Here is a 41,834-nt window from a genome sequence, read left to right as displayed (position 1 = left end):
CAGCCACTATTTGATGCTTACACCAACAGCGAAAAGCAGCTGATTCAAGAACTTAATATAGACAGCAATAAGGTATTTAAACACGTTGATATAGAATTTCAGTCACCACGAAGAGGCTATAAAAGTTACCGTGTGCTATTAGAGATTCAAGCTATTCCCTCGCAGCAGCAAGCACATTTAATACTCGATGATATGGCACTAGTACAATGGCATACAGCCTATCAAAAAGAAGCAAAGCCAAGCGATTGCTTGACACCATCAACCCACATAGGCCTAAAGGCTATTCCGCCTAATAATGTAGAAGTATTAAGTTACTAGCTGGTATTAGAATATATACAAAGCGAATACTCTTTGATAGTTCCCTCTTCTAGAAGAAAACATTACCCTCTTCTAGAGCCTTACACAGTAAGGCTTTGAGCGTGACTTGGCTTTTTAAATAAGGCAGAAAAACGTCTGAATTTGGCTATTTTAGACACTTTCACCTGCTTAATTGTGTGAACGATCCATCGCCGCCAATACGTGTCAATTATATGAACATAAAGCCTAGCTTTTTAAGCTAGGCTGCTTTGTTTTATCAGTCCGTACAGCCACTAATATCGCTTTGATAACGATTTCCGCTTAATTATTAGCTGTAACGCCAGCCAATTCTCTTACAAAAGAACACGCCGACAGCCACAGCGAGATACAGCCAACTTTCACAGGGTTTATTGATATACGTGCTGTCAATGAATCACGCATTATCTGATTCAGCCACTCCAAATTATTTCTGTATATACGACGGAGCTCACGATTTAAAGTAACGACGCTTACAGCCTAAATAAGCTTTGCCCTTAGCTTTTAGCTGAATAAGCCTATTCAAATTGAGGCCAATTTTTTTTGCCGATGGTACATATCATTTAAACTCTTGTATTTTATTAATCAACTTATGTCGAATTATGATGTAAAAGTCTACATTTTATGAATCATATCGAGAGGGGTTTTGATTTATAAAGTGAAGATGTATAAATCAAATTAATCCTTTTGGGCAGGGTTAGGTTATTTATTTGTACCAAAACTTTACATCACTGGCGAAGCCAGTTATCAGATAAACCTAAATCCATTCAATCATCCGATGAAAAATTGAATATCACTAAATTAGAGACTGAGTTAAAGCGTGTCACGAAGGAACGGGACCTTTTAAAAAAGCCTTTAAGCGATAGAGCGCTTGAAGATAAACGCTCGGATACCATCAAGTATTAGGTAAAGTAAAATCAGAGGACAATCTACAGTTCAATAATAAACATTACGTGGTCAAACACCCTCACTGATTTTAAAGCTTGGAGATAGCTAATCATCCAAAGCTTCAAGATAGAAGTGGTCAACTTATTCCACCTAGTGTTCTTTAACGGTTTCAACAGCCATCGTTAACTGGTCATCTGAAAAAGATGGTTTAAAACGAAAACCAATTCTGTACAAACAAGTCATTAGCTTATCAATACTGAATTTATCAATTCGGCCATTAACAAGATCGCTTACGCGAGGTTGGGTTAGTCCTAATTGAATCGCTGCATCGGCCTGTGACCAATTCTTCGCATTGATAATGTCACGAACAACAATCATCAGATCTGAGCGCGTCTGAAGTTCAGAGGCTTCGGCTTTATCTTCTGTAATTGCATCAAAGATGTTTGAGTATTCAAGAGTCATCTTAATAACCTCATTGATTAACCTACAAACAACGTATATCAACACTGATATATATATACAAGTGCTGATATATTTATTTTATTTCGTTTTGCATTAGCTTGTACCGCTTATTCGCAGTGTCCATAGCCTGTTTATCAACTCCGTTAGTAGTCTTGGTTAACGAATATAAGATGAACACTGTACCGGCAAACCTTGCAACGTAAATCGTTCGGTATGCTGATCTGCCACTCTCTATCAGCTCAAACACGCCAATACATACACAGGCCAGTTACGTTTTCAGAGAGCCCGATGTACATCCATGCTTTTATGAAGAACTCGAATAATTACAACTTCTTTCTTGCCGAATTCTTTGTAATAGATGACATGACTCCCTTGCGGTCGCTTTCTATAGCCTTCTCTAATGTAATTACAAATATAACCTAGCTCTGGTTCTTCTGCAATTTGATGAAAAACGCTATCAAGTAATTTTAAATAGTCATTTCTCTGCTGCCTGCCCCAGTTAAGTTGCGTGTAACGAGCGATTTTTATTAAATCTGATTTAGCTTTTTTAGATATATGAAATTTCATATCAATGATTTTCTTTATCTAAGTCACTTAATAATGTGTCATATGAATAGTCAGCTATTCCGCTGTTTTCTCCCTCAACCAACATATTCCTTAAATTGTTCATTTTCAATTCTTGATCTTCTAAGGCTCTTAATCCAGCTCTTAGAACTTCACTTGCAGATCCATACCTACCAGTCTCTAATTGCTGACTAATAAATGAGTCAAAATGCTCACCTAATGTAACACTTGTATTTTTCGCCATGCCAACCTCCAATACCAAAATTAAATATATTTTGGTATCAAAAACATATCAAGTCAATTAAGAAAGACAAAAAACACCTCCTAATCCTACGTTGCTAAAGTATAAGCAACTATTTTTTAGCTTCTTATTAAGGCGGTATGGTTGAAATTTAAAACAAATAACCCCTTACTTTGAATAACGAAACTAGGTTCTTTGAGAAGTTCGACTTGCTCTGTAAACATAACCTTACTTCAAATCAAATGACAGTGTTGATTTCTTAAAATGCCGGGTAAGCGGTGATTTCGATTTTAACGCGCTGATCACACAGTTCCCTTCAACACCGTAGAAAAATTATTGGACTCTATTGGGTGAAATATTGATAATTTTTATTAGCTATATAGCTATATAGCTAACATAGGGATTGTATACTAATATATTAGCCATATAGCTAACATTCAATAAGTGAATATATGTCAAGTAGAGCAGATATTGGCAAGCAAATAAGTACTAGCAGGAAAGCTTTAGGCTACACGCAACAAAAGCTATCAGAGATCGCAGGGATTAATAAAACAACGATTTCCGAGATTGAGAACGGTCGCTTTACGGGTTCGTTCGATATATTTGAGCGCCTGCTTGATGCAGTTGACTTACAATTTGAAGTTACCTCAAAACAACACTCTCTACCAGACTGGGATACCATTGAAGATATATTCTCGGAGGATGACTAATGAGTGGCACACCACTGCTTCCAAATAAAATTACAAATATAACAGTATGCACTGACTATGCTGAAGTTGGCGTACTAACACATGGCTCAATAGGTATTCATTTTTGAGACTATCCTGACACAGGGGGGTTATATGCTAAGAAGTAAACACAATTAGCAAATAAAAAGACCAGTACACCGAGAGCCGATCTTTTTTATTATTAATATGAGGGCTGAATAACTGTTATCTGTGCTACGCAAACAGCGTAGTTTAATTAAGAGATTAACTTTTTAAATAGCACACTACATGTAATCAGCTGTTTCATTCTGGTAGCGCAAGGTCGCTCGGTAAAACTTTAATTCAATATGCCATAACTTAATATCTCTAAGTTGATGTACAGCGTGAACAATTAGCCATGGCATCCTCTTCAGTCGCCCCAAAGTTTCTAAATTCACAGCCATGGTAAAGTGTTTTATATGAAAATATTATTGGTCGGCCTATAAATTTAGGATGATTAGCTCTAATTTTGCTTACTGAGATGTCTTGAAAGAGAGATGAATGTCTGGCATCTATAGATACTATTGGCAAATGTACATATACGCCACTGTAATCACGACACATTACAGGTTTGGTAATTTTTTTCCGCCGATATGCCACGGTTTTTCAATAAAACATTGATATGCCTCTAGCTGCCTAAGCAGGGCATCATATTTATCAAACCCCAATGTTAGCGCCAATAGGTAGCCTAATTTTGATAGACTGAAGTTTTGCCCACTTTCAGATAAGTTACTCTGAAATCGTTGTAAAAATTGCGCAGTACGCTGTGGATCGCAGTCAAAACACAGGTAAGGGGCTGAAGGGTCTCTTTCTACTTCATTTAGCGACTTAGCAAATGATAATAAAAATTTCTCATCTTTAATTGTAATGTCTAACCGCTTTATCTGATAATGCATGCTCTTGGCTACATTAATTGCACGGTTTTCTTTAGTATCTAAGGGATAGCGAAGAGTAGGAAAAGGAATTTTTTTTACATTTTTTAAAGTTAGCATATTAAGTACCTTGTAAAAATTTAAGCAACTAGCGAGACTGTTCTGTATCTAACTTAAGCGTTTTACTTAACAAGATCTTAATAACCGAATAATTATGACTTACCATCCCAAAATAAATGGGTCAGAACATAGGCTGTGCACTGCTGTTATTTCAAGACTTAAGCTACACAAGTGTCATTAACTCGAGAAAATTATACTGAATTTTTATTGGTATTTCTACTAGAGAACCTTCTCATAAATTAAAATGGCTTATGGTAAGTTGCTGTTTTTTTTACACTCAATAACGATCTGATAGTCTAAAAAAAGACTAATTATTAATACACGTGTTATAGCCTACTCAGTAAAGCTGGTGCCCACCAAAAATACAAAGAGCTAAAGATTTACTAGCCACACAATGCGATCATCCTGCAGAAAGTTCACCTCTTGTAGGTAAAATAATCCCCCGAATATACTTCGGCCGAGCTACAATAAGGATTATATAATGTGCTTATATAGAGGTTTAAAATGACGTGTAAATATGAAAGATTTTTTATCGACGTCCTAAGTTTAAAAAGTGCAAACGAGGCGCCAACAAAACAGCATGAAATTTATTTTAATGGGATAAATAAATTTACAAAGCACTTATTAATACTTACATCGCAACAAGCTATAGACTACCTATCGCTAGACAAACAATATACCCAGAGTGATCTTGAGCTTATGGAAAAAGAGCAAATCCTTTTTTCCGTCACACAAACAAACGAAAAATCCAACCGTGGCTACCCTGCCTTTCAATTCGATGCTGGTGGTGTAAAACCTGTTATAACGAGCATTTTAAAAATACTCGATGGCGATTATAAAAACTGGGATTTAGCGCTTTGGTTTAACTCTTTCAACTATGATCTAGGTATGAGTCTTATTGACGCTTTAGATACAATGCCTCTTGAGCAAGTATTAAAAGAAGTCGATAAAGAAAATAGCCTGTTTCAGTAAAATAAAAGATTAATACAGGTACGCTTTTTTTACCGTTAAGCCATTTTAGATAAGTACTTCTCTATGCTCGTGTTACCAAATAAGCATCCAAGTCACGTTTTCTTGCAGCCACTACTTAAAACTATAGTTTTTATGACCTTATTCAGATTTACGCCTATTGCTGACGGGTGCGCTCAGTATATTAAAATTTAATTCTTTCCATCGATTTTCTCTTGCATCATTTAAAAGCAATTATCACTTAATATTTAAGCTATTTAAAATAAATGTACCAAAAATAGACAGCGTATAAATCAACAATATAATCAAAAAGTATAGAAAACGTCCTGAAGCTCCATCAAATATGATGAGCTTAAAAAATAGGTGAATACTATGCTATATAAACAGAAATCAATCCCATTATTTAAAGCTAAGTTAAAGGCGCACCCAATACTTAATAAGCTTATAGAAAATGATGTACTAAAATTAAGCCCCTCACTGAGTATTAATAAATTACCAATTCAGGAAATACAAACATTATTAGATTTACATCCACTGCCAGTGACCCAAACTGCTAATGATGATACCTACTTCGCACTCGCCCCCAGTGGAGTGCTTGAACGCTTTAAAGCCCACCCATTACACACTGAGCTTAACTTAAAGTTATTGGTTTATCCAAGTGACGCTGTTGAGCTTGTTTTGAGATCGACCTTACTTTGTGATCCCGCATTTACATATTCTTTAAAAGCAAATTTTAATAAAAATTTACGTAATCGCCTCACATGCTTTGATGAGCAAGGGATCTCGCGCCCTAACAAATCATTATTGGCAAACTTAGCTAATACGTCGTCTTTAACTTTTCGATAGTGCAGGAGTTCCTATGAGTTCATTTGAACATGTGGCAAGAAGCAACCGTTTAAAAAATGCAGGCGGCTGCTATCCAGATGCAGTTAGTCATGCTGTAACAATGGCTATTATGCTAAAAAAACTTGCGAAGGTTGATAAGAAAGAGCGAACGGCAGTCAGCATTGTTGCCCTGTTTATATGGCTAACTCAGGATTGGGGGAGTATGGATGATCCCAGAGATATACCTGACTTTATTAGAATTTCAGGCTCAACACCTTGCCAAGAGCACGCTTTTAGAACTTATTTTGATGGTAAGGAATCGAGGGCTGAGTATGCAAGGCGATGTAAAGACAAAAATAATACAGTGTACTTATGGCAGNCAGCCACTACCGCCTCATCTGAATAGATTTTTTCAACGCTTTATTGCGGCTCAAAGTTACAATATCCCCTTTTTAAAAGAAAAAGAAAAAATAACCTTATTCGAGTTGATACATGCTACATGGAAAACGCCACGGGCTCTAGCCGCAAAATCTCGAGTCAGAAAAAATAGCTTTTTTCGTTACTTTACCCAATGTGTCCAAATAGATAATACACTGGGTGCTATTCCTCGAGTGCAACTTTTTGACGCTCAGCAGGCACACCACAAGAGTGCAATGCACTATCAAACACTGGATAGTGATCGTATTCGTTATAAAATATTTGACGCACACAATCGCTACCTATCTCGCCTTATTGATGCAGCTCGCCAGGCCGGGCTATATAGCTATTATGACCTGTTCCTAAAAGAGCACACTGTAAACCTTATAGAGACCACCACCAAAAAAGCGGAATACTTGTTATCGCAACCTGGCTGTATTAGTCAGTTTCAATTAGATAATACAAAGCACAGTAGCGATAAGATCTGTGTTGAAGCAATTAAATTTGGAAGCAGACGCTCAATAGAAGATAACTACGTTAGTGAGTTTTTTTTAAAGCTAGATAAATTAACTAGACCGCCTAAAACACTGTCCTCGCTAGATAATAGTTCGGATAGGCCTTCTCTAATGTATAGAACTGAGCTATGCGAATACTATAAAAATGCGACTTATCGTATTGCATTTTTATTTATTGTGCTTACAGGCGCCAGACCCACTCATAGTATAAGTATACTATCTGACTATTACTCAGGCGGTGATATTGCTTTTATTAAAGATAAAGGGCGCTATAGGCAACTCATACTTTGCGACTATTTGCAGAATGAGATCGAACAGTATTTAAAATTTCAATCTGCTGTCCGTAAGCAACTTAATTCACACTTCGACATGAATGAATTGTGGTATGAAATTGATATTAATGGCGCTCCAGAAGCCCTAACCAGCCGCAAGCTGCGCTTATTCATGCACCAACTTTGGCCGAATGTGGTGCCGTATCAATTGCGTCACTTTTTTTGCTATTGTGCTAATAGTCATACAGCCTCAGAAAAGTTATTTGATCAAGATATTGATCGCCTCATGGGCCATGAAAAACTTGGCGAGCACCTCGGTAGCGACTTTATCTCTCCTGCTAACTTTAGTGCGTTAAAGGCCTATTTAAACACACTTCCAAAACGCTTAATGTTAAAGGAAATGACTTATGCATGAGCGATTAATACATGATTGTGCTGAGACTATTGACGCTTTTTTAACTCAGTCCTGGCCTTTAAGTACTTCACGAGATGACATCATCTGGGTGTTACAAAATAGCTCATTTATGGAAAAGCAAACGCGTACAATAGAGGCCCAAGATCTTCGACTTATAAAAAAGTTGATCAATACCATACCCACAGGAAAAAAAAGAGCGTATCAACTTGCTCTTGATGGCGTACTCTTTTATTTAGGGAGTGCGTGCCAATGGCAAGTACCCGAGAAAGTTGAATCAGCAATACATGATGCAAATAATAAGTGGTTTGAAGATATCGCAAAAGGCTCAGCACAGGCACAGCGCATTTTCTCCCACTACACAGATGAAAAACAACACTTCATTAAAGCAAGAACACCGTTAATGCCATGTTTTATGGCCTTGGTGTTAGGATACGACGCTGCTCCATTGTCACTCACACATATCACTGCAATTTTGAATAATCCAGATTCGATTACTAATGAATCTCCTTACCCTCGCCTTCGCGTTAACCATATAGCCTCTAGCTCAGATGAACAACGCGTAACACACTACCACTTACCACTCATGACTTATCGCATACTTAAAGATTATTATGCACATTCGCTTGAGCCTATAAGCACTAAAGCACTCTTTACAAGGCTAACTCAATATTTACACACTCATGGCTTACCCAAAACGAATAAATTTTTATGGCCCAAACTGTTTCAAATAAGCTGGTATCTTCGCTTTAAGCTTCCGCCAATTTTTATACGAGATCTGGCGTACCCTGAACGCCATATAAGCTACCCTAAAAATATCATACCACCCACATTAAAAACGGATGTAATTTACGCTATCGATTGGAAGGAAAACTGGTTCGATTCACTATCATTATCGACAGAAAAAATAAACTGGACACACACTAAGTTACTTAAGCATATACAAAATCCAAATATAGTCGCCATACCCGCTTTGGATGCTGCTAACATTTTACCACGCTTACTATTTGATTTTACCAAGGACTATATAATTCATGGTGGCCCGCAAAAATCGACTCTTGCCAAGGGAACGATTAGCACTTACACCGCATTGAAAAAGCTACTTGAGCCCTACCCGCTAAGTTACGCAGATGCGATTAGCGAAAATGCAGTTAATACGTGGGCTAAAACAGTTTATGACTCTATCCATTCTAACAATGTAAAAGCAACCTTTTATCGATTTTTGCGCTTTTTAAGCTACCAAGAACACACTGATACGCTCGATTTATCTAGCTTTAGTTCGCCGCTGGCGCCACCTTCAGTAAGCCCTGCTCGCTTAAATGCTGATGAATGTGATTTGCTAATTAAGTCACTTATAAATAACCAAACAAACCACCCTTTGCGTAGTTTATTTTGTGCGATTGCCGCGCTATTAGGCTTTTACGCTATGCTCCGTCGTGGTGAAGTCCTAAGGTTACGTCGTAAAGATATTCGCTTCAAACCAAAAACTGGCCTTATAACCATTACCGTAACAAATACATCAGAAGGCAATACCAAAAGCAATACTACTCGCAAGGTTTACACTACGCTTCCTAAGCAGTACCGCCAGTTATTTACATTTCTCTTTAAAATAAAAAAGAACATGACTCGCGAGCAGCCCTTGTTGGGATTTGAAGGTGAAAAATATCATTCACGGCAACTCTATTATCTATTACCTGTGTCACGTGCGTTGCGTTTTTTATTTGGTTCACACCTTAATTTTCATCATCTTCGCCACAGTGGCGTGCATATATTTATGCTGCAAACCCTGCATTGTGTGAGCGATACACCTGATGAACAACGTGGAAAAACCCCACTTGCGCGTGAAGTCCTATCAAGTAAATCAGTCGCTAAAAGGTTTAATTATTGGCTTGNAAGCCATATTTTTAGATCAAATGGGTCTACAAATCGGTCACATTCATTATAGCACTACACGTTGGTCGTATTTGCACGATATTGACTGGCTACTTCCTATCGTTAGTCGTGCTCATGCACCTAATATTAGCCATAAATATACGCACAGTGAGCTACGCTATTTACTAGGGCTTAACCCTCAATCTAACGATCTATCTCGAATATTAATTAGGCTAAGCCCTGAGTATGCCAGCCAAACCCTTAAACAAAAACAAAGCCAACACGTACAATTATGCGATGACACCATCAGAAAATTCATATTTGGAAAAAAGAGCGAGACAAAACAGAGCCTGTTCAGCAACGAACACGGTTTAGCATGGAAAGATACACTTTTGGATAGCGATAACACGTTACTGGGCTTTATTTTTAATAATATGATTAAAGATAATGCAATGGCCATAGATGCAGTGAGCTTTATTTGGGATAAAGGCGGTAAACACCATATAAAACCTGTCCATAAAAAACAGCGAACGGCTCTTAACAATTTACCTCCCGTCGTACTTTCTGATGATGGTCAGTCTCTGCAAATCACGCTGGCTTGTAATAAGAAAAACGCTAATGCATTTACCACTGCTTTTAGGCATTCCGATTGGGGCTGGTTAACTAGCAAATTTGTATTATCAGTAAATAGAAAAACGAATAATGAGCAAAAAAAAACGCTGCTTAAAAAGCTATTTACTCAAAAGAACGAAACTATTTCACTTATTAAACACCCTATTGGCAAAACAAGATTAACGATTTTGTTAACCCCTAAAAAACAGCTTCCCCCTTGTGTGCTCGAGTATACATTGTCATTCATACAATCTATTCAATTCCAAAAGGATAAAATATGAAAATTATTATCTCTCATAATAACCATGCTCAACTTAAAGAGCTTGCTAGCAAGATCGATACGCGTATTCCGGAAAATAAGGTCACCGCTATTGTAAGTAAAAAAGAACAAACGATAGTCTTCATTGTAGGTAAAAGGCCCTTATTCAATCTGCACAACTTTAAGCTTAGTGAGCAATCAACAAGCCTGAAGGATAAAAAGTATGCTATTGATGCTAGCTTTATAAAACAACTTCCCGATTATTTTACAAGCAAAGTCGATATAGAATTGAATATTCGCACGGATCCTAAGAAAAACCTTTACATGGAACTACAGCATATAAATACAAAACATAATGCAGTCGCACTACGTCGCTGTACATGTAGTGCTGCAGACCCTGAGCATTTAGAGTATCTTAAAGATAATAAAAAAATGAAGCCTTCAAAAGTGTCCAAAGCACTTATTACCAAAGTAGTTGAAGAGGCAACAAAAAGTCTCCCCTTCGAGCTACTTGAATTTAGAAAAGATTGCATACGTATACAGCGTGATGGTGAAGTAAGGGATAAACCTTTATCCGATGCACTTAAACTTGCTACACCACTTACAATTACAGAAGCAATTACCAAGCAGCTCGCTGATTTGTGTGAGACCACAAACAGCAGTGATATAGAAATAAATCAGGCAGGTGATGTACTTACGTTTAAAACAGAAGAGTGTACGGTCACGCACTCATTAGCTGGTATTGAGGAATTTAGAGTAAAAACACCTACAAAAACGAAAACTCTACTTCAATTTGAATTAGATTTTTATACATTTAAAGAAGAGCTCAGGCATTGCATAAAAGCATATAAAATTATCAAAAAAGAAAACCGTGCATTGCTATACCTCAACAAAGAACAAGCGGCAGTTGCATTTTTTACAGACCCTTATGAGTTTGTTCTCCCAATTGAAGTATCCGAAGTTAACGCAGAAAACACTGAAACAGCTTCGGTGTATCACTTTTCGCCCACAGATTTAATCAACATCAAAATTAAAGATTTAGTCGGCGCGAAAACAGCGCAATTCGATATTTTACAAGAGGCAAGTGGTGAACTTAAACTGGGCGTGTATTACGCAAAAGATGACATACTGCCTTCCCACACTATTCCAATTGAAAGAGATGATAGCCAATATAAAAAAGTAGCATCACTGCTAGCTAGCCTCAATAAAAATGACAAAAATAAAGGAGTGAGTGAGCCAGAAGAACGAATAGAAAAGAATGACTTTTTTAACAGTGACTTTGATGATGAGTATTAAAAACAGAAAACACTGGACAAATAAACAGCAGTCATTATATTTGTTAGTAAGATTAAAAAATGTGGCTTTTTACCATTTATTACACCGTGGTATAAAACACAGCCCATAAGTAAGATAAGCAGTTGGGGTAAAGAGGGTGCAACCTCCCTACCCCGTACCGGCTGCGCGACGTTTAAACCTACCCAGCCGATGGCTTAATTCTAGCGAATTCCATTGGTGAGGGATAGATCTATTTATAGATCCATTAACTAATGGAGGCCATTATGGCTCACATTCGCATTCGTCCTAACGGACGTATTCAATTTGATTTACACCTTTATGGGCAACGCTTTCGTGAAGGCACTAAGCTCATAGCAACGCCGGCTAATTTAAAAAAAGCCAATACCCTACTCAAAAAAATGAACGCAGAAATTGATTTAGAAACGTTTCAATACCGTGATTATTTTCCTGAGAGTAAAAAAGTGGCGAAGTTTGAAGCTCTACAGCGCAGTAAACACCCCGATCGCCTTCACCCATTTTTTAACGACTACGCCAATGAGTGGTTCGATCGTCAAAAAGCCAAATGGAAAAGCAGCTACCAAAGCGTAGTACGCAATACCCTCGATACCTATTTGATCCCTGAATTTGGCAATATACTGGTAAGCGAAATTACATTGGCCAATGTAGATTATTTTCGTGAAAGCTTAACGTTGATAGAAAAAAATGGCCGACGAAAGCTCACCAACAAGCGTATTAATGGCATTTTATGGCCACTTATTGCAATTTTAAGCTTAGCGGCTGAAGAGCATAACTTTCCTTACCCTATGCGCCGATACAAAATACTTAAAGAAGAGCGCGCTGACTCTAACCCATTAACGGCTGATGAGGTTCAACGGTTTTTAGAAGCAGCGCCTACACAGTGGCAGGATTACTTTAAAGTGCGTTTTTGGACAGGTATGCGCAGTTGTGAGGTGCATGGCTTACGTTGGGAAGACATTGATTTTAACCATCGTCTTATTCGTATTCGCCATAATTGGGTTAATGGTGAGTTATGTGATGTGAAAACGCCTAAGTCACGCCGCGAATTAAAAATGTGCGATACGCTCTATACACTATTTAACCGCTTAAAAGAGCAAACAAGTAGTGACTTTGTATTTACTCATAAAGACAACCCGCTCGATAATCACTTTGTGAGTAAACAGCTGTGGTATCCCACATTAAAAAAAGCAGGATTAGCACGTAGGCGCCCTTACGAAACACGCCACACTGCAGCTGTGCTGCATATTGCCGCACACGAAAACCCGTTATATATTTCACATATGTTAGGGCATAGCGATACACGTTTATTATTTGAAGTTTATGCGCCGTACGTAGCTAATGCATCTAGGCAGGATGGGTATGCATTTAATGAAATGATGATTGAGCGTGGGATTGCATAAAGCCTAAATCATTCGCCCCTAACTTCTTTGCACATAAAGCGAATATGAAGTTAAGGGCTATATTTTAAGGCTAAAGCTCCAAGGAAAAAGGTCAAAAAATATTACCAAGACTCAATTGATTTCATTAAGCCAGAAAGCATACACGAAATCTCTTTTGCCTCAGCCAACCATTTATCAGCTTGCTCTGCTTCAATTTCGCCTATTTTTACTGCGATATAGATTTGAGATCTCAGCTCCCCACAACTGCCTTTAGAATATGATAAAAAACGGGCGTAATCTTTTGCCGTTTTTCTTTCAAATCCCTCTGCAATATTTGAAGAAATCGACAATGCTGAACGTGTTATTTGATCTTTTAACCCAAACTCTTTACTTAATTTAAAATGCAGGTAAACCTCACAGGCTAAATCAGCTGAGCGCTGCCATACATCAAGATTTTCAAATTGCATAAAAATCTCTTTTATCTAGCTTTCCATCAATTAACTATAGCTTTCACCTTCAAACTTGTATCTTTAATTTTGGCAACATCTTAACTTAAACAACTCCTATAACCTTTTCCCTTTTCCCTTTAATCTTTAACCTTGGACCTTTAACCTTAAACCAGCGCTTTTATTGCACTTGCAATATGCTCAGCTTGCGCTTGCGAGACCACCGAATCGGTAGACTCAACCATAACGCGGATGAGTGGCTCAGTGCCTGATTTACGCAATAAAACACGCCCAGTGTCCGCCAATATACTTTCGGCATCAAGTACAGCTTGCTTTACTGAGTCAGTATTGAGTATTTCATCGGCATTATTTTGTGTTAAACGCACATTTAAAAGTACTTGCGGTAGTTTTTGCATACCCGCTACGTAGTCTTTTAAGGATTGCTTTTGCTGTATAAGCGCGGTTAGCACTAAAAGTGATGCAACTATACCGTCACCCGTGGTTGCATAGTCTAAGTGTAGAATATGCCCAGAGCCTTCACCGCCTAGTTTCCAACCGGTGTTTTTAAGTTGCTCAACAACATAGCGGTCGCCTACTTTTGCGCGCTTAAATGGAATACCCATGTCTTTAAGCGCAAGCTCTAAGCCCAGGTTGGACATAAGCGTACCTACAACACCGCCGTTCATATTACCTTGTAGCTTCGCCGCTTTTGCCAGAATATATAAAATTTGATCACCATCAACAACGTTGCCCGCATCATCAACAAGCATTAGCCTGTCAGCATCACCATCAAGCGCAATACCTAAGTCTGCATTGTTAGCCACTACGGCAGATTGCAAGCTATCTAAATGGGTAGCGCCGCATTGCTCATTAATATTTAAGCCATCGGGTTTGTCATTAATGCTGATCACCTCAGCACCTAACTCAGAATAAACATTAGGGGCAATGTGATACGCTGCACCATTAGCGCTATCGACAACTATTTTTAAGCCTTCAAGGGTTAAGTCTTTGGCAAATATGCCTTTGCAAAATTCAATGTATCGGCCGGCGGCATCGTTAATACGCCTTGCTTTACCTAAGCGCTCTGAGCTTACACACTGCATTGCATCATTTTTTAATGCTTGTTCAAGCAAGGCTTCAATTTCAAGCTCCTGCTCATCGTTAAGCTTAGTGCCAAAGTTATTAAAAAATTTAATCCCGTTATCGTAGTATGGGTTGTGTGAGGCACTAATTACTACGCCGGCATCGGCTCTAAACGTTGATGCTAAATAGGCAACCGCAGGGGTAGGCATAGGGCCAACAAAGGCAACATTAACACCCGCAGCAGAAAGGCCTGCTTCCATTGCCGACTCAAACATATAACCGCTATTACGTGTATCTTTACCGATTAAAATCTCTTTAGTACCGCTTGAGGCTAAAACCGTACCTGCAGCCCAACCAAGTTTCATTGCAAAATCTGGTGTGATAGGGAACGTGCCTACTTTGCCCCTTACACCATCGGTACCAAAATACTTACGTGACATGATTATTCCTTTATAACTGTTTTGTGCTCAATGGCACATATTAAAAATTTTTAACTGCATTATCTAAAAAATAAAGTAACATCGCAAAAAGTAAAAAGCGTGAGTGTTAACTCACGCTTTTTGTAGCCAAATATTACTTTTAATAAGTTACAGTTTTTGACTACATTAAAATAATATTACTTAATATTTACTACGTTTTGTTGCTCTATGCTCAACGTATCTTTCTTGACATTCCATACTAAATCGCAAATACCATCAGTCGGATTAAATCCTGTGGGAGCTTCTAATAAAAGCTGGCGTATTGTTTCATGATCGAAGTTATGACATGCTACGTCGAGCGCTTCTATAAACTCATTAAACTGTGCAAGTGGTAGCATAACCTCATTCGCGGTCATTATGCGTTCGTGCGATGTCTCGCCCACATTATCGCCTATTAGCAGCTCTTCATACAGCTTTTCCCCCGGGCGTAAGCCTGTACACTTTATTTCGATATCGCCGTGCGGGTTAGTCTCACTTTTTACCTCATAACCAGAAAGGCGAACCATTTTAGTTGCCAAATCTTTTATTTTAACCGGCTCGCCCATATCAAGTACGAATACATCACCGCCCTTGCCCATGGCCCCTGCTTGTATAACTAATTGTGCAGCCTCGGGAATGGTCATAAAAAAGCGTGTTATATCAGGGTGAGTTAGGGTTATTGGCCCGCCCTCTTTTATTTGCCTGCGAAACAGCGGCACTACAGAGCCACTTGAGCCAAGCACATTACCAAAGCGCACCATACAAAAACGGGTGTTATGTTTTACACCTTGCTCTTGCGCTAAACCTTGCAGTGCAAGTTCTGCCATACGCTTGGTGGCGCCCATAACATTTGTTGGGCGTACGGCTTTATCGGTAGAGATAAGAACAAACGTTTCTACTTTTGCGTTTACGGCTGCTTTTGCGGCGTAATAAGTGCCAAACACATTATTACGTACCCCTTCCACTACATTGTGCTCTACCAAAGGAACATGTTTGTACGCTGCTGCGTGATAAACAGTGTGTACACCATACGCTATCATTACCGTTTCAATACGGTTTATACGCTGAACCGATCCCATTATCGGCACAAGCTCAATATTTAAGCTATTAGTCGTAATGTATTCACCAAGCTCTTTTTCTATTGAATACAAACCAAATTCGCTTTGTTCAAATAAAACGAGCTTTGCTGGTTTTTCCTTTACAATTTGCCTACAGAGCTCAGAGCCAATAGAGCCGCCAGCTCCCGTGACCATAACCACTTTTTCTTTAATATTCGCAGACATTAAATCTGCATTCGGCTCAACAGGATCTCGCCCGAGCAAGTCCTCAACGCCAACCTCAGCTATTTCTGCCAGTTTAGCTTTTCCCTCAACGACATCAGCCATACCCGGTATTGAAAGCACGCTAATGGTTAAAGGTTCAAGTTGCGCCAGTATTTCTTTGCGCCTTGCGCGTGATGCACTCGGCAACGCCAGTAACACCTTACTCACTTTGCGCTTATTGATCAGCTCATAAATGTTTTTAAAACTGATAACTGGCACACCTTGTATAATTGAGCCGTGCTTTGTTGCATCGTCGTCAACAAATGCCCTAACAAAGTACTCAGGGCCTGCACCTAGCGCAGTAGCGAGCTGGCGACCAGCAGAGCCCGCACCGTAAATAATCACAGCTTCTTTTTTGCTGGTTGTCATCTTGCCAATCATCGCGCGTACCAATACGCGAGCGCCACCGACAGTTAATAAACACAACCACGCAAATATAAACGGCATTGTGCGCGGTATATCAACTCCGACAAAAAAAGCAATGAGCACTAAGGTAATGGTCGTTATGACAGTCCCAAGTACAATGGCCCAAACTGCTTGCGAGTTCATGTACCTAAGAACTGCACGGTATAACCCTAAGCTTATAAACGTGTATAAGCTCACAGGAATTAACAATGCTAATAAAAGCCAATTATCTAAACGTTGAAGTGGCGCTAAGCTATCTAACCGCACAATAAGTGCAAGCCAAAAAGCCAAGGTTATAAAAAGAGAGTCAATACACAGTGTGATTATCCGCTTTTTCGCACGTGATGCGTTTAATATTGAGCGAATGAGACTATCCATAGCACGTTCCTTTGTGGTGTCAGTACGGGCTAACCCCGTATTGAATTTAAAATTAACAATATAGCAACTATAACAAATAACAGGCTAATGTAATTAGCTTTTAATGAGGTTTATTCAGCCAATATTTTTTACAAAAGCCACTGTCTTTAACAATTAACACTGCCTATTAAGTGACTATTGGTGAAAAATGCGGTGGTAAAACGTGCCTAAGGTATGTCTTAGCCTGAGAGACATTTTTAAATTATGGCTTTTAGATTAACCGGTTAAAAATAATATAATAAAGCCTAATAGGCTATACAACAAAGCGTACACTATTTATAATAGCTCACTAGTTCATCTATAAAAGCTGTTGATTGCATTAGAGGTAATTCGTTCACTCCAGCTGCAGCGGCACGACCACCACCTGTATCAAACTTACTACATACATCAACAGCGCCTTGCTTATTAGTAAGAGGGGCTCTAACGCTCACTAAGTAACTGCCTTTGTTATTAAACGTAAATACTGCATGGGCTTTGTTTGGTGACTGATTAGAAAGGTAATTACTTAAAACACCGCTTACTCGGCGAGCCCAAGCTGCATCCTCTAATAAAATTACTTTAGCTGTATCGCAATCATGAAGTATTTGCGCATTAGCGGCTTTTTCCATATCAGCTTTATAAGCTTGCTCAAGAGTATAATAAACTGAGCTCTTATCGTTTATTGCATCAAAAGGCGAGTTATGCTGCAAAAGCAGCTCGAATAATTCTTCTGGAGCAAAGTGTAAATCAGCCACTTCACTTCCGTAGCCGTTATAATTTATGTAAGTACCAAATGCTTTCAACTGTGACTTTTGAAGTTCGGTTAATCCAAGCTTATCGGCCTCGCTATCAGCCTTAGCAAATAAGTTATCACCATAGGCAGCAGTAATTGCCCATAAATGAAATTGTTTATCTATTAAATCACTGACAATTAAACTGGTACACATATTCGCATCTAAATCGATGTGTGCAAATAAATTAGCATGATTAGGTATATCGCCAGCTTTATGGTGATCTACATACATAACACGCGCCCCCACACACAAAGCATCGTGAAGAGCCGGCATATTTTTTTCCATCGAAATATCCAATACCCTAATACAGTCCCCTTCTTGCGGAGTGATTTTTTGCATTAATTGAATATCGCGTTTAACACCCGTTACCTTTATGGTATCTGTCGGGTTTGCTAATTGCAGCTGTAATAAGGCAATAATGCCGTCGGCATCACCATTAAAAATGTCGTATTTCATAATATTCTCAAATACATAAACAAAAAAAGATGCCAATATAACTAAAGGGCACGTAAAAACCGCAGCTTATTGCCACTAACTCGCTTTCCCAGTTGGTAACTTTTAACTATTAGCATTTACAATCTTGTTATTAATTAAATAATCTACAATTTGATCAGCGCACTGCTCAATGGTTTGCTCGGCCGTTTTAACATGTATATCAGGGTTTTCAGGCACATCAAATGCTGAACTAATCCCTGTAAAGTTTGGTATTTCGCCTGCGCGCGCTTTTTTATATAAGCCCTTTGGATCGCGGCTTTCGCAAACAGCAAGCGGTGTATCTATGAACACTTCTACAAATTCACCTTCATTTACTATACTTCGAGCCTGAGCGCGATCAGCTTTAAATGGCGAAATAAACGCAGTAGATACAATAAGGCCCGCATCAACAAATAGCTTAGCAACTTCACTTATGCGGCGAATATTTTCAATACGGTCTTCGTCACTAAATGTAAGCCCTTTGTTCAAACCCATACGCACGTTATCGCCATCAAGCAAATAAGTATGGCAGCCTAACGAAAATAGCTTTGCTTCAACAGCATTTGCCACTGTAGATTTTCCTGAACCACTTAAGCCAGTATACCAAAGTAATACAGGCTTATGACCTTTGTGTTGCTGCTTTTTATCTCGCGACACGGTTTGTGCGTGCCATACTATGTTTTCATCTTGGCTCATTAAAGCACCTTTATTTTAAATTATTTAAAGCCTGAAACTTATAACGCTCTATATTATATTGTTTAGAGCTTGCTCACGTTAGAAGCGTTGCTTCTCATGGCTTTAAAATGTAATAACCAATGTAAAAGCGCAGCTTTTAAACGCCAGCAAGCTGCGCGTCTACAAGTAAATTTAACCACAACGACAATTTTCGCAGTAGGCGTGACGCTTGCTTACGCAATAAATCGAAACATCTACACTTTTAAACCAACGCGCCAGAAAGCTGCGCGTCTACAAAACCCTAACCTATAACGCAGGCGCTAAGCTCTTAACTCAATGTTTTTCAGCTAGTACTAAACGGAAAAAACACAGGTACAAACACCAATACAACAAGTGCATATACCATACTAATAGGTAAGCCTATCTTCACAAAATCGTTTAACCTGTAATTACCAGCATTAAATACCATCAAGTTAGTTTGATACCCATAAGGGCTAATAAAGCTTCCGCTTGCCGCAAAGGCTACCGCCATTACAAAAGGCAATACATCTACACCAAACCCTAAAGCCACGGTATAGCCTATAGGAAACATCAACGCCGCAGCAGCGTTATTCGTTACAAACTCGGTCATTAACCAAGTTACTACATAAACTAATACAAATGCAGTGTACACATACCTAGGGTCATCAAATTGACCAATAAATCCACCTAACGATTCAACCACGCCAGAGTTAACCAGCGCGTTCGAAAGTAAAATAGCTGACGAAACCACCAGCCATATATCAATGGGGAATCGCCTTACCAGCTCATTGGTGGTTAAGCTACGAGTAAATAAAAGGCCCCCGAGCAATAACACCAGACCCTCTAACAAATCTAACACGCCAACAGCCGCCAACGCTATTGTGGTTATAAAGCCACCTATAGAAAACCATGCTCGCCAGCCATTAATTCTACTTTCAGGCTCTACACCGGATAAGGTTAAAAAGTTTTTATTTATATTTGTTCTAGATTTATAATCATCACCCACGGCTAATACTAAAAAGTCACCAGAGCGAATAACCACATCACCTAACTTACCCGAAACCTGCTCGCCGTCACGCCTTATTGCCACTACAGCAGCATCAAACAATGCCCTAAACCCCGTAGTTTTAAGCGTACGCCCTACTATTATACTTTCCTGCCTAACAACTACTTCTGTAAGGTTGCTATTTAAAGTGCCATTTTTTTCAGCAAAAATTTCTAATCCTGAAAACTGCCCTAGCTGCAATAATTTAGTTATGTCTCCGCAAAATATTAACCTATCAGCTGGATGTATTACCTCTGACGGAGAAACAGGGCTAATTAGCCTCCCCTCCCGGACTATTTCAACTAAAAATAAAGACTCTAAATGCCTAAGCCCATTAACCTCAACAGAGCGCCCTACAAGCTCAGAATCTGCAGATACCTTCGCGTCTATAAAGTAGCCTTCAGATGTCACTTTATTTTGTTCTATACTCGGTAACATTCGGGTACAAAAAAACATCGTCAAGCCGCAGCAAAGTACCAAAATAGCACCCACAGCAGTAAATGAAAAAAACGATAACGACTTACCCGACGCCTCAATATACATTGAGTTAACAATCAAATTAGTAGAGGTACCTATTAGCGTAAGCGTTCCACCTAAAATAGAGGCATACGACAAAGGTAATAATAACTTACTGGCAAAATGATGGGGGTTATTACGAATAGGCGAAAGCAGTGTAGCTACAACCGCGGTATTATTTAAAATAGACGAAAAAAAGGTCGTTACACCAAACAACCTAAGCCATGTAGAATGATAACTATCTACAATTGTTTTAGACGCTATAACTCTTAATAAACGCGTTTTTTCAAGCGCTAACGAGCACAACACTAATAAAATTAACGTCACTAGTCCTGGGTTAGCAATGCTCGTTAAAAACTGGTCTTTACTCACTAAATCGCAAGCGATTAAAGCAATAAGTGTTGCACCAAAAACAGCAACTGGTCGCGTTTGTAAAACAATTAAACCTAAAATTGTTAGAGCAAAAATACAAAGCGTTAGATATGCATCTAATGGCATGATTTAAGTAGCCATCCTTAGTTAACCTGAACCCTGGATAATAAACCTATCTCTAGCAGCTATTTTCAGTGCTAACTGCGTTAAACTTACTTGCAATAGGCCAGCTATTGACGCGTAAATTCGCCTTGTTTTCATTGAAAATCTCTGGCTAGAGATAATAAATTTAAATATCACTATAATTCAATATGTTTGTAAGTCTCTTAAACAGAGTTCAGGTTAGTTAATAAAATGCGGGCTTATAAAAGCCCGCTATATCTGAGTAATCTAACGGATTACTTTTACATCCCAATGCGGAAAGTGCTTACGAACTAACGCATTAAACTCAACTTCAAACGCAGAGTGCTCGCTTTTAGGCTTGTTGCCTTTTCCATCTAATGGCTTACGTATCATACCCGCACCAACCGTAACGTTAGTTAATCGGTCAATCACAATAAACGCACCAGTATGTTTATTTACATCATACGCATCAAATTGCACGGGCGCTGTTAATGCAAATTGGCAATTACCAATTTCGTTTAAATTTAATTGTGATGCCTCTTGTTGCTCTAGCGTGTTTACATCAACTTTATAGTTAATAACCTCAGCGTATCCATACACCGATTTACTCCCTACTTTAATTTCGTACTCACGGTCTACATGTAAGGCTTCTTCGGTCATCCATACTACGTCTGCTTCAAAGTTATCAGCTGAGTGTGGCTTTTGATGCGGACGTACCAGCATATCACCACGGCTTACATCTATTTCATCTTCAAGCGTTAGTGTAATAGCCATACCTGCAGATGCTTTTTCAAGGTCGCCATCAAAAGTAACAATTGATTTAACCTTACTCTCTTTACCTGAAGGTAGTGAAGCAACCGTATCGCCAACTCTAATATCACCCGCAGCCACAGTTCCGCTAAAGCCTCTAAAGTCTAAGTTAGGACGATTAACATATTGAACTTGCAATCTAAACTCATCATTTTTTGCGTGTTTAACTTGCACAGTATTAAGTAGCTTCATTAACGTTGAACCAGGGTACCAGCTCATAGCTTCGCTTTCGTTTACCACATTATCGCCACGTAGCGCCGAAATTGGCACAAAACGTACATCATCAAACGAAAGATCCTGTGCAAACTCGCGGTAATCTTTTTTGATGTTTTGATAAACCGACTGCTCGTAACCTACCGCATCCATTTTATTAATAGCGACAACTACGTTTTTAATACCTAATAAAGAGCAAATATAGCTATGGCGACGTGTTTGCACCTGCACACCGTGGCGCGCATCAATTAAAATAATAGCTAAATCACACGTAGAAGCACCCGTTGCCATATTACGCGTGTACTGCTCATGCCCAGGCGTGTCGGCAATAATAAATTTACGCTGATCTGTTGCAAAATAACGGTACGCAACATCAATCGTAATACCTTGCTCGCGCTCAGATTGCAGGCCATCCACTAAAAGAGATAAGTCAAAATCGTTATCAGTGGTATTAAAGCGTTTTGAATCCTTTTCAATGGCAGCCATCTGATCTTCAAAAATCATTTTGCTATCATAAAGCAAGCGGCCAATTAATGTAGATTTACCATCATCCACGCTACCACATGTTAAAATACGTAGCATGTCTTTGTTTTCGTGTACTTTTAAATAAGCTTCAATATCTGTAGCAAGTAAGTTTGGTTGTGTTTGTTCGGTCATTTTAAGTCCTTTATAAGCTGTAAGCGACGAGCTGCTGGCGTCGAGCTACGTGCTTAAATTTGTTTATGTTGCGAGCTACGAGCTACGAGCAACTTTTAATTGTTCTAATCAGACTACCTAGCATCTTCCCAATTAATTCACATTCACTAATAATCGACAAGCTATTTTCTTTTGAAATATAAGCTAGTTCAGTTGCAATCATTAACTGCGTTTTTAATTCGCCTAAAGAGCCCTTTGCTATAACTAAAAAGCGAGCTTTTTCTTTATCGGACTCTCTTTCAAAGCCTTCTGCAATATTGCTAGGAACAGAAACGCCGGCTCTACACATTTGATCTTTTAAGCCAAAATCTTTTAGCTGCTCAAATGTTTTATAAATTTTTATACTTAGGCGAAAACTACGCTGCCAAACCTCTAAATTTTCGTATCTCATAAGCATCCTTGTTTATTACTTTTGGCTACTTACTGAGAGCTAATAGTTGCATATTTAAGCTCGCAGCTCGCAGCTCATAGCTAGAGGCCCTAAGCGCTTTAGAAGTAACCTTCCATTTTTTTCTTTTCCATAGAACCTGCAGAGTCATTATCAATTACTCGCCCTTGACGCTCAGAAGTAGTACAAAGCAGCATCTCTTGAATTATTTCAGGAAGGGTTTGTGCTACAGACTCAACAGCACCCGTTAGCGGGTAGCAACCAAGCGTTCTAAAACGAACCATTTTATTTTGTACTTGTTCGCCCTCTTCAAGCTCCATACGCTCATCATCAACCATAATAAGCGTGCCATCGCGCTCAACTACAGGGCGCTCTTTAGCAAAGTATAATGATGGAATTTCAATACCTTCAAGGTAAATGTACTGCCAAATGTCTAGCTCGGTCCAGTTACTAAGCGGGAACACACGAATGCTCTCACCTTTATCTACTTTACTGTTATAAACATTCCACAGCTCTGGACGTTGGTTTTTAGGATCCCAGCGGTGATTTTTATCACGAAAAGAATAAACACGTTCTTTAGCACGCGATTTTTCTTCATCGCGGCGAGCACCACCAAATGCAGCATCAAAGTTATTCATATCAAGCGCCTGCTTAAGGCCTTGAGTTTTCATAACGTCTGTATGCTTAGCACTGCCGTGTACAAATGGGCTCATGCCCATTGCTATACCTTCTGGGTTTTTATGAACAATTAGATCAAAGTCATACTTTTCGGCCATTTGATCTCTAAACTGGATCATTTCTTTAAATTTCCAGTTAGTATCAACATGCATAAGCGGAAAAGGAATTTTTCCAGGGTAGAATGCTTTGCGTGCTAAATGTAGTAAAACCGATGAATCTTTGCCCACAGAGTAAAGCATTACCGGATTATCAAACTCAGCAGCAACCTCACGCATAATATGAATAGACTCGGCTTCAAGCGCCTTTAGATGAGTTAACTTTTCTTCATTCATAATGTTTGTTTATATCCTAATTTTTTTAATCAAATCCGATTAGTTTTATTCCAATTTTTGATTGCATTAAGCTATCACTTAATTCAACTAACTCTAGTTGCAAGTTTTAGAACAAATTGTAAGATTTCAGAGGCTTTATTAATTTCATCTTCAGTTAGAGTTGGGTGAACTAAAAACATGATTGATGTTTCGCCAAGCTCAACAGCATTTGGTAAGCGCTTTTCTGGGCGAAATGGGGTATTGTCGAAGGCCTTTTCTAAATACACTTCTGAGCAACTACCTTGAAAGCACGGTACGCCGCGCTCTACTATGGTATTTACAATACGGTCGCGATCCCAACCTTTGGCTAAGTTTTCATGTTTAATAAACATATAATGTTTATATTCCGCGTGTTCAATGTAATCAGGAACCTCAACTAAACGAATACAGTCAAAATCACTTGCGGCTTTATCAAGCTGTGCCCCATACGCTTGGCGTTTCGCAGTCCAATCTGACATACGTGTTAACTGTATACGGCCGATTGCAGCTTGCATTTCAGTCATGCGCCAGTTGGTACCAAAGCTTTCGTGTAGCCATCTGAACCCTGGCGGGTGTTCACGATTATAAATTGCATCAAAGCTTTTGCCATGATCTTTATAACTCCACATTTTTGACCACAACTCTTTTGAGCTAGTGGTGACCATGCCGCCTTCGCCGCCGGTAGTCATAATTTTATCTTGGCAGAAACTCCATGCGCCAATGTGGCCAATACTACCAACTGACTTACCTTTATATTTAGCGCCATGCGCTTGGGCACAGTCTTCAATTACATAAAAACCATGCTCTTTACTCAATGCCATTATTTCATCCATTTCAGCAGGCATACCTGCTAAATGCACCACAATAACCGCTTTAGTTTTTGATGTAAGTACTTCTTTTATACTTTCGCCGGTAATTGCTTGGCTATTTAAATCAACATCAGCAAATACAGGCGCAGCACCCGCAGTAACAATACTAGAGGCTGACGCTAAAAAAGTTCGCGGCGTAGTGATAACCTCATCTCCTGCACCTACATTTAACGCTTTGAGCGCAACATCTAATGCAAGCGTACCATTACCAAGTGCTATTGCGTATTCACTATCAGCCCATGCTGCAAATTCTTTTTCAAATTCACGACCTTCAATGCCAGTCCAGTAATTAACTTTGTTTGATAAAACGACGCGACTTACAGCATCAGCCTCGTCTTGAGTAAAGCTAGGCCAAGGGGAAAATGGGGTATTTAACATGATGTTCCTATTAATTCCATATAGAAATGAGGTCTAATTTAACGCGGTACTGCAGGAGAGCCAAATACAGTAACGTTATTAGGTGTATTTTTTACAACGGTGCTACCAGCTCCAATAACACAATTATTACCAATTGTTATTAACTGCCTCACTTGGCTGCCAATACCAACCCAACTTTTGCTGCCAACAATAACACCGCCCGCTAAAGTAACATTAGGGCAAATATGGGTAAAATCACCAATAGTACAGTCATGTTCAACAACTGCTGAGGTATTGATAATGCAACCCTGCCCAACTTTAGCAAATGCATTAATAATAGCACCGGAAAAAACCACAGTTCCCTTAGCAATTGTTGCGTACTGACTAATAATTGCGGTTGGATGAATTAACGTTATGAAGTTAAAATTACTTTGTTGTAATAGCTGCATTTTTTGTAAGCGAATATCATTATTGCCAATAGCAATAACAACATCGGCAGGTGCACTACGAGTATTAGTTAGGGTAATTAAATCAACACATGTGCCATATATTGGCCAATGCTCAATATGAGTTTTGCTTGGGTAAGCGTCATCATAAAACTGAACCGTAAAACCAAGTTGCTCGGCAATGTCGGCAACCACCTTACCATGTCCGCTAGCACCAACTATCGCTAACTGTTTAGTCATTATTAGAGCCTTTAAATGGCTCGATGGTTACGTGCCCATCAGCACTTATACCTTCACGAACAAACACTTTTTTTACGGTAAGTAATAGTATTTTAAAATCCAGTAGCAAGCTTTGGTTGTCAACGTACCACACATCAAGCTTAAACTTTTGCTCCCAGCTAATTGCATTTCGGCCATTAACTTGTGCCCAACCAGTTATACCTGGGCGAACATTATGGCGGCGCGCTTGCTCAGCATTATAAAGCGGTAAATATTGCACAAGCAGAGGCCTTGGCCCTACTAAGCTCATATCACCTTTTAATACATTAAATAAACCTGCTAGTTCATCTAAACTAGTCGAGCGTAAAAAAGCACCAAATGGAGTCATACGCTCATCATCAGGCAGTAAATTACCTTGCTTATCTTTGCCGTCTAGCATAGTTCTAAACTTCATCATTTTAAACACTTTACCGTTCAAACCAGGTCGGTCTTGAGTAAATAGAATAGGCGAACCCAATTTAAAGCGTATAAGCACAGCAACAACAATTATGACTGGTAGTAAAGTAAGTATTGCCCATAGGGCTACTAAAAAATCAAATAGCCGCTTCATTAATGTAACTCCATTATTTTCAAAAGTTCAGCATTAACTTTATGTACATCAAATTTATCTTCAACCATTTCCCTGCTTGCTTTTGCCATTCGTTGCCATTCGGCTTGGTTTTCAATAAACCAAGTCATTTTTTCAGCAAGTTGTTCCACATTTGATTTTTCAACTAACCAACCATTTTCACTATAAATAACCGTTTCTCTACAGCCTGGTACATCAGTTGTTAATATTGGTCGCCCTGTTGCCATAGCTTCTAACACGGTTCTTGGTAAACCCTCGTGGTAAGAAGGTAGAACAAAAATACTACACCCTTCAATAAAAGGACGTACGTCATCCGTACCGCCTAAATAATCAACTGAGTTATTTTGATTTAAGCTTGTTAGCTCTTCTAAAGAGATACCATCTGGTGAAGGATCTTCTGGGCCAACTAATTGAAATATTGCTTCAGGATATTTTTGTTTAACAATATTGGCCGCTTTTATATATTCTCTAATTCCTTTATCACCTAATAACCGAGCAATTAGTAAAAATGTAGGAGTAGATGGTAAAGGTTTAACTTCAAAATGCGTTATATCAACACCAGATCCATTAACAACTGCAGTTTTATATTCAGGCACTATACCTAAATCAATAAAAACCTGCCTATTGTCCGGGTTTTGGAAAATAATTTTATCTGCTCTTTTTAAGGCTGTTTTATACAGAAATATAACCAACTTCATTAAAAGGTTTTTTTTCCAGCCCCCTTTTTGAAAAGCAAACCCCAAACCAGTAACTAACGCATAAAACCGACAATTAGGCAAACAACGAGCAGCAAAGGCACCCCAAATAATTGGTTTAATGGTATAAGCTAAAATTACGTTTGGTTGCTGCTTTTTAAAAATATTATGCAGTGCCACAAAAGTTTTAAAGTCTTGGGTTGGGCTCAAACCACTTCTGTTAACGGGGTAATCGATATATTCTGCACCTAGCTCTTCAACAGAGCTAATATCACTAGTATTAGCACCTGATGTTAAGGCTACAACCTGGTTATCTTTACTTTTAATATGCTGAAGTAACTTCCCTCTAAAGTTATGTAAGGACGAAGGGAGCGTACCTATAACTAATACTTTCAATTTTTATTCACTAACCATTGCTGTAACATCAATATATTCCATAACTCATACTGATGATTAAATTTACCTGACTTATGCTCTTTCCAAATTTTTTGCACTGCATTATAGTCCATACTTCCACTCAAAATTATTGACTTTTCACTTAATAAACTTTCGGCCCATTCACGTAGATCACCTCTAAGCCAATCACTTATAGGAACTCCAAAACCTGCCTTAGGCCTTTTCATTAATGTATCAGGGACATATTTCGAAATAATTTTTCTTAAAGGATACTTAGTCTGCCCATTATAAATTTTATGCTCAAAAGGAATACTCCAGGCAGCTCGAAAAACATCATTATCTAAAAATGGAACCCTTGTTTCTAGACTGTTAGCCATAGAGGCTCTATCAACTTTAGTTAAGATATCATGTTGCATATAAGATAAAGTATCTTGTATCATCATCTTCTCAGATGTATTAAAATTTTCATCTTCAAATATAGCTTTTGATAAAATATTAACATCTCTACCTTTTAATAAAAGTTCTCTATGGGTTACAGAAGTACTAATAAGGTTTTTATATAGCTCAAAACCATTTTTAGCTGCAAAAGCTCCTGCAAATTTGTGTACCTTATCCCCCAAACGATTAAAATCAAAGCGGTTCCCTAAAATTAACTTTAAGAAAAAAGCTAGTTTGTCATAGGTTTTTGGGCTAATACTAGTAACTGCACTTCCAAACGTTTTTCTCAAAGAAAGTGGATACCTCTCAAATGACGCTTCTAATCGGCTAGCTAATAAATGACGGTTATACCCTGCAAATAATTCGTCACCAGAATCACCAGTTAAAGCAACTGTTACATTTTTTTTCGCAAACTTTGAAACCATAAATGTTGGTATTTGAGAAGAGTCAGCAAATGGCTCGTCGTAAATAGATTGTAGCTTAGGTATATAATCAAGCATATCTTTAGACTCTAAATATAACTCATGATGGTTAGTGCCTAAAACTTTAGCAACTTCTTTAGCATGATGCGCTTCATTATAGTTATCATTATTAAATCCAATTGAAAATGTATCTATTGGTTTACTTGCTTGCTCTTGCATAAGTGCAACGATGCATGTTGAATCGATCCCCCCACTAAGAAAAGCACCAAAAGGTACGTCTGAATCCATTCTTAGTTTAACGCTATTTTTTAAAGCATTTTCTATTTTATTAATCGAGCCTTTCAGGTCACTTTCTTGTTCCGCTTTAGCATTGCGGATTTCATCATGAATATTCCAGAAAGGTATCGCTTTCTCTAAGGAGCAGGTCTTGATATCAGCTAAGTCTATTTCTAAATAATGGCCTGCAGGCAATTTAAAAACTTCGTTGTAAATACTATATGGAGCTGGTATATAACTATATTTTAACTGTGTTGCTATTGAATTATGGTTTAAAGTTAAACTTGGTTGAAATATTTCGATAGGTTTAAGCTCTGATGAAAATGCAAGTGATCGGTTATCATTGTATACATATAATGGCTTTTCCCCGAACCTATCTCTTGCTAAAGTTAAAGTGTCTTTTACTTTGTTATATAATGCAAACGCAAACATCCCATTTAACTTCTCTAATGTAGCCTTAATACCTTTTCTACTTATATACTCTATTAGCACTTCAGTGTCTGAACTACCTTTCCAGAATACATCTTCATCAACCACAAGCTCTGCTTTTAAGTCTTTATAGTTATAAATTTCACCATTAAAGACTATGGTATACTTTCCACATTGACTGTGCATTGGCTGAACACCTGTAGGGCTCAAATCATGAATAGCTAACCTTAAATGGGCTAGATATAAAGAGTTTTCCAAATTATTAAAAATACCATTTTGCTCAGGCCCTCTATGGTTGATACTTCTAGCCATAGATTTTATCAACTCAGTTTTAACACTAAGATCTTTTCCCTGATTCACTTCAAAAAAACCAACAATACCACACATAAAATAACCTATTTAATATCTTTATATCTATTTTGACCAGAAAAGCATGCAAAGTAGAAAATTGATATTTCAATCCAAAATACGAAGTGCCTCGCTGAAAAATGGAACATAGTTCCAATAATATAAGCAGCAGTAAACCCTGCCACCCAAAAACGCCTAACTCTTAACATTTGAATGAAGTAAATAATCATCACTGTATATAAAAACAAGGGAAAAAAGACACCAAACTGCGTAGCTAAGTCCAAAAAAGTATTATGAGCCTCTTTTCCCTGCCAAGGCTGATGCAAACCTGAGAACGAACCGGCTCCATAACCAAAGAACGGAGAGCTCTGGATAACGGTAATAGCGTTAGAGAATAAGCTTAGCCTAGTCCCTCCCTCATCTGCGCTATACCAAGAAATAATTATCGCTTCTTTAAGGTAAACAAAGCAAAGTACAGAAAAAACAATTAAAAATACTGAGCCTAATATAATACCAACAGAAATGCTGTAACGTTTATAGAATATCAGGTGTGAGGCTATGTAGATTACCACACTAACAAAAATAGAAAGGTTGTAAGCATCGCTCCCAGTTTTAAGCATAATAAATATAAGTATTGGAAATATAAAAGCTTGCCACTTAGATTCTAGATATATAGATATAAGTAAAGATAAAGAGGTACCATAAAACAGTAATTGATTTGGGTTATCTGCCCCACCTGAATAACGCCCACTACCAATATCAGTAGCTAAGAAAAATAAGTTTGATACTATAAATGTAAGTGAGAATATGTAAGTTACAATTTTAAAATTAAATCCTGACTTTTGTGCAAAAAATAAAATTATTACAAATAATCCACCTAAAAAATATGACAATAAGTATAGTGGCTCTGACTTACTAACATCAGATGTATAGCTGACTATAGTTATCACTGGGAGTATAATTATAAAAGTGAATACTAAATATAAATTAAAATATTGAACTCTTCCTAACTTAAAGTTTAATATTTGTCCGTAATATGCTCTAATTAAAATCAAAAATACGACAGAAAAAAGCAACTCAGAAATGCCTACAGGGCCTAAAAATCTATAACTAGTTAAATAACCAGTCCCCAATGCAAGGCCTAAGAAAACTTCAGCGATATTATCTTTTAATTTTTTTAAGGTCATTTAAATACAGCGCCACAGCTATAGGAAATAAAAAGGTAGAAATATAAAATGACTTCATGACTTTAAGATCATGTAAATAAAAACGGCTTAAATTTACCTTTACCTTTACTTTATTTATCAAACCTCTCGAGACTAAATGAGCTCGCTCATAAAATTTAACGGTACTTTTAGCGTTATTAGCCCTATGTTTGATATTATTTCTACTGATACCATCAGTTTGATATTCTATTATCGATAATGGCTCATTTATAAACAAAGTTTTGTATTTACAACCAATTCCTAACCAAGAGTATTCCGGTGCCATATATCTTTCATTTTGAGATAAATCATATTTATACTTTTTATGTATATCAGTAATTATACATTCCCATTTATCACCTTTTATTCGGTTGTTAAAGCGATCGATATAACTAGCTCCCATTTTGGGCATCCTATTATAGTCTTCACCTACAACAGAACCATCTGCGTAAATTTTCAAACAAGAAACAGCAGCATAACTTGCTTTATGAGTGTCAGGTATTGATAACCATTCAGAGTATATTCTTTCTAAAGCATCATCAACACACCAATCATCACTATCAAAAACTAAAAAGAAAAAACCATCAGCTATCTCTAATGCGCTATTTATAGCTGAAACCTTCCCTTTATTTTCTTGGTATAGGTATTTTATTTTAAAATCAGCCTCCTTTTTATAAGACTCTATTAATTCTGATGTATTGTCATTCGAACCATCATCAATTACTATCCATTCAAAATCTCTAATACTTTGCATCATGAGAGAGTCATAGACTCGATGGATTAAGCTAGCTCTATTATAAGTCGGTGTGAATACGGTGAATTTCATTCTGAACACTTATTTAAAGTTGATACTAATTGAGTCTGATATAGTAAATAGAATAAAAAGAAACCATATAGACTTAAAAACAAAAAGGACAGAAACGTTAGGTAAGTTTCAAACTCGATATTATTACCTTTCGCAACTATTGTTAATAAAATAAAGCTAACAATGCTGAAACAATCAAATAACATTCTTTCAAATTGTAAATTTATCACTAGCCAAACCTTTGTAAAGGAGTGAGCAATAAAAGCACCACAACGCCAAATTAAAACATAACTCAACACAGTCTCTACTCCCTTCCAAGAGTCAGGTGCCATGAAAGGTAGAACAATATGTTTAACTAAAAAGTACACAGTTATAAAACATATAATTGAAGAAGGGATATATTTTATCAAATAAGATTTTAGTTGCTTATGTAAATTTATGCCTTCCATTTTCAATGTAGTGAACTTGGAAAATACAATTTCAGACACACTTGACGATATAAAGCCAGCTGGTGCAGATATTAGCTGGTATGTTAACCAGTATAATGCAACATCTGTTTTACTATATAATGAACCTATCACTATTATGGGTAAGTTTATGAGTAGTTGATTTAAAAAACCTGACAAGGTCTCCCAAAGAGTATGCTTTTTATTTTCTCTTATTGTTTTGAGGCTTAAATAAATATCTAGCTTAGGTAATATAAACTTAAAAGATACTTTATAGTTATTAATATTTTTATATATAACCAAGCCTATAAGTAGGAAAAGCAAACTTAAGAGTTCACTTATAAAAAGAGCTTTTTCACCAAGTGGGAAAAAAACTAATTTAAATAATGCTGCAAGGAAAACTTTTCCACCTAAATAAAAACCCAATAGTGAAAATAATTTATACTTTATCAATAGAGACTTGTTAAATAAAAAGCTTGCAAAAATAGCTGTTTGAAAAATTAGAAAAAAGCTAAACCAAAGCCCATTATAATTTCCTCTTAGAATAACAAAGTAAAATAACGAAATTAAAGGTATTAAAAGAACAATTAAAAATAGTATGCTACTTAGTGGCTGATAAGATATACCTTCATAGCTTTCATCAACAACTAGCCTTGTGTCTAATTTAAATAATATACACATAGAGAAGATATTAAAAAAAGAATAGAGCATTGCAAAGTTGCCGATCTCAGACTGAGAATAAAACCCTGTCCAAATAGGTAAGAGTGCAAAAGCTAGAGCTTGGAAAAAGGCACTTGAACCAACAAGTTTGAAAAAACTTTTATAAAGCTTATCGCCAGACATAATCAATCAACACTCTAAACCCATATATAATTTTAGATAAGTTTATCTCATATTTCGGCCGCGACTTATTACTTGGTTTCGATAAACATTTCAAAGCACCGTTTAAATCACCTTTAGCATTAATAGTTGTCCAAAAAGTTTTAAAGTCCTTTTCTATATTTTCAATATTAATAGTTAACTTGTTATCTTTAGATTTTAAAAAACATTCTATATTGTCATTCACGACCTCAACATAATCATGGCAGCTTTCAAGGTTATCTTGCCGACTACTTTTCATCAAGATCCCACTAGAAAAAGCTCTAACTATAGAGTACCTTAAGTACCAACGACGATTATATGATTCAGCTACAAGCTGAGGGCTTCTTTTCAAGTGTACATACAAGACGTCATCTCTTTCAAAGCGCTTATCCAAGCTACCTAATAGCCATGATAAGCGGTTGTCCGCTTCTATATGGTTATCAGGATAATTAAGCTTTTTACTAGCAGTCATGCCTATTCTAGTTTCGTGCCCAGATGTATAATTTTTTATAAATGAACATGCTTTTGCCATGTTATGTGAACCGGTTCTACCTGTACAAATTATAAAAACCCTCATTTTAAAGCCCTTCCATTTACACCTGAATAATTCTCTTGCTTTTCATTCGAATCATATAGCTCTTTATTTCTAGATTTAAGCTTCACAGAGCTAGAAGCAACATGTATTTCACCTTTTTTAATTTTACCAGCTACCACTGCGCCAGCACCAACAATTGCACCATCCTCTATTACGGCTCCAGGTAAAATAACAACATTCATGCCAATCCAAACATTTTTCCCAATAATAACTTTCTTCAATCGAAGTCGCTCATCATAAGGTAAAGAGGTCCCTTCATATTCATGGCTGCAGGTGTACAAAACAAGGTTTCGACTGATATGAGTATTATCACCAATTTCAAGCCCGCCTTCAGCTTTTATAAAACCGCCACCACCAATATGTACATTTTTACCAATTATACAATTATTAGCAGAATGGATAATAAGCTTACCATTGATCTTAACCTCTGTACCCCAAACACCGCTAAAGTAGTTTGAAAAGTAAGCTTGGGATGATAACTCTATTATTTTCTCAGCTCGGCTAAAAATATAACCTAAAAACCTAAATACTATTTTCATATATTCGTCCCTATATACCAGCCAACAGCGACTTTTATCCCTCTAAAAAGATCATACTCGGGCTTAAATCCAAGAACTTCAACCGCTTTATTTATATCCGCTTGAGAATGTCGAACATCACCCGCTCTGAAGTCACGATATATTGGATTTTGGCTCGCATTTACATCGCACTCTTTAAGTGCAGACTGTATTGCTTTATATAAATCGTTAAGTGTTGTGCGGTCACCTACTGCTACATTATAAACTTCATCTTTAGCTTCTTCTGACGCAGTTGCGGCAAGAATATTCATTTGCACTGTGTTTTCGATAAAACAAAAGTCGCGACTTGTTTCACCATCACCATTAATAAATACATCTTCGCCTTTTATCATATCTGCAGTCCATTTAGGTATTACGGCAGCATAAGCACCATTAGGATCTTGGCGCTGACCAAACACATTAAAGTAGCGTAAGCCAATAGTTTTAAAACCATAGGTTTTGGTAAATACCCCTGCATATAGCTCATTTACGTATTTAGTTACTGCATAAGGAGAAAGTGGATTACCTATATTTTCTTCTACTTTAGGCAATGCTGGATGATCGCCATAGGTAGAGCTGCTTGCTGCATAGGTAAAGCTTTTTACTTTAGCTTCCTTAGCGGCTTGCAACATATTTAAAAAACCGGTGATATTAGCTGCATTCGTTGTTATTGGATCAGCAATTGAGCGTGGTACTGAACCAAGTGCAGCTTGGTGTAATACGTAATCAACACCTTCACCATTATTAGCTAATGCTGTTCCACAATCTTGATAATTACGAATATCACCCTCAATAAAATTAAAGCCTTGCCATTGCTCTGCAGTTACTAAGCTTTTTACTTCATCAAGGTTATGCTGATGGCCCGTTGCAAAGTTATCAAGCCCAACTACTTTTTGATTTAACTTTAATAAATGCTCTAAAAGGTTTGAGCCAATAAAACCAGCAACTCCTGTCACTAACCAGATTTTAGGAGAGGCTAATAATTCAGCTTTAATTTGTTCGTAACGAGTCATCTTGATCCTTTATTCGAGCTTCGAGCTTCGAGCTTCGAGCTTCGAGCTTCGAGCTTCGAGCTTTAAATAATAAAATTCTGCTTCAATAAAACAATAGGGAATGGCAAAAATTGAGCTTTTATCTTTCCCCCTTTAACCGAAGTTGTTTACAACCGCATATCTACGCTTTGTTTTGGTAGTACATATTTTAAGTCGTAAAGTACGTGTTCCGCTTTACCTAATGCACGAATTTGCTCTGCGCCCATTTCTTTAAATTCGTTATGACCTACAGCAAGAATGATTGCATCGTAGTTATTTTGTTTATGCTCTGTGGCTAAGCTTAAACCATATTCATGCTCAGCTTCATCGTTTGAGCACCATGGATCAACTATATCAACATTAATGTTATATTCTTTGAGTTCTCTTACTATGTCGACCACTTTTGTATTACGCAGATCTGGGCAGTTTTCTTTAAACGTTAAACCCATTATTAATACATTTGCGCCGTCTACATGAATACGCTTTTTAAGCATATTTTTAACCAGTTCAGACACCACATGTTTACCCATACCATCGTTTAAACGACGACCGGCTAAAATCATTTCTGGGTGGTAGCCTACGCTTTGGGCTTTATGCGTTAAATAATACGGATCAACACCAATACAATGTCCGCCAACTAATCCTGGACGAAATGGTAAAAAGTTCCATTTAGTGCCGGCTGCTTCTAACACTTCAAGCGTGTCTATATCTAGCTTATTAAAAATAATTGAGAGCTCATTAATTAGAGCGATGTTGACGTCACGTTGAGTGTTTTCAATTACTTTTGCAGCTTCAGCTACTTTAATCGAGCTTGCTTTATGTGTACCGGCAGTAATTACTGACTTATAAAGTTGATCTACTTTTTCAGCAATTTCAGGGGTTGAGCCTGATGTAACCTTTAAAATATTAGTTACACGGTGCTCTTTATCACCTGGGTTAATACGCTCTGGAGAGTAGCCGGCAAAAAAGTCTTTATTAAATACAAGGCCCGATACACGCTCAACTACTGGTAAACATGCCTCTTCTGTCGCACCAGGGTAAACAGTAGACTCGTAAATTATTATGTCGTCTTTTTTAACTACTTTACCAAGCATTTCGCTGGCTTTAATCAGCGGTGTTAAATCTGGTTGTTTATGCTCATCAATAGGTGTTGGTACAGTAACAATGTATAAATTACAACTTTCTAAATCTGCGACAGCAGAAGAAAAGCTAAGTTGTGGTGAATCTTTAAGCTCTTCGTCACTTACTTCAAGGGTAGAGTCATGGCCGGCTTGTAACTGTGCAATGCGAGCCTGATTAATATCAAAGCCTAAAACAGGACATTTTTTACCAAACTCTACAGCTAAAGGAAGACCTACATAGCCTAGGCCGATAATGCCAATTTTTAGGTCCGTTAATGAATCGTGCATATGTACTCTCTTTATCTAGTTATACATCTTCGAGCTTGTAGCTTCGAACTTGTAAATGTTAAATTGAAAATTAAGTTTTATCGAAAAGCGTGAAATGAAATCTAGCCTATTATTAGAAGTGCTTAAAAACCCTTTATACACTTTTAGGTAGGCACAACATTTAAAGTTCACTACTTTCTTTAGTGGCCAGCTTAGTTAAATACACTGCTCTTACAAACAAAGGAACTTGTGTTTTAGCAAGCGTACACCTCAGGGATAAAATTATCACCTGAGACACTTTTTTCCATTTTGAGACAGTCAACTTTCACTATCTCATTGTAATTACTTGATTTAGTACTTTTTATAAAAAGTGCCCAATAGGCCCCCTAAAAAACTACTTATCACTCTTATATTCATAGTTGTAATAACCGTAATATCCATAAGCATTGCTAGCCTTTTTAACTACACCATTAAAGACTAGTCCTTTTACATCTATTCCATTTTGCTCAAAACGGTTACGGGTAAGCTCTATTTCGCGTAAGTGGTTTTGTCCAAAGCGAGCCANGGCTGGGTCGGTTACTGCAAGTATTGGTGGTGTATCTATAATTACTATGTCGTAAGCGTTGCTTACTTCTTCAACCAACTTGCTAAAGTTGCTGTGCATTAACAGCTCTGATGGGTTTGGTGGTATTTGCCCGCGGGTAATTACATTTAACCCTTCTACTTTGGTCGTTTTAGTCACTTGCTCTAGGTTCAAACGCCCCGATAAGTAATCACTTAGGCCGTCATCCCACTTTAATCCAAACTGTGTTTGCAAATAGCCTTTACGCATATCAGCGTCAATAATAAGCACTTTTTTACCACTTTGTGCGAGTACTGAGGCTAAGTTAACCGAAATAAACGATTTACCCACACCTGGGCTTGGACCCGATATCGCAATAATGTTGTTTTTAGCTTCCATCATCGCAAAATGTAAACTGGTACGGAGGCTTCGTAGTGCCTCTACAGATAAGTCGGCAGGGTTATCGAGCGCTAGTATAGTTTTAGCTTTTATGGTTTTATTTTTTCGTGCTTTTGCAAAACCAGTTAGCTTATCTTGGTATTCTGAGTGGGGTACACTAGCGTAAACAGGGATACCCAACGCCTCAATCTCACTTGGGTCTTCCACCCCTTTGTGCATTGCTTTTTGTATAAGTACAATTGCAACACTTAGCATACCACCAAGCATAGTCGCCATAACCACTATTAACGCTTTTTTTGGCTTTACTGGTTTGCTGGTGTTTACCTCAGCGTAATCTATAACACGTACATTACCCACCGTACCTGCACGTACAATGTCAAGCTCTTGGGTTTTGCTGAGTAAGAGTGTGTAAATTTGGTTACTCACTTCAACATCACGCTTCAAACGTAGTAGCTCCTGTTGCGTTTCAGGTAGACTACCAACTTCCCCAATTAACTGATCTTTTTGCTTTTCGACTGCTTGAATTTGCTCAATTATGCCTTGATATGCAGGGTGATTTTTCTTGAATTTACGGCCAAGCTCTAAGCGTTTCAGGTTTAGCTCTTGCAGCTTAGTCTCAAGCTTTACTACTTGCTCAAGCACACCTTGGGTTTCAAGGGTTATGTTTATTGACTGACGTTTAATTTGGTAGTCGTTAAAACGCTGTTCTGCGTACTCAAGTTGTTTTTTAATTTCGGGTAATTGTACTTCTAAAAATTCTAGCGACTTTTGTGCCTCAGCACTGTTGCGCTCTACGTTGCGGCGAACATAAATAGCAGCCACTTTATCAAGCACTTTTTCAGCATAACTTGGCTTGGTGCTTTGCAGGCTTAAATTTATTATGCCTGAATCTTTGCCTTTTTCACTGGCACCAATAGCGGCTTGTAAATCAAGTATTGTATTTAGGCGATCATGGCGTGTAAGTAAAAACTCGGTGCCTGGGCGCGCATTAAGCTCGCGTACTGTTAAGTTAAACTTACCATTGATAAGCTCCTCACCTACTTTACCAGCGAGTATTTGTTCGCCATCAGCATTTAAAAGCTCCACGCCGTTATTTGTTTGTGCTACAAGTGTAAAGGTCTTATTAATTGCAGAGCGAGGAACATCGAATCTAAATATATTTATGCTTTCGCCACCCCAAGCATAGCTACTTGCACCAAAACTTGGCTCGGCTAGGTCACCCTCGCTCATTGGCATAAATTTTCGGTAAGCGCGATTACCAATAAATGGGAATAGCTTAGGCTCTGCTGTTATATCTAGCTTCAGTGTATCTACTGCTTCACCGATAACGCTGCGCGATTTAAGTAGTTCTATTTCTGTTACTGCGGCTGATGTACTCTCGAACATACCGGCCATATCGTCAAACCCTGGTACCGATGCACTGCCATCTTCTACCTGGATCATAGCGGTTGCTTGATAAACTGGTGTGCTTAACACCGCATAAACAATCCCTACAAACATAAATAACGCGGTTATACCTGCTATAAAATATTTGCGGTCGAGTAATGCACCGAGCAGTGCCATTAAATCAATTTCTTGTGAAGGCTGTGCGTTGTTACTTTTATTATTAGGCTGAGCAGTCATTAATTTAGCCATTCCTTATAAATACTTTTGCCAAGCGCTACACGCGCTATCGATTAATCTATACACGTGTTCAAAAGCCTCTTGGCTTTGGCGGTAGGGATCAGGGATTTCAGTGTCGTTAATCCATTTACCTAATAAAAAGGTTTTACCGCGTGCCTCGGGGTAACGCGCATGTACATCGTTTAAATGGCGCTCTTCCATTACTAAAATAACGCTATTTTGCGCAACTAAGCTTGACGATAACTGCCTACCTTGATGGGCATCCATATTTACACCATTTGCTAGGGCAATTCGCTTTGCTGTGGTATCGGCAGGNTTTCCCTTCAAGTGCTGTTAACCCAGCCGACGATACTTTAATATTTTTACCTTCAAGCTTTTGCTTTAACACATATTCACCGGTAGGACTGCGGCATATGTTACCAGCACATACAACTAAAACTGAATCAAACATAGCGCTCCTTAATTCGCAGTAATATCATCTACACTATCTACGGTAGCTATAGATGGTAATAATAAACTTATTACGCGGTTCCAACGTGCAAGCGGTGCTGAGGTTACGTATACAATATCGCTTGGCTGCAGTTCAAACTGTTCCGCTAATACCATAGCTGCGATATTTTTTGCATGTAGTTGATATACGTTAGCTATATAGCCCGTTTGCTCTACGTCACTTTTACGCAGTACAAAAACGCCGTTTGCATCGGCGGTTGCTTCATTTAAGCCACCCGAATCACTTAATGCTTCGGCTAAGTTTAAACCATAGCGATTAAGGGTCACTGACCCTGCTTTTTTTACATCGCCTAGTACAAATATTTTTTGCGCATCGTTACGGCTTACATGCACTATGTCGCCGTGCTGTAATAAACGATTTTGCGAAATGTCCCCATTCGCATAAAATTCATCAAGCTGAATGACTTCTGTTTTATCGCCACGGGTAAAAGTAACTGTGCGCCAATCGGCTGAATCAGTTAAACCGCCGGCCTGATTTAGTGCGTCTATTAAGGTAAGTGGTATTTCGGTTACAGGGTAAACGCCAGGTTGTTTAACCTCGCCTGTTACATAGGCTTTTTGACTTCTAAAACCCACTACTTTTACATCTACTTGTGGATCTTCTATTACGCGGCTTAAGCGCTTTACTAAGTCCTCACGTACTTGGCTAATTGTTCTGCCTGCGGCAGGTATGTTAGGGGCATATGCATAAGTAATTGTGCCGTCTTTTTGTACTCTAAAGCCATCAAACTCAGCGGTGCGCTGTACTGCAGCAGGGATTGTAAGCTCGGGATGATCCCACACACCTATTGTTAGTACATCACCTACGCCCAATTTGTATTCGTAATCGCTAGTGTTAACACCAGCGCTACTTGAAATAGATTTAGCGGCTGATTGCGCTAGCTTTTGTGTGTTTAAAAGCTGAGAATCAATAATTTGAATGTTTACTTTTTCGAGATCTTGCTCAAGGTTATATGTTTGTTCGCCTGGGTCTATGCCTTCAAAATGGCTACCGGGTACTATTGTACACCCTGATATTGCAAGCATTACGAGAGAAGTTGCGAGTGATTTACAGCTTAACGCCATTGTAGAATCCCAAAATTATTTTAAATATTGCACTTGCTCACCAACCTTGGTGAGTACTTATTTTTTTTAGCGGTGTAATTAAAGCATGAGGGCTGATAACGCGCAAGCGCGAATCATTTTATGCGTATTAATTTTAAGGCCAAATTTAAAAGCCAACGCGTTGGTCAAAAGTGCAAAAAAGCAATTTAAGTACACCGACTGAGTAATAGCGAGCTTACCTTGCGTTTACTCTTATTAGATTTACGCGACATAAAACCGCTGCCACAACTACTGTGGGCTTCGCCCATTACGCCAGCAAGCTGCGCGTATTCGAGCTAAACATTGAAAGTTTTGCGCTAACCTAGTAGCAGCGAGTTTATCTCGCGTTTGGCCTTATTAACTTTTTCGCGGTATAAAAATGTAAAAGCGTTGCTTTTATTACTCCAGCAAGCTGTGCGTCTACAAGCTAAACATTAAAAGTTTTGCGCTAACCTAGTAGCAGCGAGTTTACCTCACGTTTAGCCTTCATTAATATTGTCGCGGCATAAAAATGTAAAAGCGTTGCTTTTATTACGCCAGCAAGCTGTGCGTCTACGAGCTTGTCTAGCCCTTCGGGCACGCTTCACGTTCCAGTTCGTCGCAGAGCTCCTCTCGCTTCAACTTGATACATACTAGTTCGCATAATCATTCGAACAATTTAACGAGTTAAACTGTACGCTAGCTGCGTTAAAAAAATCTCATTTAGAACAACTAAACTACAAAGTTTTTGCCTTGCTATCTTAAAGTTTTCCTAGCGTAAAATAGCTCACACTATTATGAGAATTAGTATCAAATTTTTTGCTTATCTAGCCCTTCGGGCACGCTTCACGTTCCAGTTCGTCGCAGAGCTCCTCTCGCTCCAGCTTGAAAGCAAAACTATTTGCTTGTCTAGCCCTTCGGGCACGCTTC

32 protein-coding genes and 4 pseudogenes are annotated in these 41,834 nt (G+C 38.1%); 6 read left to right on the top strand and 30 right to left on the bottom strand.

Going from position 1 to position 41,834, the window contains the following annotated elements; genetic code table 11:
• A pseudogene (locus tag L650_RS24340) lies at positions 1 to 318 on the top strand (hypothetical protein); the annotation flags it as partial.
• 1,053 nt (positions 319 to 1,371) lie between these two features.
• Here L650_RS24340 and L650_RS0111800 read toward each other — a convergent pair.
• The 4 genes from L650_RS0111800 to L650_RS0111790 all read right to left on the bottom strand — a co-directional run bounded on the left by L650_RS0111800 (position 1,372) and on the right by L650_RS0111790 (position 2,491).
• The gene (locus L650_RS0111800) at positions 1,372 to 1,683 is read right to left on the bottom strand and encodes a helix-turn-helix domain-containing protein (RefSeq protein WP_029773246.1); all 312 of its coding nucleotides are present in this window, start codon (positions 1,681 to 1,683) and stop codon (positions 1,372 to 1,374) included.
• A 73-nt stretch (positions 1,684 to 1,756) separates the two neighbouring features.
• Positions 1,757 to 1,930: a type II toxin-antitoxin system RelE/ParE family toxin gene (locus L650_RS23780; RefSeq protein WP_223230575.1), complete on the bottom strand. Its 174-nt coding sequence runs from the start codon at positions 1,928 to 1,930 to the stop codon at positions 1,757 to 1,759.
• A 29-nt stretch (positions 1,931 to 1,959) separates the two neighbouring features.
• Positions 1,960 to 2,250 (bottom strand): type II toxin-antitoxin system RelE/ParE family toxin, encoded by a 291-nt coding sequence (locus tag L650_RS0111795; protein WP_029773245.1) that lies wholly within the window; start codon positions 2,248 to 2,250, stop codon positions 1,960 to 1,962.
• Between the two features lies 1 nt (position 2,251).
• Positions 2,252 to 2,491, bottom strand: a complete 240-nt coding sequence (locus tag L650_RS0111790; protein ID WP_008113998.1) for a type II toxin-antitoxin system ParD family antitoxin — start codon at positions 2,489 to 2,491, stop codon at positions 2,252 to 2,254.
• 449 nt (positions 2,492 to 2,940) lie between these two features.
• Here L650_RS0111790 and L650_RS0111785 point away from each other — a divergent pair, with 449 nt between their 5' ends.
• A complete protein-coding gene (locus L650_RS0111785; RefSeq protein ID WP_024609406.1) occupies positions 2,941 to 3,198 on the top strand; it encodes a helix-turn-helix transcriptional regulator in 258 nt (85 codons plus the stop codon).
• 599 nt (positions 3,199 to 3,797) lie between these two features.
• On the opposite strand, the gene L650_RS0111770 is transcribed toward L650_RS0111785, so the two are convergent.
• Positions 3,798 to 4,226, bottom strand: coding sequence for a hypothetical protein (locus tag L650_RS0111770; protein ID WP_029773244.1), 429 nt, complete (start codon positions 4,224 to 4,226; stop codon positions 3,798 to 3,800).
• Between the two features lie 504 nt (positions 4,227 to 4,730).
• Between L650_RS0111770 and L650_RS0111765 the strand changes: the two genes are divergently transcribed.
• The 4 genes from L650_RS0111765 to L650_RS0111740 all read left to right on the top strand — a co-directional run bounded on the left by L650_RS0111765 (position 4,731) and on the right by L650_RS0111740 (position 13,093).
• Positions 4,731 to 5,198: a hypothetical protein gene (locus L650_RS0111765; RefSeq protein WP_029773243.1), complete on the top strand. Its 468-nt coding sequence runs from the start codon at positions 4,731 to 4,733 to the stop codon at positions 5,196 to 5,198.
• A 369-nt stretch (positions 5,199 to 5,567) separates the two neighbouring features.
• Positions 5,568 to 6,041, top strand: coding sequence for a hypothetical protein (locus tag L650_RS0111760; protein WP_029773242.1), 474 nt, complete (start codon positions 5,568 to 5,570; stop codon positions 6,039 to 6,041).
• Between the two features lie 4,356 nt (positions 6,042 to 10,397).
• Positions 10,398 to 11,675 carry a hypothetical protein gene (locus L650_RS0111745; RefSeq protein ID WP_029773241.1) on the top strand — a complete coding sequence of 426 codons (1,278 nt, stop codon included), beginning with the start codon at positions 10,398 to 10,400 and terminating at the stop codon, positions 11,673 to 11,675.
• A gap of 263 nt (positions 11,676 to 11,938) precedes the next feature.
• Positions 11,939 to 13,093, top strand: coding sequence for an Arm DNA-binding domain-containing protein (locus tag L650_RS0111740; protein WP_029773240.1), 1,155 nt, complete (start codon positions 11,939 to 11,941; stop codon positions 13,091 to 13,093).
• A 101-nt stretch (positions 13,094 to 13,194) separates the two neighbouring features.
• Here the strand turns inward: L650_RS0111740 and L650_RS0111735 are convergent, their stop codons facing one another.
• The 25 genes and pseudogenes from L650_RS0111735 to L650_RS0111615 all read right to left on the bottom strand — a co-directional run bounded on the left by L650_RS0111735 (position 13,195) and on the right by L650_RS0111615 (position 40,907).
• A complete protein-coding gene (locus tag L650_RS0111735) occupies positions 13,195 to 13,539 on the bottom strand; it encodes a four helix bundle protein (protein WP_029773239.1) in 345 nt (114 codons plus the stop codon).
• 146 nt (positions 13,540 to 13,685) lie between these two features.
• Entirely contained in the window at positions 13,686 to 15,041 is a 1,356-nt protein-coding gene (gene glmM, locus L650_RS0111730) for a phosphoglucosamine mutase (protein WP_029773238.1), read from the bottom strand.
• A 176-nt stretch (positions 15,042 to 15,217) separates the two neighbouring features.
• Positions 15,218 to 17,164 carry a polysaccharide biosynthesis protein gene (locus L650_RS0111725; protein ID WP_029773237.1) on the bottom strand — a complete coding sequence of 649 codons (1,947 nt, stop codon included), beginning with the start codon at positions 17,162 to 17,164 and terminating at the stop codon, positions 15,218 to 15,220.
• 311 nt (positions 17,165 to 17,475) lie between these two features.
• Positions 17,476 to 18,432: a hypothetical protein gene (locus tag L650_RS0111720; protein WP_029773236.1), complete on the bottom strand. Its 957-nt coding sequence runs from the start codon at positions 18,430 to 18,432 to the stop codon at positions 17,476 to 17,478.
• 102 nt (positions 18,433 to 18,534) lie between these two features.
• On the bottom strand, positions 18,535 to 19,146 hold the full coding sequence (gene cysC, locus L650_RS0111715) for an adenylyl-sulfate kinase (protein WP_029773235.1): 612 nt from the start codon (positions 19,144 to 19,146) through the stop codon (positions 18,535 to 18,537).
• Positions 19,147 to 19,468: 322 nt separating this feature from the next.
• Positions 19,469 to 21,205, bottom strand: a complete 1,737-nt coding sequence (locus L650_RS0111705) for an SLC13 family permease (RefSeq protein WP_029773233.1) — start codon at positions 21,203 to 21,205, stop codon at positions 19,469 to 19,471.
• A 264-nt stretch (positions 21,206 to 21,469) separates the two neighbouring features.
• Complete coding sequence (gene cysN / locus L650_RS0111700; protein ID WP_029773232.1) at positions 21,470 to 22,882, bottom strand: sulfate adenylyltransferase subunit CysN; 1,413 nt, start codon at positions 22,880 to 22,882, stop codon at positions 21,470 to 21,472.
• A gap of 82 nt (positions 22,883 to 22,964) precedes the next feature.
• Positions 22,965 to 23,312, bottom strand: coding sequence for a four helix bundle protein (locus L650_RS0111695; RefSeq protein WP_029773231.1), 348 nt, complete (start codon positions 23,310 to 23,312; stop codon positions 22,965 to 22,967).
• Positions 23,313 to 23,410: 98 nt separating this feature from the next.
• Positions 23,411 to 24,319: a sulfate adenylyltransferase subunit CysD gene (gene cysD, locus L650_RS0111690; RefSeq protein WP_029773230.1), complete on the bottom strand. Its 909-nt coding sequence runs from the start codon at positions 24,317 to 24,319 to the stop codon at positions 23,411 to 23,413.
• A gap of 83 nt (positions 24,320 to 24,402) precedes the next feature.
• Entirely contained in the window at positions 24,403 to 25,584 is a 1,182-nt protein-coding gene (locus L650_RS0111685; RefSeq protein WP_029773229.1) for a DegT/DnrJ/EryC1/StrS family aminotransferase, read from the bottom strand.
• 38 nt (positions 25,585 to 25,622) lie between these two features.
• Positions 25,623 to 26,249 (bottom strand): acetyltransferase, encoded by a 627-nt coding sequence (locus tag L650_RS0111680; protein ID WP_029773228.1) that lies wholly within the window; start codon positions 26,247 to 26,249, stop codon positions 25,623 to 25,625.
• A complete protein-coding gene (locus L650_RS0111675) occupies positions 26,242 to 26,838 on the bottom strand; it encodes a sugar transferase (protein ID WP_029773227.1) in 597 nt (198 codons plus the stop codon). Before L650_RS0111675 ends, L650_RS0111680 begins: the two co-directional genes overlap by 8 nt.
• A complete protein-coding gene (locus L650_RS0111670) occupies positions 26,838 to 27,947 on the bottom strand; it encodes a glycosyltransferase family 4 protein (RefSeq protein WP_029773226.1) in 1,110 nt (369 codons plus the stop codon). Before L650_RS0111670 ends, L650_RS0111675 begins: the two co-directional genes overlap by 1 nt.
• Positions 27,944 to 29,899 (bottom strand): asparagine synthase (glutamine-hydrolyzing), encoded by a 1,956-nt coding sequence (gene asnB / locus L650_RS0111665; RefSeq protein ID WP_029773225.1) that lies wholly within the window; start codon positions 29,897 to 29,899, stop codon positions 27,944 to 27,946. The genes L650_RS0111670 and asnB overlap by 4 nt, the downstream gene beginning before the upstream one ends.
• Before the next feature lie 8 nt (positions 29,900 to 29,907).
• Positions 29,908 to 31,047 carry an O-antigen ligase family protein gene (locus L650_RS0111660; RefSeq protein WP_029773224.1) on the bottom strand — a complete coding sequence of 380 codons (1,140 nt, stop codon included), beginning with the start codon at positions 31,045 to 31,047 and terminating at the stop codon, positions 29,908 to 29,910.
• Complete coding sequence (locus L650_RS0111655; protein ID WP_085065478.1) at positions 31,022 to 31,891, bottom strand: glycosyltransferase family A protein; 870 nt, start codon at positions 31,889 to 31,891, stop codon at positions 31,022 to 31,024. Before L650_RS0111655 ends, L650_RS0111660 begins: the two co-directional genes overlap by 26 nt.
• Entirely contained in the window at positions 31,888 to 33,159 is a 1,272-nt protein-coding gene (locus L650_RS0111650) for an oligosaccharide flippase family protein (RefSeq protein ID WP_029773222.1), read from the bottom strand. The genes L650_RS0111655 and L650_RS0111650 overlap by 4 nt, the downstream gene beginning before the upstream one ends.
• The gene (locus L650_RS0111645; RefSeq protein WP_128081062.1) at positions 33,146 to 33,709 is read right to left on the bottom strand and encodes a hypothetical protein; all 564 of its coding nucleotides are present in this window, start codon (positions 33,707 to 33,709) and stop codon (positions 33,146 to 33,148) included. The genes L650_RS0111650 and L650_RS0111645 overlap by 14 nt, the downstream gene beginning before the upstream one ends.
• Before the next feature lie 175 nt (positions 33,710 to 33,884).
• Positions 33,885 to 33,987: pseudogene (locus tag L650_RS24840) on the bottom strand (DapH/DapD/GlmU-related protein); the annotation flags it as partial.
• 72 nt (positions 33,988 to 34,059) lie between these two features.
• Positions 34,060 to 34,311: pseudogene (locus L650_RS24835) on the bottom strand (hypothetical protein); the annotation flags it as partial.
• Entirely contained in the window at positions 34,308 to 35,342 is a 1,035-nt protein-coding gene (locus L650_RS0111635) for an NAD-dependent epimerase/dehydratase family protein (protein ID WP_029773219.1), read from the bottom strand. The gene L650_RS0111635 and the pseudogene L650_RS24835, both read right to left, overlap by 4 nt.
• Before the next feature lie 146 nt (positions 35,343 to 35,488).
• Positions 35,489 to 36,769: a Vi polysaccharide biosynthesis UDP-N-acetylglucosamine C-6 dehydrogenase TviB gene (gene tviB, locus L650_RS0111630; protein ID WP_029773218.1), complete on the bottom strand. Its 1,281-nt coding sequence runs from the start codon at positions 36,767 to 36,769 to the stop codon at positions 35,489 to 35,491.
• A gap of 373 nt (positions 36,770 to 37,142) precedes the next feature.
• A complete protein-coding gene (locus tag L650_RS0111625; protein WP_029773217.1) occupies positions 37,143 to 39,332 on the bottom strand; it encodes a polysaccharide biosynthesis tyrosine autokinase in 2,190 nt (729 codons plus the stop codon).
• 15 nt (positions 39,333 to 39,347) lie between these two features.
• Positions 39,348 to 39,783 (bottom strand): annotated as a pseudogene (locus tag L650_RS0111620) (low molecular weight protein-tyrosine-phosphatase).
• An 8-nt stretch (positions 39,784 to 39,791) separates the two neighbouring features.
• Positions 39,792 to 40,907: a polysaccharide export protein gene (locus L650_RS0111615; RefSeq protein WP_029773216.1), complete on the bottom strand. Its 1,116-nt coding sequence runs from the start codon at positions 40,905 to 40,907 to the stop codon at positions 39,792 to 39,794.
• Positions 40,908 to 41,834: the final 927 nt, after the last annotated feature.

The organism is Pseudoalteromonas sp. TB51, assembly GCF_000498055.1.
Taxonomy (GTDB): Bacteria; Pseudomonadota; Gammaproteobacteria; order Enterobacterales; family Alteromonadaceae; genus Pseudoalteromonas; species Pseudoalteromonas atlantica.
The sequence above is the reverse complement of the archived record's forward strand: the minus strand, read 5'-3'. Positions and strand labels throughout refer to the sequence as shown.

Bases quoted from the DNA above. Each gene is read 5' to 3' on its own strand.
- L650_RS0111800 (WP_029773246.1), bottom strand. From the start codon at position 1,683: ATGACTCTTGAATACTCAAACATCTTTGATGCAATTACAGAAGATAAA.
- L650_RS0111795 (WP_029773245.1), bottom strand. From the start codon at position 2,250: ATGAAATTTCATATATCTAAAAAAGCTAAATCAGATTTAATAAAAATC.
- L650_RS0111790 (WP_008113998.1), bottom strand. From the start codon at position 2,491: ATGGCGAAAAATACAAGTGTTACATTAGGTGAGCATTTTGACTCATTT.
- L650_RS0111785 (WP_024609406.1), top strand. From the start codon at position 2,941: ATGTCAAGTAGAGCAGATATTGGCAAGCAAATAAGTACTAGCAGGAAA.
- L650_RS0111770 (WP_029773244.1), bottom strand. From the start codon at position 4,226: ATGCTAACTTTAAAAAATGTAAAAAAAATTCCTTTTCCTACTCTTCGC.
- L650_RS0111765 (WP_029773243.1), top strand. From the start codon at position 4,731: ATGACGTGTAAATATGAAAGATTTTTTATCGACGTCCTAAGTTTAAAA.
- L650_RS0111760 (WP_029773242.1), top strand. From the start codon at position 5,568: ATGCTATATAAACAGAAATCAATCCCATTATTTAAAGCTAAGTTAAAG.
- L650_RS0111745 (WP_029773241.1), top strand. From the start codon at position 10,398: ATGAAAATTATTATCTCTCATAATAACCATGCTCAACTTAAAGAGCTT.
- L650_RS0111740 (WP_029773240.1), top strand. From the start codon at position 11,939: ATGGCTCACATTCGCATTCGTCCTAACGGACGTATTCAATTTGATTTA.
- L650_RS0111735 (WP_029773239.1), bottom strand. From the start codon at position 13,539: ATGCAATTTGAAAATCTTGATGTATGGCAGCGCTCAGCTGATTTAGCC.
- glmM (WP_029773238.1), bottom strand. From the start codon at position 15,041: ATGTCACGTAAGTATTTTGGTACCGATGGTGTAAGGGGCAAAGTAGGC.
- L650_RS0111725 (WP_029773237.1), bottom strand. From the start codon at position 17,164: ATGGATAGTCTCATTCGCTCAATATTAAACGCATCACGTGCGAAAAAG.
- L650_RS0111720 (WP_029773236.1), bottom strand. From the start codon at position 18,432: ATGAAATACGACATTTTTAATGGTGATGCCGACGGCATTATTGCCTTA.
- cysC (WP_029773235.1), bottom strand. From the start codon at position 19,146: ATGAGCCAAGATGAAAACATAGTATGGCACGCACAAACCGTGTCGCGA.
- L650_RS0111705 (WP_029773233.1), bottom strand. From the start codon at position 21,205: ATGCCATTAGATGCATATCTAACGCTTTGTATTTTTGCTCTAACAATT.
- cysN (WP_029773232.1), bottom strand. From the start codon at position 22,882: ATGACCGAACAAACACAACCAAACTTACTTGCTACAGATATTGAAGCT.
- L650_RS0111695 (WP_029773231.1), bottom strand. From the start codon at position 23,312: ATGAGATACGAAAATTTAGAGGTTTGGCAGCGTAGTTTTCGCCTAAGT.
- cysD (WP_029773230.1), bottom strand. From the start codon at position 24,319: ATGAATGAAGAAAAGTTAACTCATCTAAAGGCGCTTGAAGCCGAGTCT.
- L650_RS0111685 (WP_029773229.1), bottom strand. From the start codon at position 25,584: ATGTTAAATACCCCATTTTCCCCTTGGCCTAGCTTTACTCAAGACGAG.
- L650_RS0111680 (WP_029773228.1), bottom strand. From the start codon at position 26,249: ATGACTAAACAGTTAGCGATAGTTGGTGCTAGCGGACATGGTAAGGTG.
- L650_RS0111675 (WP_029773227.1), bottom strand. From the start codon at position 26,838: ATGAAGCGGCTATTTGATTTTTTAGTAGCCCTATGGGCAATACTTACT.
- asnB (WP_029773225.1), bottom strand. From the start codon at position 29,899: ATGTGTGGTATTGTTGGTTTTTTTGAAGTGAATCAGGGAAAAGATCTT.
- L650_RS0111660 (WP_029773224.1), bottom strand. From the start codon at position 31,047: ATGACCTTAAAAAAATTAAAAGATAATATCGCTGAAGTTTTCTTAGGC.
- L650_RS0111655 (WP_085065478.1), bottom strand. From the start codon at position 31,891: ATGAAATTCACCGTATTCACACCGACTTATAATAGAGCTAGCTTAATC.
- L650_RS0111650 (WP_029773222.1), bottom strand. From the start codon at position 33,159: ATGTCTGGCGATAAGCTTTATAAAAGTTTTTTCAAACTTGTTGGTTCA.
- L650_RS0111645 (WP_128081062.1), bottom strand. From the start codon at position 33,709: ATGGCAAAAGCATGTTCATTTATAAAAAATTATACATCTGGGCACGAA.
- L650_RS0111635 (WP_029773219.1), bottom strand. From the start codon at position 35,342: ATGACTCGTTACGAACAAATTAAAGCTGAATTATTAGCCTCTCCTAAA.
- tviB (WP_029773218.1), bottom strand. From the start codon at position 36,769: ATGCACGATTCATTAACGGACCTAAAAATTGGCATTATCGGCCTAGGC.
- L650_RS0111615 (WP_029773216.1), bottom strand. From the start codon at position 40,907: ATGGCGTTAAGCTGTAAATCACTCGCAACTTCTCTCGTAATGCTTGCA.